Origin of the sequence: Vibrio tasmaniensis, from assembly GCF_024347635.1 — a bacterium.
GTDB classification, from domain to species: Bacteria; Pseudomonadota; Gammaproteobacteria; order Enterobacterales; family Vibrionaceae; genus Vibrio; species Vibrio tasmaniensis.
This window is the reverse complement of sequence record NZ_AP025510.1, coordinates 1787005-1844675: the sequence shown is the minus strand read 5'-3', so window position 1 is coordinate 1844675 and position 57671 is coordinate 1787005. Positions and strand designations below refer to the sequence as shown.

The 57671-nt window shown below is 43.9% G+C and carries 45 protein-coding genes and 1 pseudogene (2 of these 46 only partly in view); 29 read left to right on the top strand and 17 right to left on the bottom strand.

Going from position 1 to position 57671, the window contains the following annotated elements:
• Positions 1-456, top strand: the end of a protein-coding gene (locus tag OCV44_RS08325) for an ATP-binding protein (RefSeq protein WP_139684864.1). 1263 nt of this gene lie to the left of the window's left edge; only the last 456 of its 1719 coding nucleotides appear in the window; its start codon lies off the left edge, out of view; its stop codon occupies positions 454-456.
• 101 nt (positions 457-557) lie between these two features.
• Here the strand turns inward: OCV44_RS08325 and pabB are convergent, their stop codons facing one another.
• The gene (gene pabB / locus OCV44_RS08320) at positions 558-1931 is read right to left on the bottom strand and encodes an aminodeoxychorismate synthase component I (protein WP_139684863.1); all 1374 of its coding nucleotides are present in this window, start codon (positions 1929-1931) and stop codon (positions 558-560) included.
• 253 nt (positions 1932-2184) lie between these two features.
• Here pabB and OCV44_RS08315 point away from each other — a divergent pair, with 253 nt between their 5' ends.
• From OCV44_RS08315 to OCV44_RS08280, 8 genes are all read left to right on the top strand, one after another.
• A complete protein-coding gene (locus tag OCV44_RS08315; protein WP_009847029.1) occupies positions 2185-3702 on the top strand; it encodes a fumarate hydratase in 1518 nt (505 codons plus the stop codon).
• A gap of 162 nt (positions 3703-3864) precedes the next feature.
• Complete coding sequence (locus OCV44_RS08310) at positions 3865-4050, top strand: hypothetical protein (protein ID WP_004734731.1); 186 nt, start codon at positions 3865-3867, stop codon at positions 4048-4050.
• 211 nt (positions 4051-4261) lie between these two features.
• Positions 4262-5635: a YcjX family GTP-binding protein gene (locus OCV44_RS08305; RefSeq protein ID WP_139684862.1), complete on the top strand. Its 1374-nt coding sequence runs from the start codon at positions 4262-4264 to the stop codon at positions 5633-5635.
• 14 nt (positions 5636-5649) lie between these two features.
• Positions 5650-6702 carry a YcjF family protein gene (locus tag OCV44_RS08300; protein ID WP_139684861.1) on the top strand — a complete coding sequence of 351 codons (1053 nt, stop codon included), beginning with the start codon at positions 5650-5652 and terminating at the stop codon, positions 6700-6702.
• 220 nt (positions 6703-6922) lie between these two features.
• Entirely contained in the window at positions 6923-8467 is a 1545-nt protein-coding gene (gene tyrR, locus OCV44_RS08295) for a transcriptional regulator TyrR (protein WP_139684860.1), read from the top strand.
• Between the two features lie 74 nt (positions 8468-8541).
• The gene (gene rimJ, locus OCV44_RS08290) at positions 8542-9129 is read left to right on the top strand and encodes a ribosomal protein S5-alanine N-acetyltransferase (RefSeq protein ID WP_139684859.1); all 588 of its coding nucleotides are present in this window, start codon (positions 8542-8544) and stop codon (positions 9127-9129) included.
• Between the two features lie 120 nt (positions 9130-9249).
• Positions 9250-9723: a DUF2947 domain-containing protein gene (locus OCV44_RS08285; RefSeq protein WP_139684858.1), complete on the top strand. Its 474-nt coding sequence runs from the start codon at positions 9250-9252 to the stop codon at positions 9721-9723.
• Positions 9724-9991: 268 nt separating this feature from the next.
• Positions 9992-10207: a hypothetical protein gene (locus tag OCV44_RS08280; protein ID WP_139684857.1), complete on the top strand. Its 216-nt coding sequence runs from the start codon at positions 9992-9994 to the stop codon at positions 10205-10207.
• 156 nt (positions 10208-10363) lie between these two features.
• Here the strand turns inward: OCV44_RS08280 and OCV44_RS08275 are convergent, their stop codons facing one another.
• The 3 genes from OCV44_RS08275 to OCV44_RS08265 form a co-directional block, all read right to left on the bottom strand.
• A complete protein-coding gene (locus tag OCV44_RS08275) occupies positions 10364-13204 on the bottom strand; it encodes an Hsp70 family protein (RefSeq protein WP_139684856.1) in 2841 nt (946 codons plus the stop codon).
• Between the two features lie 223 nt (positions 13205-13427).
• A complete protein-coding gene (locus OCV44_RS08270) occupies positions 13428-15392 on the bottom strand; it encodes an Hsp70 family protein (RefSeq protein WP_139684855.1) in 1965 nt (654 codons plus the stop codon).
• Positions 15392-16024 carry a DUF2760 domain-containing protein gene (locus OCV44_RS08265; protein WP_139684854.1) on the bottom strand — a complete coding sequence of 211 codons (633 nt, stop codon included), beginning with the start codon at positions 16022-16024 and terminating at the stop codon, positions 15392-15394. Before OCV44_RS08265 ends, OCV44_RS08270 begins: the two co-directional genes overlap by 1 nt.
• A gap of 348 nt (positions 16025-16372) precedes the next feature.
• Here OCV44_RS08265 and OCV44_RS08260 point away from each other — a divergent pair, with 348 nt between their 5' ends.
• Both OCV44_RS08260 and OCV44_RS08255 read left to right on the top strand, forming a co-directional pair.
• A complete protein-coding gene (locus tag OCV44_RS08260; RefSeq protein WP_139684853.1) occupies positions 16373-17911 on the top strand; it encodes a sensor domain-containing diguanylate cyclase in 1539 nt (512 codons plus the stop codon).
• An 87-nt stretch (positions 17912-17998) separates the two neighbouring features.
• Positions 17999-18529, top strand: a complete 531-nt coding sequence (locus OCV44_RS08255; RefSeq protein ID WP_139684852.1) for a 3'-5' exonuclease — start codon at positions 17999-18001, stop codon at positions 18527-18529.
• A gap of 133 nt (positions 18530-18662) precedes the next feature.
• On the opposite strand, the gene OCV44_RS08250 is transcribed toward OCV44_RS08255, so the two are convergent.
• The 3 genes from OCV44_RS08250 to OCV44_RS08240 form a co-directional block, all read right to left on the bottom strand.
• Complete coding sequence (locus tag OCV44_RS08250) at positions 18663-19112, bottom strand: tellurite resistance TerB family protein (RefSeq protein WP_065678714.1); 450 nt, start codon at positions 19110-19112, stop codon at positions 18663-18665.
• 113 nt (positions 19113-19225) lie between these two features.
• Entirely contained in the window at positions 19226-21289 is a 2064-nt protein-coding gene (locus OCV44_RS08245; protein ID WP_139684851.1) for a metallophosphoesterase family protein, read from the bottom strand.
• 24 nt (positions 21290-21313) lie between these two features.
• On the bottom strand, positions 21314-21895 hold the full coding sequence (locus OCV44_RS08240) for a VC1380 family protein (protein ID WP_139684850.1): 582 nt from the start codon (positions 21893-21895) through the stop codon (positions 21314-21316).
• 135 nt (positions 21896-22030) lie between these two features.
• On the opposite strand from OCV44_RS08240, the gene OCV44_RS08235 reads away from it, so the two are divergent.
• From OCV44_RS08235 to OCV44_RS08225, 3 genes are all read left to right on the top strand, one after another.
• A complete protein-coding gene (locus OCV44_RS08235) occupies positions 22031-23359 on the top strand; it encodes a MipA/OmpV family protein (protein WP_139684849.1) in 1329 nt (442 codons plus the stop codon).
• 227 nt (positions 23360-23586) lie between these two features.
• On the top strand, positions 23587-27654 hold the full coding sequence (gene hrpA, locus OCV44_RS08230; protein WP_139684848.1) for an ATP-dependent RNA helicase HrpA: 4068 nt from the start codon (positions 23587-23589) through the stop codon (positions 27652-27654).
• A 143-nt stretch (positions 27655-27797) separates the two neighbouring features.
• On the top strand, positions 27798-28292 hold the full coding sequence (locus tag OCV44_RS08225; RefSeq protein WP_139684847.1) for an outer membrane beta-barrel protein: 495 nt from the start codon (positions 27798-27800) through the stop codon (positions 28290-28292).
• Positions 28293-28713: 421 nt separating this feature from the next.
• On the opposite strand, the gene OCV44_RS08220 is transcribed toward OCV44_RS08225, so the two are convergent.
• The gene (locus OCV44_RS08220) at positions 28714-29490 is read right to left on the bottom strand and encodes a hypothetical protein (protein ID WP_139684846.1); all 777 of its coding nucleotides are present in this window, start codon (positions 29488-29490) and stop codon (positions 28714-28716) included.
• A complete protein-coding gene (locus tag OCV44_RS08215; RefSeq protein WP_139684845.1) occupies positions 29411-30184 on the bottom strand; it encodes a hypothetical protein in 774 nt (257 codons plus the stop codon). The genes OCV44_RS08220 and OCV44_RS08215 overlap by 80 nt, the downstream gene beginning before the upstream one ends.
• Positions 30185-30391: 207 nt before the next feature.
• Here OCV44_RS08215 and OCV44_RS08210 point away from each other — a divergent pair, with 207 nt between their 5' ends.
• The 7 genes from OCV44_RS08210 to pheT all read left to right on the top strand — a co-directional run bounded on the left by OCV44_RS08210 (position 30392) and on the right by pheT (position 40107).
• On the top strand, positions 30392-30574 hold the full coding sequence (locus OCV44_RS08210; RefSeq protein ID WP_139684844.1) for a hypothetical protein: 183 nt from the start codon (positions 30392-30394) through the stop codon (positions 30572-30574).
• A 222-nt stretch (positions 30575-30796) separates the two neighbouring features.
• Positions 30797-31582, top strand: coding sequence for a TetR/AcrR family transcriptional regulator (locus tag OCV44_RS08205; protein ID WP_009847004.1), 786 nt, complete (start codon positions 30797-30799; stop codon positions 31580-31582).
• Between the two features lie 120 nt (positions 31583-31702).
• Positions 31703-34219: an efflux RND transporter permease subunit gene (locus OCV44_RS08200; RefSeq protein ID WP_139684843.1), complete on the top strand. Its 2517-nt coding sequence runs from the start codon at positions 31703-31705 to the stop codon at positions 34217-34219.
• Between the two features lie 44 nt (positions 34220-34263).
• Positions 34264-35085, top strand: coding sequence for an outer membrane lipoprotein-sorting protein (locus OCV44_RS08195; protein WP_139684842.1), 822 nt, complete (start codon positions 34264-34266; stop codon positions 35083-35085).
• 9 nt (positions 35086-35094) lie between these two features.
• The gene (locus tag OCV44_RS08190; RefSeq protein WP_139684841.1) at positions 35095-36327 is read left to right on the top strand and encodes a hypothetical protein; all 1233 of its coding nucleotides are present in this window, start codon (positions 35095-35097) and stop codon (positions 36325-36327) included.
• Between the two features lie 390 nt (positions 36328-36717).
• The gene (pheS, locus tag OCV44_RS08185) at positions 36718-37701 is read left to right on the top strand and encodes a phenylalanine--tRNA ligase subunit alpha (RefSeq protein ID WP_004734764.1); all 984 of its coding nucleotides are present in this window, start codon (positions 36718-36720) and stop codon (positions 37699-37701) included.
• Between the two features lie 18 nt (positions 37702-37719).
• Positions 37720-40107 carry a phenylalanine--tRNA ligase subunit beta gene (gene pheT, locus OCV44_RS08180; protein WP_017088172.1) on the top strand — a complete coding sequence of 796 codons (2388 nt, stop codon included), beginning with the start codon at positions 37720-37722 and terminating at the stop codon, positions 40105-40107.
• A 69-nt stretch (positions 40108-40176) separates the two neighbouring features.
• Here the strand turns inward: pheT and OCV44_RS08175 are convergent, their stop codons facing one another.
• The 5 genes from OCV44_RS08175 to OCV44_RS08155 all read right to left on the bottom strand — a co-directional run bounded on the left by OCV44_RS08175 (position 40177) and on the right by OCV44_RS08155 (position 46346).
• Positions 40177-41034 carry an OmpA family protein gene (locus tag OCV44_RS08175; protein WP_170213721.1) on the bottom strand — a complete coding sequence of 286 codons (858 nt, stop codon included), beginning with the start codon at positions 41032-41034 and terminating at the stop codon, positions 40177-40179.
• Between the two features lie 567 nt (positions 41035-41601).
• Positions 41602-42117 carry an SLATT domain-containing protein gene (locus OCV44_RS08170; protein ID WP_139684838.1) on the bottom strand — a complete coding sequence of 172 codons (516 nt, stop codon included), beginning with the start codon at positions 42115-42117 and terminating at the stop codon, positions 41602-41604.
• Entirely contained in the window at positions 42107-43837 is a 1731-nt protein-coding gene (locus OCV44_RS08165) for an ATP-binding protein (protein WP_139684837.1), read from the bottom strand. Before OCV44_RS08165 ends, OCV44_RS08170 begins: the two co-directional genes overlap by 11 nt.
• The gene (locus OCV44_RS08160) at positions 43827-45053 is read right to left on the bottom strand and encodes an SIR2 family protein (protein ID WP_139684836.1); all 1227 of its coding nucleotides are present in this window, start codon (positions 45051-45053) and stop codon (positions 43827-43829) included. The genes OCV44_RS08165 and OCV44_RS08160 overlap by 11 nt, the downstream gene beginning before the upstream one ends.
• A 420-nt stretch (positions 45054-45473) precedes the next feature.
• Positions 45474-46346: a bacteriophage abortive infection AbiH family protein gene (locus OCV44_RS08155; RefSeq protein WP_246091750.1), complete on the bottom strand. Its 873-nt coding sequence runs from the start codon at positions 46344-46346 to the stop codon at positions 45474-45476.
• A 372-nt stretch (positions 46347-46718) separates the two neighbouring features.
• Here OCV44_RS08155 and OCV44_RS08150 point away from each other — a divergent pair, with 372 nt between their 5' ends.
• Positions 46719-47591 carry an alpha/beta fold hydrolase gene (locus tag OCV44_RS08150; protein ID WP_139684834.1) on the top strand — a complete coding sequence of 291 codons (873 nt, stop codon included), beginning with the start codon at positions 46719-46721 and terminating at the stop codon, positions 47589-47591.
• Positions 47592-47696: 105 nt separating this feature from the next.
• Here the strand turns inward: OCV44_RS08150 and OCV44_RS08145 are convergent, their stop codons facing one another.
• Entirely contained in the window at positions 47697-48650 is a 954-nt protein-coding gene (locus tag OCV44_RS08145; protein WP_246091748.1) for a hypothetical protein, read from the bottom strand.
• A 315-nt stretch (positions 48651-48965) separates the two neighbouring features.
• On the opposite strand from OCV44_RS08145, the pseudogene OCV44_RS08140 reads away from it, so the two are divergent.
• The 3 genes and pseudogenes from OCV44_RS08140 to OCV44_RS08130 form a co-directional block, all read left to right on the top strand.
• Positions 48966-49124, top strand: a pseudogene (locus OCV44_RS08140) (alpha/beta fold hydrolase); the annotation flags it as partial.
• A gap of 299 nt (positions 49125-49423) precedes the next feature.
• The gene (locus tag OCV44_RS08135) at positions 49424-50350 is read left to right on the top strand and encodes a hypothetical protein (RefSeq protein ID WP_139684833.1); all 927 of its coding nucleotides are present in this window, start codon (positions 49424-49426) and stop codon (positions 50348-50350) included.
• A gap of 260 nt (positions 50351-50610) precedes the next feature.
• Positions 50611-51909 carry a hypothetical protein gene (locus tag OCV44_RS08130; RefSeq protein ID WP_139684832.1) on the top strand — a complete coding sequence of 433 codons (1299 nt, stop codon included), beginning with the start codon at positions 50611-50613 and terminating at the stop codon, positions 51907-51909.
• A 441-nt stretch (positions 51910-52350) separates the two neighbouring features.
• On the opposite strand, the gene OCV44_RS08125 is transcribed toward OCV44_RS08130, so the two are convergent.
• Positions 52351-53859, bottom strand: a complete 1509-nt coding sequence (locus OCV44_RS08125) for a DUF3360 domain-containing protein (RefSeq protein ID WP_012604176.1) — start codon at positions 53857-53859, stop codon at positions 52351-52353.
• A 412-nt stretch (positions 53860-54271) separates the two neighbouring features.
• On the opposite strand from OCV44_RS08125, the gene OCV44_RS08120 reads away from it, so the two are divergent.
• The 4 genes from OCV44_RS08120 to OCV44_RS08105 all read left to right on the top strand — a co-directional run bounded on the left by OCV44_RS08120 (position 54272) and on the right by OCV44_RS08105 (position 56913).
• Entirely contained in the window at positions 54272-54826 is a 555-nt protein-coding gene (locus OCV44_RS08120; RefSeq protein ID WP_009846993.1) for a hypothetical protein, read from the top strand.
• A 334-nt stretch (positions 54827-55160) separates the two neighbouring features.
• Entirely contained in the window at positions 55161-56033 is an 873-nt protein-coding gene (locus OCV44_RS08115) for a patatin-like phospholipase family protein (protein WP_139684831.1), read from the top strand.
• Between the two features lie 15 nt (positions 56034-56048).
• Positions 56049-56417: a hypothetical protein gene (locus OCV44_RS08110; protein WP_139684830.1), complete on the top strand. Its 369-nt coding sequence runs from the start codon at positions 56049-56051 to the stop codon at positions 56415-56417.
• A 157-nt stretch (positions 56418-56574) separates the two neighbouring features.
• Positions 56575-56913 carry a cytosolic protein gene (locus OCV44_RS08105; protein ID WP_139684829.1) on the top strand — a complete coding sequence of 113 codons (339 nt, stop codon included), beginning with the start codon at positions 56575-56577 and terminating at the stop codon, positions 56911-56913.
• A 149-nt stretch (positions 56914-57062) separates the two neighbouring features.
• Here OCV44_RS08105 and OCV44_RS08100 read toward each other — a convergent pair whose 3' ends face one another.
• A protein-coding gene (locus OCV44_RS08100; protein WP_139684828.1) for a tetratricopeptide repeat protein crosses the window boundary here: on the bottom strand, positions 57063-57671 show its 3' portion. The gene runs 399 nt beyond the window's last position; 609 of the gene's 1008 nt are visible here — the last part of the coding sequence; the start codon falls outside the window, past its right edge — the gene reads right to left on this strand; the stop codon is at positions 57063-57065.

Here is a 57671-nt window from a genome sequence, read left to right as displayed (position 1 = left end):
TCGGTTCCTCTTCAAGTGGTCGATTCACTGACGGAGAGTGATAGCGTAGCTAAAGGCTTTGAGTCTGAGATTGACCTGTCATTGCTCAGAGTGCTGGTGGTCGATGATATTAAGATGAACCAAATCATCATCCAACAAATGCTACGTAAACACGAGATTGAACCTGTTATCGCAAGTAACGGTATAGAAGGGTTCGAGCTAGCCGCAGGCAATGATTACGATATTGTGTTCATGGATTGCAGAATGCCGGTCATGGACGGCTTTGAGGCGACGGAAAAGCTCAGAGAGAAAGGTTACGTAAAATCTATTGTGGCACTGACCGCTGGTACGACATTAGAAGAGCGGGAACGGTGCATCCAGTGTGGTATGGATGACATTCTTAGTAAGCCTTACACTGCCAACGACCTGACAGAAATGCTTAAAAAGTGGGGAGCTTCTGCGGCGAATGTGGCATAAGCAACGCTAACAGAAAGAGAAATAATATACTCAGACTCAGAGACCCAAAAAAACCGAAGAGATCTTATGCTCCTTCGGTTTCTTTTATATCGAGCTTTTACCTAGCACTCTTCAAGCACTGGAAGGATGCGACTCAGCTTATCCAATGTTTCTTGATATTCAGAGGCACAATCACTATCAAACACCACACCACCACCAGCCCAAGCATAAAGCCTGTTGTTCTCAGCCACTAATGTACGAATGGTAATGCTGGTGTCCATTCTGCCATTTCGACTGATGTAGCCGATACTGCCGCAATACGCTGAGCGTCGATGAGGCTCTAACTCTTCTATGATCTGCATGGCGCGAACTTTTGGTGCACCCGTAATCGACCCCCCAGGAAAGCAAGCCCTTAATAGGTCATGTGCTGAATATTCAACATCAAGGTCTGCCCGTATCGTGCTCACTAAGTGGTGCACGGCAGGGAAACTCTCTATATCGAATAGCTTTGGTACATGAACGGTTCCCGGCTTAGCGACTCTGCCTATGTCATTGCGCAGTAGGTCAACGATCATCAGGTTTTCGGCCTGATCTTTCTCAGCAGTCAACAGATCTTGAGCATTGGCGTCATCAATCATCGGATCTTCAGAACGAGGGCGCGTACCTTTGATCGGTTTTGTTTCAATGGTGCCACTATTGAGTTCTAAAAAACGCTCAGGTGAGACACTGAGAATAGTGCAGTTTGCTAAACGGATAAAACCAGAGAATGGAGCCGAGTTGTACTGCTCAAGTTTTTCATACGCGAGCCACTCACTGCCTTGGTATTGGGCATTGAATCGCTGAGCTAAGTTTATCTGATAGCAGTCGCCCGACAACAAGTATTCTTGAACGCTGTTGAACTTGTCAGAATAGCTCTGTTCGCTCATGTTCGATTGCCAAGGTGTCGTAAGGTGGAACTGTTCGGCTTGCGGTTTGTCTTGCTGCTCTGATAACCAATTCCAATGCGTCTCGATATTTTGTCCAACGACGCATGCCATCTTAAGCTTGTGATCAACCACTATGGCCCATTCATACAAGCCAACCGCCATGTCTGGCGCTTCAATGTCACGTTCAGCAAGTGAAGGAAGCGCCTCGACTCTGCGACCTAAATCGTAGCTAAAGTAGCCTAAGGCACCGCCAACAAATGGCAACTCAGGGTAGTCTTTGGTAGCGGGCAGTAATTGCTGCTGATATTGGTCGAGTAGTTCGAAAGGATCGGAGTCTGAAACAGCGCACGTCTCATTAACATTAACGGTCGTTTTTGCACCGATTGTCTCGAAGGTGGCGATGGGTTGAGCAACTAAAATGTCGTATCGACTATCAACGTGGCTTTCTGAGGCAGAGCGTAATAGCATTGCCCACGGCACGCTTTCAATATGAGAAAACAGCTGTTTAGCTAAAGTTGATTGATATTCAAGCGGCTTGATTTGGATAGAGCGAAATTCGTTGTTATTCATTTGTTTAATTTGTGACAAAGAGTTCGATCACTGCATGGCGTGTGAGAGGAAGCAAGAGTATCATAAATTGAAAATAAAATGGGTTCTTGATTAGAACGGAGTAATCCAAGTGGTTTAGTTTACAGCTATGCAAGCGATTGCTAAAGCAACTAAATACAGCTCAACATAATAAAAAGCTAAGCCAACTAGCCCGGTTTAACAAAACAGTCAAACCAAGACCCCACATGGAACCAGAACAATAAAGAGGCATGCAATGACGGTTATTCGTAAGCAAGATGTGATCAGCAGTGTCGCTGACGCACTTCAGTACATTTCTTATTATCACCCTTTAGACTTTGTCCAAGCCCTAGAAAAAGCGTACGAGAAAGAAGAGAGCCAAGCAGCGAAAGATGCTATTGCTCAGATTCTTATCAACTCACGCATGTCTGCGGAAGGCCATCGTCCAATTTGTCAGGATACGGGTATTGTTACTTGTTTCGTGAACATCGGTATGGATGTTAGGTGGGAAACGGATCAAACAGTACAACAGATGGTTGATGAAGGCGTTCGTCAAGCTTACAACAATCCAGATAACCCATTGCGTGCATCTGTCCTAATGGACCCTGCAGGTAAGCGTATTAATACCAAAGACAACACACCAGCGGTTGTTCACATTAATATGGTTCCAGGCAACAAAGTTGAAATTCAAATCGCGGCAAAAGGCGGCGGTTCTGAGAACAAAACCAAGATGGTAATGCTTAACCCTTCTGATGATATTGCAGAGTGGGTAGAGAAGACGCTGCCAACAATGGGCGCGGGCTGGTGTCCACCGGGCATGCTAGGCATAGGTATTGGCGGCACGGCTGAGAAAGCTGCAGTTCTAGCGAAAGAATCTCTGATGGAGCACATCGATATTCAAGAGCTTATCGACAAAGGCCCAGAGAACGCAGAAGAAGAGCTTCGTTTAGATATCTTCAACCGTGTAAACAAGCTTGGTATTGGTGCGCAAGGTCTTGGCGGTCTAACGACTGTGGTTGACGTGAAAATCAAAACAGCACCAACGCACGCCGCCTCTAAGCCTGTTTGCTTGATCCCGAACTGTGCAGCAACGCGTCACGTACATTTCACATTAGACGGCAGCGGCCCTGCAGAGCTAACGCCACCTAAGCTAGAAGAGTGGCCAGACATTACTTGGGAAGCCGGCGCCAATACACGCCGTGTTAACCTTGATGAAATTACCAAAGAAGACGTTCAAGAGTGGAAGACTGGCGAGACGGTTCTTCTATCAGGTAAGATCTTAACCGGTCGTGATGCAGCGCATAAGCGTATTCAAGGCATGCTTGAAAGTGGTGAAGGTTTACCTGAAGGCGTCGACCTGAAAGGTAAGTTTATTTACTACGTAGGGCCTGTTGATGCTGTGGGTGATGAAGCGGTAGGTCCTGCTGGCCCTACAACGTCTACTCGTATGGATAAGTTCACCGACATGATGCTAGAAGAAACCGGCATTATGGGTATGATCGGTAAAGCTGAACGTGGTCCTGCAACGGTTGAATCAATCAAACAGCATAAATCGGTTTACCTGATGGCGGTTGGCGGTGCAGCTTATTTGGTGGCTAAAGCCATTAAAAAAGCACGTGTGGTTGCGTTTGAAGATCTCGGTATGGAAGCGATCTATGAGTTTGAAGTTGAAGACATGCCTGTAACGGTAGCGGTTGACTCAAACGGCGTGAACGCACACCAGATCGGCCCTGACACGTGGAAAGTGAAAATTGCTGAAGCTGAAAAAGCGTAGTTCACCGAAGTCAAAAGTCGTAACAGGCACTAACTTCAGTGTTTGAATTGCAATTTTTGACAGAAAGTTAAAGACAAAGTGCAGCATTATCTGCACTTTTGTCATATTATCAATGATATAGTGATAAACACATAGTTTGATATAAGAACATAGGAGAGAGGAATGCCTCGTTTTATTCAGATCCTACAGATTATCTTGGCAGTGGTGATTGGTGCTTTTGTTGGCTACGACCTGATCTTGAAAGGGATTAGTATCTTTGATAATAAATACGTGACGATTACTTGTGCGCTTTGGTTAATTGCAGAGATTGCACTGTTTGTTATCTACAAGTTGATTGAAGACGATTAAGAGTCGGATATCGCAGACAAATTCTGAAGCCCCTGATTATGAACGTAGTCAGGGGCTTTTATTCATCTAGCATTAAGAATGTGTATTGCATACTTATCAACATAAGCTCAAGCAAAAGCAAAAGCATACAAACTATCCCAATAGGGAAAGAACATAGGCTTAGCTCTTTATTATCTTAACCAGTTAGCCTAACTATCACGGAGTCGTTCAAATGAAACACCTAACTCAAGAAATGAGTGACTTTATCAGCAGAGGAACGGACTCTCACATTCGAGTAGCGGTCACGGGACTTTCTCGTGCGGGTAAGACAGCATTCATTACTTCGCTGGTTAATCAGCTTCTTCATACGTCTACCCACAAAAATTTACCTCTACTTGCATCAGCGAGAGACGGAAGAATTATTGGCGCTAAGCGCATACCTCAACACAACATGATGATCCCACGTTTCTCTTATGATGAAGCGATGGAATCTTTGAATGCGCAGCCACCAGAATGGCCAGTGCCGACACGCGATGTCAGTGAGATTCGTCTAGCCATCAAATATAAGCCTGCGAAGGGCGCGAAAAAGCTACTGAGTAAAAACAGCACCCTTTATCTCGATATTGTTGATTATCCGGGAGAGTGGCTACTTGATTTACCTTTGCTGGATATGGACTTCGACACTTGGAGCCAGTCTCAATTCGCGGCGCTAAAAGGCGAACGAGAAGCCTATTCGCAACAGTGGAACGTAATGCTTGGTGACGTTGACTTGTTAGCCGAAGCCGATGAAAAGAAACTGGTCGCGGTTGCCGATAGCTACACCCAATACCTTCATACTTGTAAGAACAACGGACTGCATTGGGTACAACCGGGTCGATTCGTATTGCCGGGTGAGCTTGAAGGTGCGCCTGTTCTGCAATTTTTCCCCTGCATCGCACCTGAGGGCAAGTTCTCTAAAACGAGTAACTATGCGGTTTTAAAAGCGCGTTATGAAGAGTATCAACAAAAGGTCGTGAAAGCGTTCTACAAGAATCACTTCGCGACGTTCGACAGACAAATCGTACTGGTCGATTGCTTACAGCCGCTCAATGCGGGCTATGACTCTTTCATGGATATGCGTGGCGCATTAGAGCAGCTATTAAAGAGCTTTAAGTATGGTCGAAGCAATATGCTAAGACGCTTGTTTGCGCCGAAGATTGACAAGATCTTGTTTGCTGCCACTAAGGCTGATCACGTGACACCGGATCAACATCCGAACTTGGTATCGCTGTTACAGCAGATGGTACACCCTGCTTGGCAACAGGCGGCGTTTGAACACATCGACATGAGTTGCATGAGCATCGCGTCTATTCAAGCGACCAGTGCGGGTTATATCTCATCGGGTTCAAACAATGTTCCTGCATTGCAAGGTGTCACATTGGATAACGTACCACAAACTATGTATCCGGGTGAGGTGCCACGTAAACTGCCCAATAAACAGTATTGGGAAACCAACCAATTTGATTTCACGAGCTTTAGGCCGTTGGAGCAGCATTCTGACGAGCCTTGTCAGCATCTAAGAGTCGACAAGGTTTTAGAGTATCTCATTGGCGACAATTTGAAGTAATTGAGGCAATCAAAATGAGTGAATTAAAAACAAAACAGATCTTTGATGAACCGATGAAGACCTCGTTCGATGAGCCTGATGATAATGAAGTTACCCCAGATTTGGGTGCTCAAAAGCTATTTGCGGAACAAGAAAAGTTTGTACCCGTTGCACCACGAGTGGAAACCGACCTTGATGGTGACGCTGAGCAGCAACTGGAACAAGTGATTCGACCGAGCAAAAAGAAGAAGTGGTTTGGAACTGGCTTAGTTATCGCTTTCTCCGGTTTAGTGGGCTGGCAAGCGATTGACTCTGTCATTACTGCTGTTCAATCCGCTGACTGGCTAGCTTTAGGTTGGGCAGGTTTTATTGCAGCTATTGCTTCATTGGGTTTAGGCGCAATAGGTAAAGAGCTATGGAAGCTGCGTTCATTGAAAGATCATTTCAGCGTTCAAGAGCAGAGTGAAGAGCTATTGCAAAGCCAAAGTGTCGGCAAGGGTAAAGCGTTCTGTGAAAACATTGCCAAGCAGGGCGGTATTATCGCTGAGTCTCCTTCGTACGATAAGTGGCGAAACAGCATTAACCCGGCACACAGCGATGCCGAAGTGTTGGATATGTATGATGCACTCGTTGTCGCCCAGCAAGACAAAGTGGCGACTCAAATTGTCACTAAGTTTTCCACGGAGTCCGCAGCTTTGGTTGCGGTAAGCCCATTGGCTGCTGCTGATATGTTGCTGGTGGCATGGCGTAATTTCACAATGATAGACAAGCTTGCTGATGTGTATGGCATTGAGCTTGGCTACTGGTCACGCATTAAGTTGTTCAAATTGGTGTTAATCAACATGGCAGCCGCCGGTGCCAGTGAGTTGGCGATTGATGCAAGCATGGACTTAGTCTCGATGGATCTTGCTGGCAAAGTCTCAGCTCGGGCAGGGCAAGGGCTGGGTGTTGGTATCCTCACCGCGCGACTGGGCTTAAAAGCCATGACATTGTTGCGCCCTATGCCTTGGCATAACGAGCGAAAAGTAAAACTATCAGACCTTCGCAAAGCCGTCCTTTCTGAAATAAAGCGCATTACCCTCAAATAAAGAGAGTTGCTTATCAATTAAAGTGAGTGTCTTGTCAATTGAGGTGGGTTTCTTATCAATAGAGGTTTAAAGATAAAACGAATTTCGTTTCAATAAATTGTAGGAAATTGAGTGATTTGCGAGCGAAGAGTAAACATATGTTTACTCTTCTTCTTGACTGAACTCAGAGCTTAATCCACACTACTGTCAACTTATCCTGACACCTATAATAGGACTATTTGTGCGTCTTGAAGTATTGTGTGAAGACAGACTCGGCTTAACGCGTGAGTTGCTCGATATCTTGGCCTCAAAAAGCATTGATTTAAGAGGAATCGAAATTGATGTTAAAGGTATTATTTACCTAAATTGCCCGGATATTAATTTTGATGCTTTTAGTGAACTTATGGCTGAGATTCGCCGAATTTTAGGTGTGAGGGATGTACGTAAAATCCAATTTATGCCGAGTGAAAGGCATAATACTGAGCTAATTGCTCTGCTCGCAAACCTCCCTGATCCTGTGATCGCGATGGACCTTAAAGGTTCAGTCGACATGGCGAACCACGCAGCACTGAACCTCTTTAATAAGCAAGAAGACGAAGTCATTGGCGAACCGTTAGCAACGTTCGTTCCTAGCTTCAATTTTGCTCGTTGGATTGAAGGCGATGTAACGCGTCATCGCGAAGTCGTGGTGCTAGATGGCCTAGATTTCTCTATTGAAATCCTGCCTATTTATCTTGGTGGTGATGTCAACGAAGCAGTACTGGCCAGCGCAGTAATGACGATTCGTTCTTGTAACCAAGAGATGAACTCGCCAGATGCGATCCCAGAACAGAACAACCTAGGCTTTGAACATTTTGTCGGTGTCTCTAACCGTCACAAAGCCTTGATCAGCCAAGCTAAGAAATTGGCTATGTTGGATCAACCTCTTCTGATTGAAGGCGATACGGGTACAGGTAAAGAGATGCTGGCAAAAGCGTGTCATAACCGCTCGAATCGATCGTCTTTCCCATTCTTGATTCTAAGCTGTGCATCGATGCCTGATGACGTAGCTGAAACGGAATTATTTGGACATGCTCCGGGTTCATTCAACCATGAACAAGGTCATAAAGGCATTTTCGAACAAGCCAATGGCGGCACGGTATTTTTAGATGAGATTGGCGAAATGAGCCCGCATCTGCAAATAAAATTGCTGCGTTTCCTTCAAGATGGTTCATTCCGACGTGTTGGCGAAGAAGAAGAGATGCACGCCGATGTTCGTATTATCGCTTCAACACGCCATCGCTTATCTGAATTAGCCGATTCAGGTTCGTTCCGTGAAGACTTGTTCTATCGTCTAAATGTTTTGACTCTATCGATTCCGGCCTTGCGAGAACGTTCTAATGACGTTGCCCCTTTATTGGAATTGTTTGTTGCGAAATACGCACAACAGCTAGGAATGTTAAAACCAAAACTAACTCAAGAACTAATCGACCAATTAGGTAACTACCAATGGCCGGGCAATATTCGTCAGTTAGACAATATGGTACTTCGCGCCTTGACTGAGCTAGATTCTGATACGTTAACCGTTGAGCAATTTCATTTACCACAACTTGATACTATGACTGCTGGAATGGCAAACTTAAGCTTAGACGGCTCGCTTGACGAGATCATGAAAGACTATGAATCTCAGATTCTAGAGAAGCTTTATCAGTCATTCCCATCAAGCCGTAAGTTAGCAAAACGTTTAAATGTTTCTCACACCTCAATAGCGAACAAACTTCGCGATTATGGTATTAGAAAGAGCTGATGCTATTAGACTGCTAAATTCGGTAAGAGTGAGGCAGTGACGTAACAACGAGACAAAAGAATAAGAACAAGACTATGGAAGATTCGAGTACGCCTGAACGTATTTATAAGCGTGATGGAAACCTGATTTTACGAACGGCTGAGATCTATGATGCATGCATGATCAGTGAGTACTTTCAGGTTAACAGAGAGTACCTTAAGCCTTGGGAACCGACTCGAGAAGATGCTTTCTTTGACAGAGCAGATTGGGTGCAGCGGTTGATGAAGTTAAACGAACTTCATAAATTGGGGCTCGGTTATTACTGTTTACTGATTGATGCTGATTCTAACGAAATGTTAGGTACGATATCGTTCAGCAATTTGTCTCGTTTTCCGTTCTACGCATGTAATGTAGGTTACTCTTTAAGTGAAAGCGCACAGGGTCATGGTTACATGCGAAGAGGCTTGAGCATGGCAAAAGACTACATGTTTGATGTGCAGAACATGCACCGCTTAATGGCGGGCTACATGCCTCACAACGAACGTAGTGCGGGTGTATTAGAGCATCTTAGTTTTGTTCAAGAAGGCTTTGCCAAAGATTACCTACAGATTAACGGTAAATGGGAAGATCACGTGTTAACGGCACTGGTAAACCCAAACTGGCAAGATAAACGCTCGCTATGAGCGTGAAAAAATGAATTTAGATCCAGCGGAGAACATAAACAAAATGAAGTCATCGCTGCATCGAAAGAACATATAGGCATGGTAAATCCATAAGCCTGAGAAGATATTTGAGGAAATTTGATGTCATATACAACTTTGGACGAATACCAAAGAAAATGGATTTTCACTCATCAGTCAATGCCACTGCCGGCTGAGGATTTGGAAAAGATTAAGCCAATGACACAGGCGAGAGCATCACAGTTTTGGAAAGAGAACGTGAGCCCTCAAAGCCCAGATGCAGAAAGACTCAGTTCGCAAGACTGGCCAAGCAAAGCATCTAACTGGAATGAGGAGATCAGCTGGATGGCACATTGGGAAGCCGATGAGCCTGAAATGCCAGAAGAAATCCTTAACTTCATTGATTGGCAAGATGACGTAACTGTTTATTTTTGTTATGAAAAATATAACATTCTAGAAACTAAGTGGTCAGTTTTTAAGAAACACTGGAAAAACTTTTTGTTCTACGATGATGGCCCTATCTTACTAGGTCGCCGTCGTTCAGAAGCACTTTGGTTTGCGACAAATGGGACGGTGAAAATCGGTAACCGTGCTTAAGTTCTGTGTGATTTAATCGAGCCAGTGTTGGCGATCCGATCAACAGATAGATAGACAAAAAGCGAGCATTGAGCTCGCTTTTTTTGTACTTAAAGATCGTCGAAGATCGGTGTGAAACACACACCACGTGAAGTTGTTTCCTGATGCGGGTTTCCACTAGCCCAGACCTGGTATTTTTCGAAAGTGAGATCGCTATCTCATTGGGTTAGTTGAAGTTTTATGGGTATGAGCTATCTTTATATTACTGCCTTAGTGGAGGTGAAGTATTATGATTTGGGATACTCTCGAACGTGTAAATAAACTTCGCAAGGAAGCAATGGAGGATCCAGAGTTTTTGGATTCAGCAAAAATGCATGAGGCGTGGCTTTTAAGCGAAACTCATAATCAATCGAACAAGGGAGCTAAAGAGAAGAAACCGAAAAAGCTATCTGATATTTATGAAAATACGGATTTTCCTATCAACCCAACAGGAACGAAACATTAACAATGATGAACTGCAATACGGCTAAGGCTCTTAACCAAGAAGCGATAAGTCGACTAAACATACCAGCCTTAAGCCACCAGTAAAAAAGCCACTTTCAACGAATCGAAAGTGGCTTTTTCTTTACTAGTTAGTGCTCCAATCTAATGAATCCAGAAACTAGTTATTAATCAGGCTTAACCCGCTTGGTAATGCATCGCCAAACACGCGCTTAGACTCGCTCTCAGAAAGCTCGGTAACTTCACTCACTAGTGTTAGCCATGAATCAGGTACCTTGCTTTGCTTTAATTTTTCAAGAACTTGAGCACGGTAGTCATCAGAGATATCGAACTGTCGGTCGCCCGTCTTACGACAAATCATCACAGCCGCGAAGGCAATCATCTGCTCTTTCTGCCAATTCTGGTCAAGCAGCTTTGGTAACCACTGTTCTGCTTGCTCTCTTGGAATGACGCTGTGTTGGCTTCCGTATAACGGTGTACGAGACGCTAAGCGACCCAGAGCCCACCAGTGAGCCTGTTCAAACTGATTATGGTTAATCGCTTTGCTTAAGAACCAAGTCGCCAATAGAACCTTGTCTTCCACTTCGAGTTGCTCAAGTGACGCCGCTAAGCGAACCATGGCTTCATAACCATTGTCTTGCGCATCTTTGGCTGTCTTAGGGTTTTTCATTGCCCCCGGATGAAGGTACTTAGCGATGTCAGCCAAGATGGTCTCTTGCTGCTCTTGATTCAGGCCACCAGCAACACGACGCCAGAACACCCACCAATCTGTCCAACCTTGATGGTTTTGGAATTGGATGTTTTGTTGGTAGAGCCCCCAGATTTGCTCAATACGCCATGAGTCTGTCGGGTCACCAAAGCCAGGTCGCAGCGAATAACCCGCCAGACGTAGCCAGTTCTTCTCGTGTGCTTCAGAGCGACGACGGCGTTTACGGCCTAATGAGAAGGTATCAAACAGATGGCGAAGGGTCGTGAAGTCCCATTCATCGCGTTTACCGAGTCGCTTTTCAAGATCTTTGGCTAGCGTTTTGATCTCTTTAGATTCAGCACTTTTCTTGTTGCCGCTGTAAAGACGAGAAATTAATTCCTTACATTCATCCAGCCTTGGATGAAGTTTAGAGTTATCGGACTCATCGCCTTGCTTGTTTCTGACTTCAAACTCGAGCAACCAACGTTTTGAGTCATCTTCCGTACTCACACACTCCATTTTCAGTGTGCCGACTTCGGTTAACTGACAAGCAAGCAATACTTCAACACGCTCTTTTTGGTTGGCTTGAAGCTCTGCAGTACCTGAACCTTCCAGTGTAGAAATATACGGTGGAAGAGGGGAGAACAAGTCGGCGTCCACATTGACCATCACACCATTTTGAATTGCGGTGTCATGAGCAATTTGATCGTGTGTTGAAGTCAGAAGATTAAATCGTACAGGTTCTCCCAAAGTCAGTGAGAAACGACGGCTGTTCAAGCGTATCTCTTGGCCTTCTTCGGTTCCTTTGGCAAGCAGACAAAGCGCTTTACCCATCTTGTTCTTCTCTTGCAGATGCAAGAAGTAAGAACGGGCAGCACCACCACCAATTTTCAGTTGTGCACCACGGCGTGCTTTACCAAAAGCTACTGCACCAAGGGCTACAGACCAGTCAGGGTGAGGGTTATCTAAGACGGTTATTGGTGCGCCGTTCCAATTGCCCAATAGCTGAGTAATACGTTCAGTGACAAGCTCACTGTTGAACACACCACCGTTGAGTAGCACACCGACAGGTATCGCTGGTTTTGTCTCATCAAATTCGATTGTGCCAGATTTCTCTAGTGCCGCTTTTGATACTTGCTGGTGTGTCGCTAAGAATTCGGCAACGTGCTTACTTACCGCTGGATCTGCTGCGTAGGGTAGGCCGAACTCAACCACCGCGCTACGGCGCTTGTCTGGCACTTCAGCAAACTCAGAAAGTGGGAAGAAACCTTCCAGAGCAATCTGATGAACTTCTTGTTTGGTTAAACCAATACTCTTGGTACCGCCAAGCAGTTTTGAACCGCTGCCCAGCATGGTGATCTTCACATCGTCTGGCGCATTAGCAGAAAGCAGGCTCTCTTTTGCGGCGCGAGTCTGTTGAATAAGCTTGGTTAAGCTTGAGGCATTCAGCTTTTTGTTTTGATTGAAGCGTTGCTCTGCAAGGTGAGCAAGGGCTAAATCGAGGTTATCACCCCCGAGCATCAAGTGCTCACCAACGCCTATACGGTCGAGTGCGAGTTCTTGGTCATCGCTATTGCTTGAGTTGAAGCTTGCTTCGATCAAACTTAAATCGGTGGTACCACCGCCGACATCACACACTAGAATCAGCGGGATCTGTTGAAGTTCGTCTGCTGCGGTTTGTTGGTGACGTGCATACCAGTCATAACAAACGGCTTGCGGCTCTTCGAGTAACAGAATCATACCTAAACCCGCCAGTTCTGCCGCTTCGAGGGTTAACTTGCGTGCTGTCTCATCGAATGAAGCAGGAACAGTTACCACAACGTCTTGGTCTTCAAGCTTATTGCTTGGGTTGCGGTAGTTCCATGCTTGACGGATGTGGTTCAGGTAGCTTGCACTCGCAACAACCGGCGATACTTTATCGACATCAGCTGCGCCTGCCCAAGGCAGAATGTCGGAGTTACGATCAACCGCTTGGTGAGATAACCAGCTCTTAGCACTGGATACTTGGCGGCCTTCAACTTTTGCGCCCAGTTCGCGAGCCCATTCTCCGACGATAACGTTCTTAATATCGCCTTCTACGGGGCTTGGTTCCCACGGCATTGTCAGGTCAGAAGGGGAGATTTGACCTTGTGCTGGGTGGTAACGAAAGGATGGAAGTAGCGGTTTACGAACCACTTCACCGGGGCCGATGAGTTGGTCAATATCGAAAAGAGAAACGGGAGCATGTTGTAGGTCGTCGTTGATTTCACAGTAGGCAACCACAGTGTTGGTTGTGCCTAAGTCAATGCCGACTAAAAAACGAGGAGATGCCATACAAAACCTTATTCTGCCAAAGTGATGACCAGTTAATGGATAGTCTTGGTCTTATTATTGTTCGTAAACGTCATTCCCGAGAAGGAGGTACGACAGAGCCGGGAATCCCATCACTATAGATTAAAATTATATTGTTTAAGACTAAATTCCCTAGCTTGTTGATACTTGCTGTAGGGAATCGCATTGATAAAGTAACGGCACCCGTTAAGGTGCCGTTGATTCATTATGCTTGTTCGTTTGAGTCGCTATTCGTATCTTCACGAACGTCGAACTCAACGTGCCATTTCTGACCGTTATCAGCAGCAATTGCTTCTAGGTAAAGCGTGCCGAGTTCAGTAACACGAGAGGCTAGGGTTACCGGAACCACTTCACCCTCACGGCGACCTTCAGATACTGGCAGTATCACTTGAATCTCAGGAAGTTCATCAAGGTCTTCTGGTGCCCAATGATCAAGGTGCGTACCCGCTACGTCTTCACGACGGGTCGTAGAACCGAAGAATTGGAAGTGTACTGGCTGACCAATCACTAGACCGAATTCTTGGCTAGGAACTTGAACGCTTGAGCCTTCTTCCATACCAAATGGTGCAACACACAGCGCTTCCATTGGAGGAGCCATACCTGGGATTGCTGGCATCGCACTTTCAATTCCTACGTAGTAAGAAGATGCGATACCGCCACGGATACGAACGCCTTGGCCACGACGCACTGCGCCGTAGTAAGATGCGCCACTTGCAACCGCTAGGTCTAGATCTAAACCTGAAAGCTGTTTAGCAAATTCAGCGTCTGCGTTAATTAGCCATTCATTGATCGTATCTGATAGACGATCAGCAAGTAGGTTCGATTTTAGAACACCACCATTGAACAGTACCGCTGTTGGTTTGATGAAGTCTGCCGCTGGCGCTTGCGCTTCTGCTCCTGGCATACCTGGCATGTTTGCAAACGGGTTGAAATCTTGTTGAGCGGCTTCGCCACTTCCAGAAAGCGCATTGGCTTGCTTAGAAAGGAATGCAGCAATATGACGAGTGATACCCGCATCTTGTGCGTAAGGCAGACCCATCTGAGTCAGTGCACCACGAGTTTTCTGTACCGGATGATCCGTTACCGCCACTTGTGGGAAGAAGCCATCAACTAATGTTTGTTGTACTTCTTGTTGAGTCAGATCTGTTTTCAGTGTTGCGCCAAGCAGCTTAGAGCCGCGGCTTGGAACAACGATCGGCACAGATTGCAGTTCAGCATCGTTTAGCAATGCTTCTTTCGCATCACGACACGCGTGAGTCATTGCTTGAACCTGCCAAGGCGCTAACTCTTTACCTTCTTGAGCCAGTTTCATTTTCAGACGGTAAGCGAGTGCTAAGTCCATGTTGTCGCCGCCAAGCAGGATATGTTCACCTACTGCGATACGGTTCAGGCTTAGGTTACCGTCATCTTGAGTTACTTCAACTAACGAAAGGTCGGTTGTACCACCGCCGATATCGATAACAAGAACGATGTCGCCAACGTCTACTTCATCACGCCATGTGTCGTTGCTGTTATCAATCCAGCTGTAAAGAGCCGCTTGTGGCTCTTCAAGAAGCGTTAGGTGAGTGAAACCAACATTACGCGCAGCTTCAGCTGTTAGGTCACGAGCCGCAGGATCAAACGAAGCTGGAACGGTGATCGTTACATCTTGGTCTGCCAGTTTGTGTTCTGGGTTAGCGTGGTTCCAAGCATCTTTAAGGTGCTCTAGGTACAACTCAGTTGTCTTAAGCGGAGATACTTTTTCAACTTCTTCAGGGCTACCTGCAGGAAGGAAAGCATCACGACGGTTCACGCCACCGTGGCATAGCCAAGATTTTGCACTTGCTACCAAACGGATAGGGGTTTTAGAACCAAGGTTACGCGCAATAGCGCCTACCAGTGCTTTAGGCTCAGAAGACCAAGGCAGAACGCGAGAACCCGCATTCATTTCATGTTCGTGCGGCTGGTATAGGAACGAGCCAAGTTGGCTGCGAGTTTCTACTGTACCAGGTGCCGTTAGTTGAGGGATTGGCATCACCTCAACGCGAGCGTCTTCATTGGTTGTGTCGATGTAAGACAAAACGCAGTGTGTGGTACCTAAATCGATACCAATACTGAACTTAGGCGCTTGGTCTTGTGAATGTGTCTGTGCAGATGACTCGTGCGATGATGGCTGAGTTTGGTGCTCCATTATAGCTCCACCTCTGCCGGTGCAATCACAGATGCATCGTAGTTTTCAGCAAGCTTTGGCAGGTTCATGTCAGTTGCTTTCCAACCTTTGTGAACTAGCGTGCCGTTGAATGGCGCGTTGCCTGTTACGTTGCCTGTTAGGCGAACTTCTTGTGGGTTGAAACCTTCAGCGATAGTGATGCGCGTTTCTTCATCTTCAGTACGGATGTGAGAAAGCGTCACGTAATCGGCTAACACTTTTTTACCGCCAGTGTGAATAACACGAGCTGCTGCGCCAACTTCTTCATCAGAGAACGACGTTAGGTCTTCTTTTAGGAAGTCGATTAAACGCGCTTCTTGCTGCATGATAGACAGTAGTTGCATTGCAGAGTCAGTCGGGGCAGTTGCTAGCTTAGATTCAACTTCAACAACTTTTTCGATGACTTTTTCAACTTCTACAACTTTCTCAACTTCAACAATCTTTTCAACTTTTTTCTCAACTTCAACGATCTTTTCTACTGGTTTTTCTACGACTTTCTCAACCACTTGGGTTTTACGAGAAACGGCGATTAGCAGTAGTAAAACGCTTGATGCAGTTAGGCCTGCGTGAAGCATATCAAACGTCTGTGGGATTAGGTTCAAATCAACGATCATAGTGATTTCTCTTTAAAATTGATTTAACGGTATATTCGTCGGTTTAAAGGAATATACAGATTGGAAAGAAACTCGGTAGCACTAGGCTGAAACGGTCGCTTTCAAGCTATAAATATGGGTGGATACTAGCATATTCAAGGCTTAAGAGTGGTATTTAATGTTTTCAAACAAATGGTTTTTTGGTGTGTTCGCTTGAAAATTAGTCTAGATTTGTCAGGGTATTGTTAATAGACCTCAACAAAATTTAGAAAATGCCCGTTTAATGTTATTTTTAGGACTAAACATGAATGGAGCATTATTCCCTTCCGTTATATACTTTCTGCTCACTTTATCCCATTTGGAACCCTTATGCCTGACACCACTGACCCACTAATAGGGATGAAGAGAAAAATTCTCCCATTGGTCGTATTCTCGGTCGGTTTTTTGATCACTGTTTTGTGTTTTGTGTTTGTCGCGCTAAATCAGCAGCGTGCACTGGTAACGAATTTGAATAGTTTTGCAACGCATCAGACTCTGAGTCTTGAAGCGTTTATCAATAATGATGTGGCTTACATCGGTTCCGGCGCTAATTTTTTCTATTCTAACGATCAAGATAATTGGGGTAATTTCGACCGTTTTGCAAAGCAAACCATCGCCCATTCAAAAAGTCTAATTGCCTTGCAGTGGATGCAAAAAGTATCGGCTGATGAAATCACAGCATATACAAAAGAGATGGAAAAAAAATACCCATTCTTCAAGTTGTTTACCATCCCAAAACACCAAGAAAAAACGTATGGCTATGTCTTAGGTGGCGAGTCTGCTTTCATTGCAACTGACGTTTACCCAAACACAGAGGCGAATAATAAAGTATTAGGTTTTTATTCATCTAGAGAGCGTTTTAATTTAGTTATAGACAACATTAAACAAACTCGCGAAGCCAATGTTTCTGACAAGGTACGCCTAATACAAGATGGCTTAGATCAAGAAACACCAAAGGGTGGCATGTTGGTTTATCACCCGGTGTTTGATGGTGAAAGTGACAATTTACTCGGTGTTGTGATTGGTGTAGTTCGTACAACTTATTACTTTGAAAATCTGTTAGCTTCGGCTGTAGGGGATATGAATGTCTATATTCGTGTCACTGACACTGGCTTTGAAGCGGAAGATTCACCTATATTATTTGAGACTAAAGGTTATGAATCAGTCTTTGGTCACGAGATAACAAAGACTTTGGCTCTGACTAATCGCGATTGGAAGATCGACTACAAGATCGGCTCATGCATATCATTTTATGGTTATGTGGTTTTAGCAGGTATCGCATTGGTGGGTACCACGATCTCACTGTTGCTTGCGTACATTGTTAATATGCAAATCAGAGAAAAAGATCGTCTGTCTAGAATGCTTGATAAAAGAACTAAAGAGCTTCGCTTTCTTGCCAACCATGATAGCCTCACAGAGATATACAACCGACGCGCTTTCAACAAAATCCTCGACAAGACAATTCAGCGTAGTGAGTCTTTCACTCTCATCGGATTCGATATCGATAAATTCAAAGGTATCAACGATAAATTTGGCCACCCTGCTGGTGATGCCTTGCTTGTGCATGTGATTAAACAGATTTCATTGAACTTAAAAGAAGGGGACAACTTGTTCCGTGTCGGTGGCGATGAGTTTTGTATTATATCAAGCATTTCCGATCGTGAAGCTTTGAAGTTTTACCTTGAATGTATTTTACACAGCGTAAGTGATTCTTGCTGCGAGCACAAAGGTCAACTTTTGAGTTGTACTCTAAGTATCGGTGCTACTATCCGCAGTAAAGAAGATATCGAAGAACTTCTTCAAAAAACCGATAGTATGTTGTACCTAAGTAAGTCAAATGGTCGAAATCGAGTGACAATTGCAGGCTAAATGAGCACTTGATGCAACTAGGGTCGAGTTCTGTATTGGGCTGATGTACAATTTCAAAAAATTTTTGACGAGAGAATTAGGCGACGTATGAATCACAATCGAGTGGTATGTTTCGATTTGGAAATGTGCTGTTGGAGCGAAGACGGTGTGGGAACAACAGGGGAGATCATTGAAGTTGGTCTTGCTGAGATTGACCTAGCATCTGGCACTATCGTGAAGCGAGCACAATACTACGTTAAGCCAGAGAAAGACGAAGTTTCTCTGTTCTGCGCCGAGCTAACGGGCATTACACCTCGTAAAATCGAAAAGCAAGGGCGTCCATTAGAATCTGTCATCAAGTCGATGATTAAAAACTTCGGTGGTCCGAAAAAAATCTATGCAGCATGGGGGCGTGATGACCTTATCTTACACCAAGAGTGTATAGAGAAAGGCATTGAGCCACCATTTAGCGAGTTTTTAAACATCGCAACGCTTTATCGTATTCAAAATAGATTGAAAGAAAAACGCATTGGTCATCGTGCGGCTCAAGAAGCGAAAGACATCGAGTGGGAAGGCCGCCAGCACTCCGGCTATGTCGATGCTTATAATCTTGCGAAGCTGACATTAACGATGTTGTAACGAAATTGTTGTAGCTGAATTTTAAAGCCTCTCAGTTTTATTCTTCTAGCTTTCAGTGCTATCCATTCAAAAAAAGCGACGGGTTTCTTAGCCCGTCGCTTTTTATTTATGCTCAAACTAATCATTTCAGAATCTAATCTTCGCCTAAAACGCTCAACTTACTTTTGATGAAGTCTTTGTGGTCAACATAAAGAAGTTCTGCGGTTTTGCGGATCACTGAATCTTCAAGTGGGTCAATCTCTCCATCCGCATGCGCGACTTCCCACATAGCTTTGATTAAGTCTATGCGAACCGGCTGCGAAAGCTCTCGCAGTTGAGAAGTGAAATCGTACAGAGAAACAGATTGTTCAACTTGAGGCTCAGCTTGTGTTAATAAAGCTTTTGATTCTTCTTCGGTTATATTCAGTAAACGCTGAAGTAAGTGCAGTTTGGCTTGTTGCTCTGATTCGTTGATCGCGTGGTCTGCACCAGCGACTTCGCATAACAAGCTGGCGATGGCTAAGTTAGGTGAGGCAGTGGGCGTTTTGCCTAAATCAGAGCCGTCAACTAATTGTTTAAATAACGAGGTAAGTGAGTTAAACATAAGAGCATTCCAGTTATAGTGAATATTATTACTATTGGGCCTACGGAGTGTGATCGCAAGCGTCTTTACTTAAAACTGACATTACGGATACGCGAGCGATAGGGAGCAATTTATTAATCAGGCTCTGGAAAACGTGTCACTTTTCCATCACCACTTAACGTCGTAATCGCTTGCGGTTTACCGTCGCTATCTAATCTTAATTCACCAATCGCACTGCGGTTTGAAAGGCGATAGAAGGTCTGATTATCAGGGCTTCGTTTTTCGATTTTTAAGCGTTTTCGCTTGGTGAAATAGTTCAGAATTGAGCGCGGGCTATACAATAATCTGTCCCACACATCGCAGAATTTAAGCAGCGAAGCTGGGAATTGATTCTTAATGCCACTACAGGTGATTTGATAAATGTTTGGGCTATTTCGGCGGTACCTAAGCTTGATATCGTAGGCAAAGGAGTAGTGAACATCACCAGAAAGTACCACGAAATTGGTCGGTGTTTTGGTATGGGTAAAGATACTGATCAGCGTATTAGCACTGCCCGGATGCGCCATCCAGTTTTCAGCGTCAATCACTAATGGTTTGCCAATTGTGGTCGCCATCTTTTGCAGAGTTTCAATAAACTTCACGCCAAACATCGGTGCAGCTGAAACGATGACGACTTTATCTTGATGCATCAATTGATGTTGAAATTCAATCAAGGCCTCCCAGTCCATCAAACCTGAAGGTTTATTCATACGAGATTCCGAACGCCAGCGACGGGTTCGGGTATCCAGCACAATGACTTTGGGAGAAGTATCTATTGTGTAATGCCACTCCTCAAAGCGACTCAGCATCTCAATGAAGGCTCGATGCTTGTTTGGCTCGATATTGCTAACAGGGTGATTAGTATTGGTATCGACAGTTTCATTATGCATTTCTGTAGTGGCACGTACTTGAACAGCAAAAAGCTGTTTTGCTTGCTCGATGAACGTTTCGTCGAAGCTCTCCGGTTTGTTACCCCAACCCTGACACATCCAGTAAGCCGCGAGGCCATTACCAATCACTTGAGTCGCGAACTGATTTTGGTCGACCGCATGTTCCCAACCCACAGTAAGGTTCCAATCATCCGTGACATCGTGGTCATCGAAAATCATGTAAGTCGGGATATGCGTGAACAGACGTTGTACTTGCGGTAAGCCAGCAATGAAATCATCCATGATAACGCTTTCGTCACGCCACTGTTGCTGTTCAGTTGGTGTTAATTGACGTCCACCTTGAGTGAAATCATTCTCAATGAGTCGCTCTCGATTAACACATTGCCAAAGTGTAGGAGACCAAACCAACAAGTACATCGCGATGAATTCAGATAGCGTGACCAAGTGGTTTTCACAATTGGTAGAGCTAAAAATCGGCACACCACGATTCGGGAAGAACTTATCGATCATGGATTCTGAAGTGGTGTGGTGCGGCAAGTACTGATGACGCTGATATAAGTGATATTCGCTGTTATACAGAGCGTCACTACTGTTGATCTGCTTAATTTGCGAGTCAGTCGGTAAGCTCTCACCCATTAGGCCAAGCAGCTGAATCACCTGCTGAATAGCATCAAGTGTTGGGCCTGCCACATGGTCGGCGTAGATCTGATCGCCGCTCATCATCAGCATATCGGGTCTTTCAGCGACGGTTTGAGCGGCAATCTTGTTATCGGCTGCGACTAGGCTGTCTTTGCTTGGATGATGTGGATTACGGCAAGAGCCATGAAGAATGTAATCAGCCGAGGTCGATATCTTGAATTCAACACGAGATTTCCCCTTGTATACAAGATGAGGGGCAAGCTGTTTTAGTGAACCTGACTCTGTGTGAATGTCATATTCAAGAAGCGTATTAGTCGGAAACTCACCTTGTAAGCGGATGAGCGTCACCCACGCATGTGTACCGATTTGAATCGAATCATGTTCTTCAAGCGATGAGGTATAAAACGGTTGGTCTTGCTCTACGTCAGAATGATCTTTTTCGTTTGGAAAACCTGTTTTACAAGTGAGAACAGCTTCGCGAGTAAGCTTTGTTTCGCTCTTATAAAGCTCAGCTCTGCCTGTGAGTGGCGAGCTGGTGGCTAACCAAAGTACCACTTCAGTTGCAGTCGTTTTTCTTAAAATGGGTCCGGCGAGTAACAAGGGAAGAGATGATGTCGTAGAGGGTTTCAATACGGTACCTAAAATCGTTGGTGGCTAGTCGTCGTGATGTTGTTTTGTTTCGAGCTTTTCCGTTTGAGGAATAGAGGTCTCAAGCTTGTCCGTTTGATGCATCGTGGTTTCAAGCTTTGGCTCTTCAAGCTCAGCTATGTCAGACTCTGTTGTTTTATGCTCTGCAATCTCAGGCTCTGTGGTTTCATGCTGGGTTGCTTCAAGCTCTGTCATTTCGGATTCTGCTGATTCAAGCTCTGTTGATTCCGATTCTGTTGATTCAAGTTCTGTTGATTCAAGAACTTCGATAACTTCCGAGCTAGAAAGTTCATGGCCCATTAGAAATATTGCCAATAGGGCATCAGCTTTTGTTCTGGTATCGGATGTGTCGTCTAACACCTGCTCCAGTTTTTCACGAATCATAGCAATTTCGTGTTCAACAAAACCACGGCCTTCTTCATCCCCTTGATTGTCTTCAGGGGCATTATCGAATTCAAGAAATAGCATGTCGCCGTCTAGGTTGGTATTCACCAAACGCTCGGGCAGCCATGTCTCACCAATAACAATATCCGGATCGGAATCTTTGGGTAAGTGATCTATAATGTTTTGTAATTCGGAGACTTTCACAATGCTTTCATTTAACCGAGAATATTCTACATTGTAACGGTCAATGCCGCTCAAACCTAAAATTAGTTAGCCGTTATGGCTAATAAATGTCTATTCAGTAACACAAAATTTATTACAAAGAGTAATTACATAAGAATGAAGCTCAAATATTTACCGACTCTCGCTTCGTCGGGTGTTGTTTTTGTCAGTAGCGTTTTCGTCAGTAGCGTTTTCCTAAGTGCTAATGCGTGGGCTGATGAAGAGCAAGAGTGGGGGATTGCCGCGATGTTTCGTACGGCAAGTATTCCTTACGACACGTCAGGTGGTGACCAAACGGTTAACTCTTTTGTTCCCATGCTATTTTTCAAGAACGATTATGTGTTCATTGATGGGACTGAGATGGGTGCTTACCTTTACCAACCCGACGACGAGAAATGGTCTCTTAATGCTATATCTCGAATGCGTTTTATTGATATCCCAGCTGCTGAACAGAACGCAATTGAAGGCGATACGGCAGATTTTGGTGCTCAGTTAACGTATCAACTGGATGAACAGTGGATCGTTGAAACAGAGTTCATGAGTGACAGTGAATATAACTTCCACGGTAACTTACGGGCGAAAGCTAAGTTTGAAACCGGAGACTGGGAGGTCACTCCGCGTGCGACACTGCGTTATAAAAGTGCGGATTTCAACAGCGAGTATTACTCAGCAGCCAATGAAACCATCGGAGCAGGTGTGGATCTGAATGTCGGTGTAGAAGCGCGTTACCATGTGTTTTCGAACTTGTATTTATTGGGTTCAACCAGTCTGACTCGACTGGATGATAACGCCTACGATTCGTCGATTATTGAAGACCGTTATCAAGGCGAACTTTACCTTGGTTTTGGCTTTTTCAACGATAAAACCAAAGCGCCAAAACCTAAGTTGAGCAATGCGCCGTATTTACGTGTCGCACACGGTTGGGCTACGCCATCAAATATTGGCGACATCATGAAGTTCAATAGGGAGAAAGACGAATACAACAACCAGCTGACTTCCTTCTTCTATGGCCATCCGTTAACCGATGAGATCTTCGGTTTCCCACTGGACATCTATTTAACGCCAGGTATCGCGCATCATTGGAATTCAGAGGTTCAATCGAGCAGCACTGAATACATTGTCGCTATCAAAGCGTATTACACTTTCGACTGGCCGACTCAATGGCGTGTTGGAGTGGCAGAAGGCATGTCTTACATCGATTCGCTGACTTATATCGAAGCGAAAGAGATGAAAGAAAAGGGCTATACCGGAAGCCACTTGCTGAATTATCTCGACTTTTCGGTCGACGTAAACGTCGGCGACTTGGTGGGTAAGAATGATCTGAACAATTTGTGGTTCGGTTATTCGTTGCATCACCGTTCTGCAATCTTTGAAAATGCCTCTCAGTTTGGACGCATTAAAGGCGGCAGTAACTACAACACGGTTTATCTACAATACGAGTTCTAAGCGCGGTTTTTAGCAGGCCGTTTATAGCAGGCGTTTTTAGCGTTTAGTTTTTAACTGCGGATTTTATGATATTCGGTTTGTGTTAGTCACGCTTTCATCGCTTTGACTAACGTTAGAGTGACTAATCAGCCTGATAGCAAAAGGTTTTCCCTTTGTTGTCAGGCTTTTTTGTTTGAGACTTGTGATATAATCGCGCGAGTTTAATAAGTACAAGAATAGGACACGCTTTGACTTCGTCTCCGGAAAAAGCAGACAACAACAAGAATGCAGCACAGCCGAGTTCTTCACAGAACCAAGCGAAACCAAACAAAGCTGCATCGAACAAGCCTGCTGAACAATCAAATGCCAAGAAAGCTGAACAGTCAGCGACAAAGACAAAACCATCTCAAAATAGCCCAGTATCTCTTCGTAAAGCGCTCCACGAATGTATGATGCGCGACCGCTTCCGTTTGAGTAAGCGAATTACTGGCGCGAGTAAAATCAAGAACGAACAATCTAAGCACGCTGTCTTCGATGAGATTGCCTTAGATATTGCCAAGTCGATGATGACGGCAACTCAGCGTGCTGCGCAGAAACCCACCATCGAATACCCAGAGATTCTCCCAGTAAGCCAAAAGCGCGATGATATTGCGAAGGCCATTGCTGAAAACCAAGTGGTTATCGTGGCGGGTGAAACAGGTTCGGGTAAAACCACTCAGTTACCAAAGATCTGTTCTGAGCTTGGCCGAGGTCGTTTTGGCCTAATTGGTCACACTCAGCCTCGTCGTCTTGCGGCGCGTTCGGTTGCCAACCGTATTGCAGAAGAGATGGAAACTCAGTTAGGTGAGTTCGTTGGTTACAAGGTTCGATTTAACGACCAAATTTCTGAAAACACCCAAATCAAATTGATGACCGACGGTATTCTACTGGCGGAAATTCAGCACGACCGTTTCTTAAGCCAGTACGACACCATCATTATCGATGAAGCCCACGAACGCAGTCTAAACATTGACTTCATCATGGGTTACTTAAGAGAGCTTCTACCAAAGCGTCCTGACTTGAAAGTGATTATCACGTCGGCGACTATCGATCCTGAGCGTTTCTCGAAGCACTTTAACAACGCACCGATCATTGAAGTATCAGGCCGTACTTACCCAGTCGATACGCGTTACCGCCCACTAGGTGGTGATGACAGTGATTCAGATCGCGATCAAATCGAAGGCATATTTGAAGCCGTTGATGAGCTGTGTGATGAAGGCCAAGGCGATATCTTGATCTTCATGAACGGTGAGCGTGAAATTCGTGATACTGCCGATTCTTTAAGTAAACGTAACCTGCGTGATACCGAAATTGTTCCGCTTTACGCACGTCTTTCGGCGGGCGAACAGAACCGAATCTTCCAGTCTCACACTGGGCGACGCATCGTTCTTGCGACCAACGTGGCTGAAACCTCGTTAACCGTTCCGGGCATCAAGTATGTCATCGACCCGGGTACGGCGCGTATTAGCCGTTACAGCTACCGCACTAAAGTACAACGCCTACCGATTGAGCCAGTGTCTCAAGCGAGTGCCAACCAGCGTAAAGGTCGTTGTGGTCGTGTTGCGGAAGGTATCTGTATTCGTCTGTACTCTGAGGAAGATTTCGAATCACGCCCAGAGTTTACTGACCCTGAGATCCTTCGTACTAACCTAGCATCCGTTATCCTTCAGATGACAGCGCTGGGCCTAGGCGACATTCAAGCATTCCCATTTGTTGAAGCGCCCGATAAGCGCAATATTCAAGATGGTGTAAGGCTACTTGAAGAGCTAGGTGCAATCGCAACCGCTGAACCTGCTACGAACAAAAACAAGAATCAAGGCGACGATAAGAAGAAGCTAACCGCGATTGGTCGTAAGCTAGCGAAGCTGCCGATCGATCCACGTTTAGCGCGTATGGTGATTGAAGCCCCAAGTAACCGCTGTTTACATGAAGTGATGGTGATTGCCTCTGCATTGTCAATTCAAGATCCGCGTGAGCGCCCATCAGACAAGCAACAATCGTCGGACGATAAGCACAAGCGCTTCTTCGATAAAGAGTCGGATTTCATCACGTTTGTGAACCTTTGGGATTACGTTAAGCAGCAACAGAAAGAGCTGTCGAGTAACCAGTTCCGCAAACAGTGTAAGCAAGATTATTTAAACTATTTACGTATCCGTGAATGGCAAGATGTGTACTTCCAAATTAACCAAGCGATGCGTGAATTAGATACCAAGCTGAATACAGAGCCGGGCAGCTACGATGGCATTCACATGTCACTGCTATCAGGTCTGCTTTCACACATCGGTATGAAAGACCAAGAGAAGAATGAATATCAAGGTGCTCGTAATGCACGATTCCATATCTTCCCTGCGTCTGGCCTCTTTAAGAAACAGCCTAAGTGGATCATGTCTGCTGAGCTGGTGGAAACCTCAAAACTTTGGGGGCGTGTTATCGCCAAAATTCAGCCGGAATGGATTGAACCACTAGCGAAACACCTGATTAAGCGCAGCTACAGCGAACCACATTGGTCGAAGAAGCAAGCGGCAGTAATGGCTCACGAAAAAGTGATGCTTTACGGTATCCCAATCATTCCCAAACGCTTAGTCAACTACGGTGCGATTGACGCAACCGTCAGCCGTGAGTTGTTTGTACGCAGCGCATTGGTTGAAGGTGAATGGGAAACCAAGCACGCTTTCTTCAAGCAGAACCGTAAGCTACTGCAAGAAGTTGAAGAGCTTGAGCATAAGTCTCGTCGTCGTGACATCTTGATTGACGATGATGAACTGTTCGATTTCTATGACCAGCGTGTGGGTGAAGAAGCGGTTTCAGGCCGTCACTTCGATACATGGTGGAAGAAGACCAGCCAAAAAACACCGGAACTGCTTAACTTTGAAAAGTCGATGCTGTTCCGAGGTGATGCAAGCCACGTAACTGATTTGGACTACCCGAACTTCTGGCACCAAAACGGAATCAAGCTGAAGCTAAGCTACCAATTTGAGCCGGGCGATGACAACGATGGTGTAACGGTACATATCCCGCTGCCTATCTTGAACCAAATCGACCAGAACGGTTTTGATTGGCAGATCCCAGGCCTACGTCAGGAACTGGTGATTAGCCTAATTAAGTCGTTACCGAAAACGCTACGCCGTAACTTTGTGCCTGCGCCAAACTACGCGGATGCATTCTTGGCTCGTGTTACGCCGCTTGAAGCTCCACTATTGGATTCTCTTGAGAAAGAGCTGCGCCGCATGACCGGTGTGGAAGTGGTACGTGATGACTGGAAGTTAGACCAGATTCCAGAGCACTTAAAGGTAACATTCCGTGCTGTGGATCATCGCAAACGCAAGCTGAAAGAGCAGAAAGACCTGCATGAGTTGAAAGAGAGCCTGAAAGACAAGGTTCAAGAAACACTTTCTAAAGTGGCAGACGATGACATTGAGCAGCAAAACCTGCATACGTGGAGCTTTGGTGAGTTACCAAAAGTCTACCAACAGAAACGTGGTGGCTATGATGTTAAAGCGTTCCCTGCACTGGTGGACACCAAAGACAGCGTAGAGATCAAACTGTTTGAAACTGAGCAAGAGCAGATCACTGCAATGAAATCGGGTCAGCGTCGTTTAATTCTGTTGAACGTACCATCGCCAATCAAATACTTGCACTCGAATTTGCCGAACAAATCTAAGCTTGGTTTGTACTTCAACCCATACGGACAGGTGCTCGATCTTATCGATGACTGTATTGCTTGTGGTATTGATAAGCTGATTGAGCAGAAGGGCGGCATAGTTTGGGAGCCAGAGCAGTTTGAAGCTCTAAAAGAACACGTACGTGCGGAGTTGGATGACACAGTTGTTGAGATTGCTCAACAGGTTGAAACCATCTTAACCACGGCATTCGCCATCAGCAAGAAGCTGAAAGGGCGTGTCGATCTTTCAATGGCATTTGCGCTTTCAGACATTAAAGCTCAAATAGAAGGTTTGATTTTTAAGGGGTTTGCCACAGAATGCGGCTGGAAACGCTTGCCGGATATTCTACGCTATATGAAAGCGATAGAGCGTCGAATGGAGAAACTGCCGATTGACCCGAACAAAGATCGTCTTCATATGATCAAAGTTGAGTCAGTAATGAATAATTACAAAGAGCTGCTGAATAAAATCCCAAAAGGGATTGCGGTTCCAGAAAATGTAAAAGAGGTGCGTTGGATGATAGAAGAGCTTCGTGTAAGCTTCTTCGCACAGCAACTCGGCACACCTTACCCAGTATCAGATAAGCGTGTTAAAAACGCGATTGATGCTTGCTAAACGAATAAAGCTAGACGCAATGGCAAGGTTTGGGTATAAATCTTGCTTATTGCATTACTAATTGAATAGTTATTACATACAGGGCGACTTGGTGGCAATTTATTACCACACAAGGCCTGCCAACAGGACGAAAAAGGTCGAATATGAAAAAAACGTTATTGGCTCTAGCACTGCTAGGTGCATCTTCAACAGCGATGGCTGATTCTTGGTTGTACGGCGGCGCAATGGGTGGTCAAAACTCATTAGGTAATAAAGAAGAGACAGCGATGGGTATCCACGTGGGTACGGGCATCCTTCCATTTATTGGTGTTGAAGCGGGTTACTGGGATCTAGGTTCTTTCGACAGTGTTAAATACGGCAACCAAACACTGACTAAACTAGACGCAAGCACAACTTACCTAGCAATCAAACCAAGCATCGATTTTGGTCCTCTTCACGTGTACGCGAAGGGTGGTCTTCACTCTTACGAGCTTAAAGCGAACGGCTTCAAGCAAGACGAAGTTGATATCATGTACGGTGTAGGCGCAGAATACTTCATCTTTGGTCCACTATCTGTAGGCGCTAGTTACCAAACTTTCAACATGAAAGATGATAACTCAGGTGTTTTCACTCTAAACGCAACTATCCACCTACTGTAATTAATCAGTAAGGCGATCGTAAATAGCGGTCGGATAATACCAATCGTAGTAAATAACTGGTCACCCTAGCTGGTTAAAACGCTCGATAACTGTGTTAGAATTTTTGATTGTAAAATAACTACTTATCGAAAAATTCTGCCTTGTTCTCAAGCCTTTTTCCTGCGCTATTTTTGATCACTTACTTACTGTGATTGGTATAATTGTTTGATGGGTTAATAAAACTCATAAAAAATGCCAGCTTGATAGCTGGCATTTTTGTATCTATTGACCGGGTAATCTTGACGGTATTTTCTGACCGTAGACCGTAGACCATAGACCATAGACCGTAGACCGTAGACCATAGACCATAGACCATAGACCATAGACCATAGACCATAGACCATAGACCATAGACCATAGACAGTAGCATTAGCGCGAACAGTTACTTTTTACTGTTTAGAATCTTTTGAATTCTCGGGTTAATCGCTTTGCCATGTTGGCTTTCGTACTCTTCACGTTTTAAATCGTTCAGGTTCTTTACCGAGTTAGCAGCAAGAAGGAACTGCGGTAATTCAGTTTCTAGCATGCCTTTCTCATCTAAACGTTTTGCTTCCAAATAGTACTTCTTAAACAGGCCATCAAGCTTGTTTTCAGCGGTGCGTTTCAAGTCGTACAGCTTGTTTTGGATAAGCCATTTTTCAATGTTGTTAACAGCTGTGCGTGACAACACGCGAATGCGGCTATCAAGCAGCTCTTCTTCTGTTAATGAATCCTTTAGAATCCAAAGCTCACCCATTTGTGGCGGCCAACTGTTGCCTAGTTGAATACGCTCATGACAATGCATTAGCACGCGATTAAGGCCGTCTGAGTCTACAGAGTGCGCAAACTCAAGAAACTTTCCGCTTGGCTCACTACCGTATTGGTATTCCCACTGAGTTTCGTACACGCTCAAGAAAGAACCGAAAACATGGATACACCAATCGGTCAGCTCTAATTCTGCGGGATCTTGGTCAACAACAGGCACTTGTTGAGACGAACCCGTGCTAGCAGCATTGGGTGTCGCTACTTCAGTGCTCTGTGCTTCAATAACGTCAGGTACTACTGAGCCAGTAGAGTCAGGAACAACAGGTGAAGCTGGCTCAGAAGGTTGGCTTTTTGCCTTTTTGAATGAGCTGCTGCCTGAAGCGTTCAGATGGGCTAAGCTTTTGTCGATACCCATTTCCTTGAGCTTGTCCTGCATTTCCTGAATATTGAGAGGTCTTCTGCTGTTGTTGTCTTTCATTTTGCTTCTCGTTAACTAGCCAGTACTGCAGCTTGGATTCAATCCGAGATAGTGGCATTAATTCATTGGCTTTGGCTTTATACCAGAGGACAAATTTCTTCCATACTAAACTATGGTCACCGGTCAAACCGGAGAATTTAAACGCACGTTCTGCCCATGATGGTATCTCTTCTTCGTTGAGATCATGAGTAGAGACGGTGTTGCTGTTCATTGAGCCTCTGCCTTGTGGGCGAGGGGCATGCTGCATGTGTTGAATCGGTGCCGGAGCAGGCTGAAACTTGGGTGCAGGTGCAGGTGCAGGTGCCGTAGAGTAGACAGGAATACTGTTGGTCGGTTGAACCTCAACGTGCGCCGTAGCTTGCTCTTGCTCAATGAGCATTTTGAAAACGTGAATCTCTTTTTGATCTCGATAATCTACTTTTATCTTATCGAGAAAACCTTGGTCGACTAAACACTTAAGGCAGTCGGCTAAACCAAACGTAGAGAGAGCACAAAGTTGACCTGCTGTTTGTAAGCTCACATTGGTGTAGCCGAATTCGTCAGCACCGTCTGCAAGCATCAATAAAACAAGCTTTTCTGCTGGGCTAGAAGTATTCACTTGCCAAGCTAAATAAGAATATTTGGCGCTCAATATCGTGTTCTCAAAAAAGGTAAGTCGTTGCCACTATTGTAAGTCACCCCTTACCTAATTTATAGCAACTTAGTAGAAAACGGCATTAGTAAGCCAAATATTAACCATAAGGAGAGGTCTGCACCAAAAAGTGAACCTGAACTCACTCATTCTCGTGGTTTACGTACCCCTCCATTCGGCTCGAATAGCTGACTGTCCTAAACCATCATGCTCTATTTAGATGAAGACAGCGTAATGGGCTTGTATTGGTTTCGCCAAACTAAGGCGCTTCTTCCTGTGTTGGTTAGTGATGCCGCGTTGGTTAGTGAGGCTGTGTCGGTTATTGATCTTATGATGGTTAGTGAGCTTATGTCGGTTACTGATGCTATGCCAGTTAGTCACGCGATGTGATTATTGATGGTTTTCTCATCTATTCATAAAGTAAATTTAATTTATCAAACGCCTTGATATGATCAATATTTGCGCTATTATGACGATAAGTCAGAAATGACGAAGCGTCACGAAATGGTTAACTACATGAATTTACTATTCGTGTTAATATATTGGATAGGAGCGTTTTAAATACTGGCGAAGCTTAGATGATAGCTAAGCTCAAATACGGACTGAGAAATTATGTTTGGCTTTGGTTGTAAAGGCGATAAACAAGGTATCTTTGGTTGCAAAGGCGTGTTGTCTAAAAAGCAGCAGTCTATAGCAGACCGAGAAGTAGAATTGATGTTGTTAGCAAAAGATCTGGTTCGAGAACAAGGGTTCGGAAACCTCACGATGGATAGGCTAACGGCAGCAAGTTCTTATTCTAAAGGTACGATATACAATCACTTTTGCAGCAAAGAAGACGTGGTTTTGGCCTTGTGTATTCACTCTTTAAAGACCGAGGCATTAATGTTTGCTCGCTCTGGAGAGTTTGAAGGCAACACACGTGAAAAGATTGTCGCACTGCACGTTGCTTACCGAATCTATGCTCGCATGGAACCGGTACTATCAACCTGTGCGATCATGGCGAAAAGCCCGTGGGTACTAGAGAAAGCGTCTAGTGCACGTGTAACCGAGATGAATGAACTGGAAGAGTTGGTGATTGAACAAGCCGATTCAATGGTAAACCGAGCAGTAGAAGCCGGTGACCTTAAGTTCTCTTCTGGTGTGGGTTCAGATGCCATCGTGTTTGCTAACTGGTCAATCGCATTTGGTTCAAATGCCTTGTCACAGAACGCATCAAACAGTCATTGTATTAAGCGGTTACAAGACCCGTATTCAGTATTACACAACGCGAACATGCTACTAGACGGCCTAAATTGGCAGCCCCTTTCTAGCGATTGGGATTACCGCAAAACCTGGCGCCGTGTAGAACAAGAACTGTTCAGTGAAGAAGTCGCTTACCTAGAGTCAGTAGGTCGATAATCTTCCATTAAGCCCACTCGTGTGGGTTTATTAATAACCATTAGTGACGATTCGTCATAAACTTAAGTTTGCCTAGTGTGGTTTTGGTTTTCTTGAGTATATGACTAAGAATTGTGTCTTTTGTCAGCTTCGGCTGGCTTTTTAAGACACAACTATGACGAATCGTCACAAATGGAGACTGTGATGGAACATGACAGCCAGAAGCCAGCTTTCGATCACCAAAATCGAGATAACCGTAACGTCGATAGCGTAAACGGGGATCTAAATAACAGTTGGCACTCAATACCGACCAAGCGTTCGTTTATCGTTCTGCTGGTGGTTTTTTCAATCATCATTCTCTCTGCATTAGGGGCAAAGAACCTCTACTTTAGAGGGGACTACAACATCTTCTTCGAAGGCACCAACAAACAGTTGATGGCGTTCGACGAAATCCAAACCACCTTTGCGAAAACCGACAACCTCGCGATTGTTGTCGCACCTGAAGATGGCAATGTCTTCACCCCAGAAACCCTTACCCTAATTCAAAACCTCACGGTCGATGCGTGGCAGATCCCGTACTCAAGCCGTGTCGATTCGCTTGCTAACTATCAGCATACCGAAGCGGTTGAAGACGACCTCTTGGTCGAAGATCTGCTGTATGAAGAATACGAGCACACGCCCGAGCGAATTGCCAAAGTTAAACAGATCGCCCTAAACGAGCCTCTGCTTAAGAATGCGTTGGTGTCGGCTTCTGGTGACGTGACCATTGTTAACGTTACCGTGCAATTGCCTGAAGTGGATAAAACTGCTGAAGTGCAAGAAGTGATCGCGGCCATCAATACTATGATCGCCAAGTACCAAGCCGATTACCCGAGCGTAGAGTTCCACAAGGCAGGCATCATTGCCATGAACAACGCGTTTATGATGTCGGCCCAAGAAGACAGCTCAACGCTCGTGCCGTTAATGCTGTTGGTGGTGTTGGTGTTCCTTACCTTTATGTTGCGCTCATTCTTTAGTGTGGTGGCTACCTTAGTTGTGATTATCTCGTCGATTGTCGCGACCATGGGTTTGTCTGGCTGGGCAGGGATGTTCCTCAGCACCGCGACGGTTAACGTTCCAACCTTGGTATTAACCCTTGCAGTTGCCGATTGTGTTCACGTGATTGTGACCATGAGACAAGCAATGCAGCGCGGGATGGAGAAAGCACAAGCCATTCAATACAGCATCAAGCTTAATGCGATGCCGATCTTAATTACTTCGGTGACCACCGCGATTGGTTTCTTGATGATGAACATGTCGGATTCTCCCGTATTACGAGACTTCGGTAACTTGTCGGCATTGGGCGTGATCATCGCGTGTTTCCTCTCTGTGACCATGCTTCCTGCGCTGTTAAAACTGTTGCCAGTTAAGAGCTTGCCAGCAAATCCATTGGCGGCAGATAAAGTGACCTTCATGGATAAGCTCGGCGATTTTGTCGTTGCTAACCGTAAAGCACTGCTGCCTATTTCTACTCTTGTGATTGTTGGTGCTGCGGCGTTAATTCCGTTGAACAAAGTGAATGATGAATCGGTGAAGTATTTCGATACCTCAAGCGAATTCAGACAAGCGGCCGACTTCATGGAAGAGACGGTAAGCGGCATGACCACCATTAGTATTGCGGTCAAAACCAACGAGTCTCAAGCGATTGCTGATCCTGTGTTCTTACAAGCGATTGGTGACTTTACCGATTGGCTACGCGTTCAACCAGAAACCGACCATGTGGCCACGCTTTCTGATGTTTACATGCGTTTGAATAAGAACATGCACGGCGACGATGACAGTTACTACCAACTGCCACTTAACCGTGAACTTGCCGCGCAATACCTACTGCTTTACGAGATGTCTCTGCCTTACGGTTTGGATTTGAATAACCAGATCAATGTAGATAAATCATCGATCAAAATGGTACTCACCGTCGATAACCTCGGCAGTGTGGAATTGGTGGAACTCGAAGAACGCATCTACTCATGGTTTGCCGCTAATGCGCCGCAATATGAAGTGGTCGCGTCGAGCCCGTCATTGATGTTTGCACACATTGGCGAAACCAACATGGCGAGCATGCTATCAACTCTGCCTATTACCTTAGTACTCATATCTGGCTTGATGATCTTCGCACTGCGCTCGGTTCGCTTGGGTGTGATCAGCCTAGTACCAAACATTGCCCCGGCGATTATTGGCTTTGGTTTGTGGGCGTTGATCTCTGGTGAAATCAACTTGGGTTTGTCAGTCGTGGTCACGCTCACACTGGGTATCGTTGTCGATGATGCAGTGCACTTTTTGAGTAAATACCAACGCGCCAGAATGGAAGGGAAATCAGCAGAAGAAGCCGTTCGTTACGCCTTCCACACTGTTGGCCGCGCACTGTGGATCACCACAGTCGTGCTTGTGGCGGGTTTCTCAGTGCTGGCGATGTCGAGTTTCAGACTCAACTCCGATATGGGCTTGCTCAGCGCGATAGTGATTTTCATCGCGCTGGTGGTCGACTTCATCTTGCTACCTAGCTTGCTGATGATCTTCGACAAACAGACTCACCATGCAGTTAAAACTCAGCTCGGATCAAAGCCTAACACCAAGTCGCAGCCTAGCTCGACAGCCGAACTGTCTACTTCGACCAAATAAGGAATCGTCAGCCTGCTGCGGTGGGCTGACTCAAGGAGAAATTTATGAAAAGCGTTAAACAAACATTCGTTGCCACATTATTTACCGTCAGCTCATTAACCGTCAGCACGTTAACAATAGGCACATTCGCAGCTTTCCCAGCATTAGCAGACCCTGCGAAAGGCCTAGAAATAGCCGAGCAACGCAAAGCCGTCGATATAGGGTGGGGCGATTCAGTTGCGACCATGGAGATGCTACTTCGCAACAAACAGGGCGAAAGCAGTACGCGCTTGATGCGATTGAAGTCATTAGAAGTCGATGACGATGGCGACAAAGGCTTAACCATTTTTGATGAGCCACGTGACGTAAAAGGCACGGCTTTCTTAAACCATTCACACATCTCTAAATCGGATGACCAATGGCTGTATTTACCTGCTCTGAAACGTGTCAAACGCATCTCTTCACGTAACAAATCAGGCCCGTTTATGGGCAGTGAATTTGCTTATGAAGATTTAAGCTCGTTTGAACTAGAAAAGTACACCTTCAACTACATTGAAGACGCGAATCTGGAAGGCGTCGATACCTTTGTCTTGGAGCAAGTACCGACCGATAAAAACTCTGGCTACACCATGCAGAAAGTATGGCTAGACCAACAATATTACCGCCCCGTTCAAGTGGAGTTTTACGACCGCAAAGGCGCATTGCTGAAAACCCTCTCGTTCCAAGACTACAAACAATACCTAAACCAATACTGGCGCGCACACACCATGTCGATGCAAAACCATCAAACAGGCAAAAGCACCGTTTTAACCACGACAGATTTAGCGTTCCAGACCGGTCTTAAGGACAAGGATTTTCAAAAAAACACACTTAAACGTGCAAAGTAAGGCAAGAATATGAAAAGGATTGTGTTAACAGGAACGCAGTTATCTTTAACCTTGGCGGCGACAGTTGGGCTAATGCAAGTGTCGTTGCCATGTGTGGCGGCAGGTTTTAACTCTGAGTTCGTAGAACAGGTCACCCCAGAACTCGCAGGGCAGGTTAACCTCGAACACAGGCAGTTCTTTAGCAACGGCTTGCAAGGGCAAGATAAAGGGCAAAGCTCACTGGTGTTGCAACCAGAGTTTTATTGGGAGCAACAAGAGGGCAACGGCAGCTTTACCTTCACGCCGTTTTACCGTCTAGACAGTGAAGATGATGAGCGCACCCATGGCGACGTTCGTGAAGCTCTGTACCTCACGTATTGGGATGATTACGAACTGCGAGCCGGTGTTGGGAAGGTGTTCTGGGGCGTGACCGAATCCGCGCACTTAGTGGATGTAGTAAACCAAACCGATGCCATTGAATCGGTCGATGGTGAATCGAAATTGGGTCAGCCAATGGTGCACTTCACATCAATCAAAGACTGGGGAACCATAGATGCCATGTTACTGCCGTATTTTCGTGAGCGTACCTTCGCAGGGGAAGATGGTCGATTAAGGCCGACTGTACCTGTATCGGACGATGCGCTTTACGAATCGTCGAGAGAAGAAAAGCACGTTGATGTAGCACTGCGCTATAGCCAAATGTACGGCGATTGGGATGTCGGTTTAAGTTATTTAGGCGGCACAAATCGCGACCCTTATTATCGTGTAGAAGGCAATGAACTCAAGCCGTATTACGCGCAAATGCAGCATTTCGGACTCGATGTACAAGGCATTATGGGCGACTGGTTATGGAAGCTTGAAAGCATTTATCGCGATAGCTACGACAACCACACAGGTGTCGCGACCGGTTTTGAATACACATGGGTTGGGGCGCTTGAGTCGTATTGGGACATCGGCTTCATTGCCGAATACCTGTATGACAGCCGAGGTAACAACGCCCAAACCATCGGCCAAAACGATGTGTTCCTCGGGGCTCGCTTCGCCTTGAACGATGAAGACGGCACCGAAGTGCTTACAGGCATTACTCAAGACTTAGATAACAGCGATGTCTACAGCGCGAAGCTGGAAGCATCAAGCCGAATCAACAACAACCTCAAGTGGCGATTAAACGCTTGGTTGTTTGAGAACGAAACCCCAGAAGACTTGTTGTTCTTCGCTCGCAAAGATGATTTTGTCGAAGTTGCGTTGGAGTATTACTTCTAAAGACTCGATGTTTTAGCTCCCATTCTTTACGTTCAAATTAAGCTCTCTACGAATAAACCAAGGAGCGGTGGTCTTAAATCTCGCTTCTTGGTTTCTTATCTCAGTTCCAGCCTTCCTATCCAAATCCTGTGAACATCACGCCTCAAACAAGGTTCTGTGAATGTAATCAAACTGTCTCACTTGGTGACGTTTTTGTATCGGTTTCTCTTTGATTTCATCGATTTCAATGAAATTCTGTTTTCTAACGTTAAATTTGCCGTGTTTTTAGTCAATAACTTGTTCTTTTAGCGATTCAATTTGGCATTGGTAGCGTGTTTGATTACTATGTGTAGCTATCTAAAAAAACTAATCATCCGATACGGACACTACCAACTGGTAGATGAGGAAATGATGCAACATCTAGAAGAGATCATTGCTAATGCAACGACTGCTATTGATACAGCAGATTCGTTAGTCGCACTTGATGAAGTGCGAGTTCAGTATTTAGGTAAGAAGGGTGAACTAACTCTTCAACTACAAAGCCTAGGTAAACTTCCACCTGAAGAGCGTCGCACTGCTGGTCAAGAGATCAACAAAGCGAAAGGTGCTGTTCAACAAGCGATCGCAGCTCGCAAAGACGCACTTCAACGTGCAGAGCTTGAAGCGAAACTAGCTGAAGAAACTATCGATGTGAGCCTACCAGGTCGTCGCATTGAGAACGGTGGTCTTCACCCAGTAACTCGCACAGTTGAGCGTATCGAACAGTTCTTTGGTGAGCTTGGCTTTAGCACTGAGTCTGGCCCTGAGATCGAAGATGCATTCCACAACTTTGATGCACTAAACATCGCAGACGATCACCCAGCTCGTACTGATCACGATACTTTCTTCTTCAACCCTGATCTAATGCTACGTACGCACACTTCTGGTGTTCAAATCCGTACGATGGAAAACGGCAAGCCGCCTTTCCGCTTCATTGCTCCGGGTCGTGTTTACCGTAACGACTACGATCAAACTCACACGCCAATGTTCCACCAAGTGGAAGGTATGTTAGTTGATGAGAACGTAAACTTTGCACAACTTAAAGGCATTCTTAACGATTTCCTTTGTAACTTCTTTGAAGAAGAAGTTGAAGTGCGTTTCCGTCCTTCATTCTTCCCGTTCACAGAGCCTTCAGCTGAAGTTGACGTGAAACGTAAAGATGGCAAATGGCTAGAAGTTCTAGGTTGTGGCATGGTTCACCCTAACGTACTTCGCTCTGTTGGCATCGACCCTGAGAAATACTCTGGTTTTGCATTCGGTATGGGTGTAGAGCGTCTAACGATGCTTCGTTACGGCGTAAATGACCTTCGTGCGTTCTTCGAGAACGACCTTCGTTTCCTTAAACAATTCAAGTAATCCGGGGCAGTCAAAACTATGAAATTCAGTGAATCTTGGCTACGCGAGTGGGTTAAACCTGCAATTAACAGCGAAGAGCTAGCTCACCAAATCACTATGGCTGGTTTGGAAGTTGACGATGTAGAACCTGTTGCTGGTGAATTCACCGGCGTTAAAGTAGGTAAAGTGGTTGAGTGCGGTCAGCACCCAGACGCAGACAAACTACAAGTTACAAAGATCGACATTGGTGAAGAAGAGCTTTTAGACATCGTATGTGGTGCATCTAACTGTCGTCTTGGCCTAACTGTAGCAGTAGCAACAGTTGGTGCAGTACTTCCTGGTGACTTCAAAATCAAGAAAGCAAAACTACGTGGCGTTCCATCGCACGGCATGCTTTGTTCTTTCTCTGAGCTAGGTATCGACGTAGAGTCTGACGGCATCCTTGAGCTACCAGAAGGCACAACACTAGGTATGGACGTACGTGAGCTTCTTGAGCTAAACGACGTAACTATCGACGTAGACCTAACAGCAAACCGCGCAGACTGCTTCAGCATCCGTGGCCTTGCTCGTGAAGTTGGCGTACTAAACCGCGCAGACGTTACAGAGCCAACAGTTGAAGCTGTTGCTACAAGCATTGAAGACACAGTATCTGTTGAAATTAAAGCAACTGATGCTTGTCCTCGTTACCTTGGCCGTGTGGTTAAGAACGTAAACGTGAAAGCGGAATCTCCAATCTGGATGCAAGAAAAACTGCGCCGTTGTGGTATCCGTTCAATCGACCCAGTTGTAGACATCACAAACTACGTGATGCTAGAGCAAGGCCAACCAATGCACGCATTTGATCTCGCTAAGATCGAAGGCGGTATCGTGGTTCGTCTAGCAGAGCAGGGCGAAAAGCTAACACTTCTAGATGGCAACGAAGCTGAACTAAACAGCAACACACTTGTTATCGCTGACCAAAACAAAGCACTAGCAATCGCTGGTATCTTTGGCGGTCAAGATTCAGGTGTTACTACTGAAACGACTGACGTACTTCTTGAAGCGGCATTCTTCGCACCGGATCACATCCGTGGTCGCGCACGTGCTTACGGTCTTCACACAGATTCTTCTCTACGTTTTGAACGTGGTGTTGATTCAACCCTTCAAGCAGCAGCAATGGAGCGTGCAACACAGCTTCTAGTTGAAATCTGTGGTGGTGAAGTTGCGCCAGTAAACGGCAGCGAATCTGAAGCTGATCTTCCTAAAGCAAACGTAGTTGCTCTACGTCGCGCTAAGCTAGACAGCCTACTAGGTCACGAAATCCCATCTACAGACGTAGTGGAAATTCTTACTCGCCTAGGTTGTGAAGTTGAAACGACAGAAGCTGGTTGGACGGCAACGTCTCCATCTTGGCGTTTTGATATCGCAATCGAGCAAGACCTAATTGAAGAAGTAGGTCGTATCTACGGTTACGATAACATTCCAAACCAAGCGCCTAAAGCGGCACTTAAAATGAATGACCACAAAGAAGCTAACCAACCGCTTAAGCGCGTTCGTGACCTTCTTGTAGACCGTGGCTACCACGAAGCAATCACATACAGCTTCGTAGAACCAGAACAGCAAAAACTTGTTGTACCTGGTGTTGAGCCGCTAATTCTGCCATTCCCAATCTCTGCGGACATGTCAGCAATGCGTCTTGGCCTAATCCAAGGTCTTCTAAACACCGTTGTTCACAACCAGAAGCGTCAACAGTCTCGCGTTCGTCTATTCGAATCAGGCCTACGTTTCATCCCTGAAGCAACTGCTGAAAACGGCATGCGCCAAGAAATGATGCTTGCGGGCGTTATCTCTGGTACTCGTGGCGAAGAGCACTGGGACATTGCAACTAACACTGTAGATTTCTTCGATCTTAAAGGTGACCTAGAAGCCGTTCTTGAGCTTTCTGCAAACGAAATCGCATACAGCTTCAAATCTGCTAAGCACCCAGCACTTCACCCAGGTCAAACTGCGGCTATCGTAGTAGACGGCAAAGAAGTGGGTATCATTGGTACTGTTCACCCAGAACTAGAGCGTAAGTTTGGTCTAAACGGCCGTACTATCGTATTCGAAATCGAATGGGCAGCTATCAACACTCGCGTGCTTCCAGAAGCAGTAGCCGTATCTAAGTTCCCTGCAAACCGTCGTGATATCGCAGTAGTTGTTGACGAAGCAGTTGCTTCTGGCGACATCGTAGAAGCGTGTATCGCTGCTGGTGGCGAATTCCTAACAGGCGCTAAACTGTTCGACGTATACGTTGGTCAAGGCGTTGAAGAAGGTAAGAAGAGCCTAGCAATCGCACTTAGCCTACAGTCTGTAGAGCGCACACTAGAAGATGCAGACATCGCTGGTTCAGTAGATGCTATCGTAGCTTCAATCTCAGAGAAATTCGGCGCAGCACTTCGCGACTAATCTCTTCTGATAGATAGAAAAATCAAAGGCCTCGCATTGCGAGGCCTTTTTTGTTATCAAACAAAAATATTAGTTTAATTTCGCTTTTTCAATAGCTGCATAAACTACGACTTTTCTATCTGTAGAGTATTGTCTTATTTGATGCTCTTTTAGTTTAACTCCTGTCTCTAACCCGTTATACAAAGTAACTATTGGCTTTTTAATAGAGTAGTCTTCGTGTAATAATTTCTTTACTGCTTCTGCTCTGTCACGTGCAAGTGATTTGTTTGTAGTGTTCGCACTACTTAATATTCTATGAGGGTCAGTAAATCCAAATACCAAAATCATGGAAACATCTTTTTTCTGTAATCTTTGTTTAAGCGATTTCCAATCATAGTTAGGGATCTGACTACTTCCTGATCTAAAACCAGATATTTCTGCAATAGGAATAATATCGTCAATACGAGTTACGGGGTTTAAACTATCAGAAGAATAAAAATTAAACACTTGCTTCTCTATTGAGTTGTCTTCAAAAATATTAAACTTTTTGAGGTTTAATGTTTCAATATTAAGCAATACTCCAATGATAGTTACGCTCATACTAATGGTAGAAAAATAGATTATTGATCTCTTTAGATTAGGGTGTTTATTGATGAAGTAAACAGATAAAAATGAAAAAGAGAAAACAAAAAATATGATAAATGCAGTTAAGTTTGAAACCATGTTAGACAACATAGTTACAATGCTCTCAGAAATAAAATCATTATCCGTTAACAATGTGCATCTTTCCGTGTTTATACTTACTGAACTTACTGAATGAGCTTCTGGAAGGTTCGGTGATATATTATATTGTAGAAAAGAAAAAGCAATAAATAGGATGATGGAAAGTGTTGTATTTAAATAAAATGAATTGTTCGAGTTACCGAACCTCAAGGTTTGGTAATCCATATTTCGCATTTGTTGCGATACTAGAATAGCTCGATATAGGAAAAAAAATCCAAAAACCAGTAAAAGATAATGTAGCATATTATTTACCATAGTTCATTATAGATAAACTTATTAACAGTGTAGTTATTAAATATATTACTAGAGTTATTTAAATAATGAAGAATTAATTCGTCTATGTTGTTCATCAATCTCAATTCATCCATATGACCAGACTTGAATTTAGAATAAACAGAAGATATTTTATGGTTTAGAATCTTGATCTCTTTTATGTTGTTATAGGGAAGGAATAAATTTCTAGCCCCTAGTAATAGTAATCCAAATAATATTGGGAAATAGCCTAATAATGACAGTTGAATGTCTAGTGAATAGAAATAAACGTATAAGGCGCATCCAAATCCTAATGTTATTAACAATAGTGATGATAAGCTTAATAATCTATATAGGAATACTATTCTGTACTCTATTATTTGGTAGAGACATATTTGTTTTTCAATGATATCTAGGGTTTCGCGTTTTTCTTCGTTTTTCATTAAAATTCCGAACTATTGAATATATTATTTTTAGTGATTAGACCCAGCGGAATAGAGATCTAAATAGCGATATTTTTCTATTTTTAGGTGTTAATGGAGCATTTCTAGCTACGTACTCCCACTCTATACGTAAGGTTTTTAATCTAGAACGGTATTCTTTGATGTTTTCATGATTTACGGAGCTAGCTTGCAATAACTCTAATTGTCGGCGTAACTTACCATATTGACCTGCAGTGGTACGATGCTCAATCGCTCTTTCTCCAAAACGTCCAAATGTGACTATCCCTGATAGTGCTGCCGCAAGTGCACTTGCACAAGCCAAAATAAGTTGAACTAACTCCTGATTATAAGGCGATTTATAGAAAATGAATGCAGTTACCCCTGTTGTTATAAAGATAAGCGTTATTCCTAATTGCTGATGAACTCGGTTTAAGTGTTCGGTTTCTTTGTAATGGCCGACTTGAGCATCTTCAAGCTTTTTCAACCAAATATCTGTTAGTCCTTCTACTTTTTGTAGGTCGAGTTTGAGTTCTATTTCATTATTAATATGCATTTATTTGCTTTGTCCATGACTTTGAGTATTCAGCACTCTTTGATGTAGGTTTAATGTTAGGTTTTTTAATTTTCACAATCATTGGGAATGGGAAGTCAACTCCTAGTAGTAATGCTTCACCTTGACTTAAGGTTGGTAAAAAAGAAGACGAACGCTGATCCATTGATCCTACCGCTCTTTTTACAATCTCTTGGTCATGAAAGTTAGTTAATCTATGTACAATCAATGACCCAATCTGACTTAATACATCCTCGGGAATATCACGCGGGCGCTGTGTTGCAATAACCACGTTCAAACCGTACTTTCGGCCTTCTTTCGCTATATTCCCAAAAGAGTCCAGTTTTATCGTACTTGCTTCATCGCCAACAGTTTTGTTAAGAAACTGGTGAGCTTCATCTATAAAAACAAGTAATGGATTCTCATGGTTAATATCTTTAGCCCTAGCTAAATTCATTAACTTTCGGCCGATTGCATTAACGAGAATCTCACGCCCATTAGATTCAAATGGAACTGCTGATAAATCTAGCCTTAATATCTTATTTTCGCCTTCACCTTTTGAAAAATCCTCTAATATAGTAGGAATATCTTGATAGTTCTTTTCTGGATCGAAAAGCCACTTTAAGTGTGTATTAGAAGAATATGACTTTATACGAGAAATTAAACTTATACAGTAGCCCAGATCTCCCTCATGAATACCTCCAAAGAGGGCGTCATTGTACTTTCCTGAAGGCCAAATACATTCTTGCTCTATTTGAGCCGCTAAATTTTTAAAGCACCATCTTTTACATGAGGGATTAGATTCTAACGACTTAACAGCATCATAGTAAGGGCTTTTTTCTTTGTCAGCTTTAATGAGCGAATGGCTTTCATTGAGAGTTAAGTTCATCTCTCTCCTTTTAGTCCAATGCTCAATTACTACTTTTTGGCTTAAGATCGCAGCAGATAATTTAGGCATCTGAGTCTGTGCCGACGGACGTAAAAACGCAAAGATATCTGATTCAGGTAACTTCCAATGTGGAAATGTTAGAGTGTTTTTGTCTGTTGCCTTTTCGTGGTTTCCAACGTAATAAGTCTCGCAATCTAAATCAGTGTATTCACCTGTCGGATCCAGTAATAAAGCTCTACCGCCATTATCTTGGACTTCTTGTAAGAGCCTAGACATTGAATAACTTTTACCACCACCTGTAGCACCTAAAACTGCGCAGTGTCTTGAAAATAGTTTGTCCGGCGTGACAGTAATATTTACAGTTGAATCATTGGGGAGTTCAGCAATATTCAACTTAATTTCGTGATCTTTAGCATCGCCAGCAGCCAAAAAAGAAATCAACTTGGGGTGAGCTGAGTATACTTGACTACCAAGACGCGGGTGACTTGTTATACCTCTTGATATATATCCTGTCGCTGAATCAATACTAGTTAAAAGTTGAATAACACCGATTGGGTTGTTTAAACCATTCGCCATCGATACCGCATCAACGGATAATCTTTCAGCTCCATCCAACCACACTTTAACTAAGCGGCCTAATACAGCAGTCTGCCCACAATCAATGAACACAAATTCATTCACTTCTCCAGCAGCTACTCGATCGCCTAAGTGCCATTTAGCTTCTCCAGAGCCTGCATCAGACAAATTTGCTGTGATTTCAGTTGGTGATATATTTATAGAGCTGCCGATACGACGGTTTGGGTCATAAGGCGTGAACCAACAGTTAGAATTCATCTATAGAACCCTTTCGATTGTTGATTCTTTCGGCTAATGTTTCAAAGTTTTTGAATAACGCTTCTTCGGGTGTTTCCTTTCTACGCTCTTGAAGTAAATCGCTAAATTGTGAAAAAGTCCCGTCCATGATGGAAATGCGTCGGTCTCCCTCGTTAATAGCTGCTACCAATAAATCTCTAACTTCTTTATTAAATGAACCATCTTCCTTGAATGGTTCTTTTGTGGCTATTAGCAGATTAAATTCAGGGTTAGTTCGTAAAGCCATTGTTACTGCATTATTTATATGTTTGTCGTTAAATCCAAAACCTAAACAAATTAATGCTGTTTTAGGTTGCTGTAAGCAATTTAGAAACGAGGCCATCATATCGAGATATGGTGAATCATAAGATGTTTGATACTTAGAACTACTAGGGTATATAAAAACGGGCTCACTATTCTGCGCTTTATAATCAATCTTTTTGACTCGACCATTTCCTTGTCGAGTCCAATTCACTGAGCCGTGCATTTTATAAAGGTGGAGTACATTTGATATATATGAACTGGACGTTTTAGATTGATCGCTACGATCTACAATGTCATATCTATACCAAGTAGGGTTAAAATAACTAGGTGCTGAAAACTCGAATCCATCAACCACTACAAAGCCTGTATTTGATGCTGAACGTTCAAAAGCTAAATCATAATTAGTTGTAAATAATTTTAAACGTTGTTGTTTCGGGTTTCTTCGCCCTAGTGTTCTGATGAATTTATCATGGGCACTCCAATCACTTTCTGCTATCTCATCAGTGAAGTCGGTTGCTTTTAAAATTGTCTGTTTTGCTTGTTCGATGAAAAGGGTTAACTCATCTCTCTTTTCACCTTTTGCTAATTCTTTATGTTGATCACTTAACGACAGCAGTAACTCTATATCTTTCTTCGATCTGTCAGAGTCATAACCTACAATTTGTAAAATTCTTTGGAATAGTTCATCGTTTTCAGCACAACATTTGTCCCATAAATCACTCATGCTAGGAGCTAGCCCTTCAAAAGTCAGAGAGGTACCAGAGCCCGCAAGTACGATGATATTGTCAAAGTCCAATGAGTTATTGATAGTGTTTAACAGCACTTGGTAGTTTTGATCTTCATTTAACTTTTCATTTTCAAGGTCTAAAACGGCAGGTATTTTTTTTCCATTCTGTCTTTTAACAAAAGTAGAAAGAAATTGTATTTGTTTCATGAATCTAGAGTCCATTATTTAGTTGTGGGCATTGTATATCATTTACTAAACTATGTGCACGTGAACTTACTTTGATAGGTTTTATGGACCGCTTGGCAAACTTCAAGAGTACATGCCCATTTGACCCGTCTACAACTTCACACTTTATAGTGACTACATTGATTGAGAGGGCGCTTTCTGTGTTAAGTAGAGAGACATTATGAAGCGCTTAAATCTCAGTATTCATGGCGCTTTGTAGTATAAATACCTAGATTCATAGCTAAATCGGTAATTATGATATTGCTTCTTTAGCGCTAAAGTCGCCACGATGTGAAATTAGTTGTTTGTAACTTGCGTAGCTGGAGAGAAGAGCCATAGAAATTTAAGTTGAACCATATCGACCACTACTAAATATTGTTTAACTTTTGTTTTAGTAGCCTTCTATTGTGAATAGTGCTGAACTAGTTCCTTATAAGTGCCAACGAATATGTTGTTTTGAGGAACGCCTATTTTTTTCAATATTGTCTTATGAGTTTTAGCTTCACGTTTATTGAATGAGTAGCACTGCCAACGTGCGTCTGGGTATTCATTTATAATACGCTCAAAGTAGGGAAGGTCTATGTTATTGAGAGAATGGCCAATTACGGAGATCGTTGATATGTTCCTACGACTTTCAAGCCACGGGGTAAGTTTGTCTTCTATGATCTCATTAATAGGTTTTTGAAGTGCGACTAACACTTTGCGACCATTGTTGATTGCATCGGTATAATAGGTATCTTCATCAGCGGTTGCTTGCTCTACCGGTGCGTTATGACCAAAAATCAAGCGGCTCTGTTGTCCTATACTTCCGTGAATGTGATAAACCTTATTTTCTGAGGTTTCGTAAACCTGTTGTAATGTTGAAGTGTAGTTGAAGCTAATAAATTGACTCGTTTCTGGAAACGCTACTTTTGGTCTTAGATTTGCTAGGTTAATTCCTTGGATCCATTCATTAAAATGACTAGTGATAGCTTCAACAATACCGCGGCTAAATTCATCAACCGCGTCTTCAAGTCCATAGAGTTGCTGCGTTGGAAATGAGTCCTCAGAAAAATCCATAAAGTCGTTTTCATCTATCAAAATAGATTCGTCAAATTGCCCGAGTGTGTTTTCGAAGTCGCTCCAAAGCTCCTCACCTTCCAAACCATATGGGAAATAGTGTTCTATTTCATCGAGATAATAGCGGTATTGTTCGTAAAAATTTTCGTAACTAGTAGGCAACTGATGCCAACGATCGAAGCCATTACCGATGATAAATAATTGATTTGAGCTCACGAAAGCTTCTCCATTTTTATTGCTATAACACTCAACATTGAAAATCACCAAGTCTTGCATTTCAAGTATGTTACTCGCTGTTAAGTAAAAGATTATATATCAAAAGAAAGCTAGTTTTCGTGCATTAAATCAATTGGTTGTACTTACTACTGTTTGATTCTTTCGCTTGTGTTTATGGTTGCCGAAAAGTCGTAGCAGCGGATCAGATATTGCAGGGTGTTGAAACCTTTCGTTCAACGAATTGCTATTCAATACCACTTTGCAGTCTTTAAATCTCTCCCTTGACCTGTCTACAACTTCACACTTTATAGTGACTATATTGATTGAGAGGGCAGCCTTCTGTATGCCCTCCAAAGTAAGTAGAGAGACACTATGAAACGTTTAATTCTAAACATCACATTCTTGGTATTCATGGCACTTGGTAGCATGAGTGCCATGGCTAATGATTCAATGGTTAAGTACGGTATTGCGATATCTCACGATGGTGAGCAAATTGCGTATGGCAAAAGTGGGAGTTGGGATACAGCACTGATCTTCATTCACGGTTGGAGCTTAGACAGCAGGCTTTGGCAAAACCAAGTGAGTGAGTTTTCAAAGCAGTACCAAGTGATCACCATGGACTTAGCTGGGCACGGCAACTCATCGTTCAACCGCGAAGAGTACACCATGGTTGCGTTCGCTGAAGACATCAAAGCGGTAATCGACAAAGAACAACTCGAATCCATCATCTTAGTTGGCCATTCCATGGCGGGTGGTGTTATTGCAGAAGCCGCTAAACTTATGCCGAAAAGAGTGAAGGGCATTATTGGTGTCGACACATCGCAAAACGTCGCGCTAGCGGTTTCACAAAGAGACCTAGATGCAATGACCAAACCTTTTGAAGCTGACTTCCAAGCGGGCATTACTATGTTCGTGAAAGACTCGCTACCAAAAGACGTAGACGCGGATTTACTTTACTGGGTAACGCAAGACATGGCCTCAGCACCGCCAGCTATCGCGATAAACCAGTTCCGCCATTATCTAGGTCAATACGTGACAGGCGAAGCACACCGCGTGTATGAGAACGTGAATGTGCCAGTAATATTGGTCAACGCTCGCCTATGGCCTACGGATTCAGAAGCGAACAAGAAACACATTAAGGATTACAGCATTTACTACATTGAAGACTCAGGCCACTTCCCAATGCTTGAGCAACCACAGCAGTTCAATACAACGTTGATGAAAGCGGTTAAGTCAGTCAAGTAGGGCGCTATAGTTGTTAAAAAATGGATGTAATCATTCTATAGATAAAACTAAGGCCTCGCATGCGCGAGGCCTTTTTGTTTCTTGAGTTATCTCAACCTGAAAAGGTTATATGGTCGCATCTGTTTTAAACAGTAATACCTTGTTATCCGAGTAGCGGTAAAGATATGGGTAAGGCGATGCATTCATTGCCTCTACATCGGCTTTGAATTTTTCAGGATTAGTTTCGTATGTTTTTTGTTTAGCTGAGTCCATCCAACCGAAGTAAGGAACATAGCGGTAAAAGTAGCGTTGGTTTTCGCTGGTTGCCATCATTTGGTCAGAAACAGAATACACGAGGTAACGATTTGCTTGTGGTACACCCTCAATGAAATCAATCTCACCTTCTACAATTTTCTTGAAGTAGTTTGGCCTACGTTTCGAAAGAAAGCAGTGGTCTAATTCATCGTCAACAAACACGGTATCAGGCGTAAATTCGGCAGATTGCCTAAACTCGGCACATTCCGGTTTGGTAATATCCATTGCGCTGACGCTTGTGTTTCGAACATTGAGAAAGTCTTGCTCAAATTCAAAAATTTCCGCATTCGGATACTTTTGCTTCATCATTTGCTTTAAGCGATCCAAGTCTTCGCGATAGATTGAGTCGTACGTGACATCGTCGCCAATAGGCTCGATAGCAATATTGTGCTGACGTTTGAAGGCGTAAGGAATTTTATCTGTTGCTTGAGTGCCAAAAAAGAACGTTGCTATATCGAGGTTTGATGCCAGATTGCCAATTAACATGGCCGCGGTTGCGGTGGTACTGACCGTGTTTTTGATTGCTACTTTATCGTAGTAGTCTTTCGCCAAAACATCGGCATTGCCTAACTTAGTCGGTTCACGTTCTGTGTAAACATACATGATTTGCATTGCTTGGCTGTACTGCTCGTAATTGTCATGCTGATAAATATCGAGATCTGAAGCTTGTTCAGTGTTGTCTACCATTGCTTCTCTATCGTGTCTCACTGAACAACCAGTGAGTAACAACGTAGCCACTGATGCGGCGAGTATCGTTTTATTCATTTTCTAGAACCACTAACTATATAAATAAGGTGATTATTTGGTATTAACCATTTGTTTTAGTTATTTTATATTAAATAATTCTTTTTAAAATAGATACTTAGCGCGTGGTATAAATGTGACTTGGCACGTTGTCATTGGAAATTGAGCGAGGTCTAAAGCGAATACCTGTTAGATATACCATTGGAGAAGTTACTACTAGTTAAGGAATTGTAGTAACGACTTTATCTCGCGTGCAGCTTTGTGTTTACCTGACTGAATGCGAAACTTGGTCCAATAGGGCTGGCGAGTTAATTGTTTTCGGATTCACTATACTAGGTCAACGTTCGCCTATGGCCAACGGATTCAGAAGCTAACAAGAAACACATCAAGGATTACAGTATTTACTACATTGAAGACTCTGGCCACTTCCCAATGCTTGAGCAACCACAGCAGTTCAACACAACGTTGATGAAAGCGGTTAAGTCAGTGAAGTAGGGCGCTGTAGTTGTTAAAAGGTGGATGTAATCATTCTATAGATAAAACTAAGGCCTAGCGTGTGTGAGGCCTTTTTGTTTATTGGAGGTTTTACTAGATACATTCATTTCAATTTGCGAGTAATGATCGCATCGTTCACTCGTTTATAGTCCTTAAACGACGGCCTCATAGTTATATAAATGCTCTATCAACCACCTCTAGATACGTCATTAGCGCTGCTGTTCTTGGTAAGGGCTGACCGAATCTAGGGGTGCTTTCTACTGATAATCACTTTAACTATGTGTTTAGGACGTCCTGCTATGGCTAAGAAAATCATATTCATTCATGGTCGCGCTCAAAAGCCCGATAAAGCTCCCCTTCAAGCACTTTGGTATGAGGCTATAGAACATGGCTTGCAGCGAGATTGTGGAGACTCAAGTTCATTACAAGTTTTTAAAGATGTCGATAAACGGTTTGTCTATTACGGTGAACTATCGAACACATTGTTAGAGAAACCAACGGAAGACCCTGCAAGTCGACAACAAGCGCTGTCTGAACTCAAAAAGTACAAGACAAGCCAGTTCAATAAAACAACGTATAACAAGGTATCTAAAATTGGTTTTCTAAAAGAGGCGTTAGCAGATACCTTTTCATCGCTATTTGGAAAGCTAGGTGTGGCTGAGACACTCATAACGAAGGTCGCACCGGACATGGCGCACTATTGGAATGAAGATACCTATTTTGGTAGCGATGTCAGGCATAGGCTAATGGTTGAGCTGAAGGAAGCGCTTGATAATCAGGATGATGTGATGATTGTATCGCACAGTCTCGGGTCGATGATCAGTTATGACGTGTTATGGAAGCTGTCTCATTACGGAGAGTATAGACACGACTATGGCGCGGATAAGAAGGTCAGCTTATTGCTTACGCTCGGGTCACCGTTAGGAGATGAAAACGTAAAAGATAGGCTAAAGGGGAGCCGCTTGAAAGATGAAAAGAAGTACCCTTTAAACATTCAGCAATGGATAAACATATCGGCAGAAGATGATTTTATCTCTCATGACAGCAAAATTAGAAATGACTTTAAGTATATGCTCAAACTGGATCTGATACCCGGCGGAATGAAAGATATCCACCCAGTTTATAACCTCAATATTCGCAACGGAAAAAGCAATCCGCACGCTTCCATCGGTTATCTCATCAACCCTAAATTCATCAAAGTGTTGGATGAATGGCTCTCTAGTTAATTTGGTTTACCATCTCAAATTGCTAGCTGCTCGTTCGTTGGAACGCAGATAAAACAAGGCCTCGCGCGTGCGAGGCCTTTTTGTTTGTTGTACAGTTCACGAAAAACTAGGACAGATAAGCCCAGCAGCATCAGATCGAGTAATCATATTTTGAGTCACAACCTTAACGGTGCCGTTTAATCTGATACTATGCGTACATCATTCTGAATGAGTTGCTCAATTAGCCCATTTTGCTTCAAACCATTAGAGCCAATAACTATATGAACAAACATCTCAATCTATTTAGAACCTACGCAAAGAAAGAACGCACTTACCAATTAGAGAATGACTTAACTCGAGCGCTGGCTATTTGCCTACAAGAGGATGCTTTGTTTCTTCATGAAGTGCTCAAGTCTATTTTTGATGGGGATGCTCGCTACAACAAACTATTTCAAGATATCAATAAACCGCCTGTACTTCAGATCTCAATTCAAAAAAATTCCGAAAGTATTAAGGATTATAAACACATCTATGCGGTTAGTTTGAGTGAAGCTGAGATGGTTAACTTCTGGGGTCAAACTCGAGTTGATGAATATGACCCAATATGCGATTTAATACTTACTATTAACGATGTTTGTATTGTAATTGAAGCCAAGAGAGATGGTATTGATTGTACTGCTCAGTTATATAATCAAATCTTCAATATTCTTCGTAAGGACAATTTAACTTTGGCTGAGTGCCAAGATATGGTTACAGACAGGGATCTAAATTGGAAGAAGCTCATGACAATTGCTGTGACGGTATCAAGCTTTGAAAAGATGGGAGGCAACAAAAATCGCTTCTTAACTGATTTTATTCAGTTGGTGCGAGATCATAATCCCGAGTGGCTTCCTGCAACGCCAATTGCCTCTCTAAATCCTAAGAGTTGTAATGCAATATATAGACGCATTCGTATTGCTGTAGAGGATTTTGAAGCTGCTAGGGGTAACCTAGAGCTCCTAACTTATAATGACCGCCTTGGGACAAACTTTTCTAAAAGCTGGGCAGATGAAGTGCTCTATGGGGTTTGTTCGGAAACTGGTGACTTAGTTGCGTCAATTTATCCAGGAAATACTAAGACTCAGGGATGGCATATTTTTCACAAAGATCCGGAATTTAGTAAAGAGCTAGTGTTAAATGGTCAATCTTACCCCTTGTGCATTGGTTATCACGTTAAATTTTCCGGGCAAGGTTATGTAAGCGGTCTATGGTTTGACAGCCATGAAATGAAGAAGAACTTGTATACACATGAAATCTTCAAAAACAAGACAGGTCGATACTCGAGAGACATTTGGAGTGATATTGAAGAGTTACTTGATGATCATTTATCTTACGACTGGAAAGGGCAATGTGAGTGGAAAACGAAAATTCTAGACTCTAACCGTACTGTTATTAATATGGCGATTGGTTACGTAGTTACATTAACAATACCGAAAGAAGTTTTGGATAAGCTCGATACGCAAATCCATGATACTACTCAGCTTACAAAGCTTGTCGGCCATATCTACGATGCTTTTGAAAATGACTTGATAAAAGATTAAGAGATCAGTTTTTTATGAAGCATCAAACCGAACAAGTTGTTTTCGTTTCCCCCTGTAGTCAATTGATATTACAGTACAGATCGCGAAGCAACTTGGGCAGTTACACGTGAGAATCCGCTACAAATCCCCTCCTAATCTCCCCTTGGTTTACATCTCCAACTTCTTGCTGGCAACGAGAAAGGGGAGGAACTGAATACCGATCGCTACATGTGCAGCTATATGTTCAGCGCCAAAGAATGTTCTCCCCCTCGGTCGTATATCTGAATAGATCGTTTAACTTAATTTGAGGGGGAGGCTTTTGCTTACGAGAACCATTCAACACACGTTGATGAAAGCGGTGAAGTTAGTGAAGTAGGGGGATGTAATTGTTCGTAGAAAAACTAAGGCCTCGCGTGTGCGAGGCCTTGTTGTGTTCTAACCAAAACTAAATATTAATCGAGGTTAACGAAAACTCGGGATAATCGCTGGAATCCCCGGTAGAAGGCCAACCAACGCCATTACACCACTTAGCACAATAAACATAATGCCAGGCAACACCCAACGGCTCATTTTACTAAGCTCACTACTACGTTCTTTACAACCGACTAAGCCTAAGTTATCCAATAGCATGGTGAGAGCCCAACCAAATGCAGGGTTAACGAGCGCTGAAGAAAATACAACAATCGCTGCTGATTGTGTGGTTTTCCCTTCACGCGTCATTTCCATTCCAGCTTCTAGCAATGGCACAAATACCCCAACAATGAGCGCAACACAAAGCACAGGTTGCCAGATAGCTAGATCCATCGGGTAACCCCAAACCGCGGCGATGATACAGAACAGAGCTGTGAGCAATGCGCCGGCAGGAATAGGGCGTTTAGCAATCGCCGCTGGTACGATGTAAGTACCCCATGAAGACGTAAAGTTAGTACCGCCGAGCAGAGAACCGAACGTTTGGCGAATTGAAGCCGTGGTCATGGTGTCGTCAATGTTCATGTGTACTTTTTCGGTACGCTCTGGATAGCTGATCTTTTGAAATACTTGATGGCCTAAGAAATCTGGCGACCACATCGCCACGGCTAGAATTGCAAACGGCAATACCACCATGAAGTGTTCAATCGTCGGTAGGCCAAGCATCCAGCCTGTATCTTCTCCCCACCAATACATAGGGTTCATGTTAGGTAAGCCTGGCTCAGTGTGGAAAGCGAATGGGGCACCCATGGCAAATGCAATCGTACCACCCAGTAAACAACTAAGAGGTACGGCTAACCAACGTTTGCGGAAGTGTTCCAATAACGCGTACAAGATAATGGTGCAAAAGATGACGACAAACGCGATGTGGCTCATGCCAATTCCTTCAGCCCAAGCGAACAGCTTTTTCACTTGAGAAGCGGTTCCAACAAAGCCAAGGTAGAGCAATAATCCGCCACATACGCCTTTACTGGTGAGGTTGGCCAACATACTGCCACCTTTACTGATGGCTAAGATTAGGCCAAAAGCGCCAATCAGCAATCCAAACGCCATAGGGTGTCCGCCTGCTGCAACCACAATCGGAATTAAAGGAATGAGTGGGCCGTGTGTACCTGCGAGGTTCGCGGTCGGCAACAGGAAGCCAGAGAAAATAATAATGAAAACAGAGGCGATGAGGAGTTCATAACGAACGTTTTCTAGAATGAAGTCTTCATTTAATCCGAGAGCCCCAGCAAAGGTGGCTGCAATGGCGCCCACCATAACCACTTTACCAATGGTCGCCGCCATCGCTGGGATGGCGTCTTCTATCTCAAATCGATAATCTTTAAACGGCAAATTTGGACGCCAGCGCTTAGGCGACATGATTTGCAATTCGTGTTCTAGATACTGTTCTCGGGAATCAAATTCCGATCTTGGTTTATGTTGTTGTTCATAGGTGAGTTCATCCTCATGGACTTGAGGCTTCTCTGTTTGTATATGTGCGGACTCTAAAGTAGTGCTCATTTTGATTCCTTTCGTTCACACTCTGAGGTGTGTTATTCCAACAAACGTTGTTGACTCACGGCATGAAGTGAAAACAATGCGTCAACTTATCATTAAAAATTCATTAACATTTAGTTGTTAGTACCTTATACCAAACCAAAAAAAACAAATAGACTCAGTCGGTTAGACATTAGTCGTAGAGTCGGACGACTAGTATTAGACCCTGTAGATAGTATGTGTCTGTTTATTTGTAGGCGATGAGCTTTATTGGTAATAAATGAATATCTAACAAGAAATGCTTGGCGTTAAAGCATCAGATAGCATCCATCGATGAGTGGTTTCTGGGGTAACGTTTTTGGTTAAAAACTATTGATAATAATTCTCATTACGTTACCTTGTGGGCTCAAACACACTCATTGTTGCGGAGACCAACATGGAACACTCGGATATTACTCAACTGCTTATTCCAAAGAGCGATTGGGCATCGCCTGATCTCTTTCTCTATGAAGGGGAAGACAAACTTCATCTGAGCTTAGAAGGCGCAATTCAATACAGTGGATTGAACAGCATTGGTGGCGTGGTTCTGGGCTTTAGGATGATCCAACATGCGGTGCAACTCGCGGCGGGTGAGCAGTCTTTGCAACGTGATGGCATCAGTGTTTATACCGCGTTCCCTGGACGTGGTGCTCAAGATGCTTTTGAGTACACATGCCGCGCACTGCGTGATAGGCGCTATTGCTGTGATACCACATTGCATCACCCTGCAGCGCAAACCGGACAACGTGGTCAGTTCTTGTTTACGCTTCGCTTGAATGAACAGTCTATGGTGATGACGCCAGCAGACGGGCTTCCAAGAAAAAGCTATTTTGAGGCCGACAGACACGCACAAGAAGGTCGAGAGGCAGCATTGAGATGGCGTGATGAGAAGATTAACTTCGCCAATACGCTCTTGAGCTTGTCGCCAGAAGAGTGCTTACGCGTGTTGTAATTCTTTGTTCTCACTTACAGAATGAGCTCAAAAACACAATGAACAACAAGAGGTCGCTCGCTTTCAAGTGGGCGACTTTTTTGTATCAAGCGCTAACGGAAAGCAGATTCCTAGTCGCGCTTAGGCTTGCTGGAATGACTCACTTTTAGTTTAGTGCGGTAGTCTAAAGTCTATGAGTTTCAGCAATCAACTTAAGCTGCCCGATCTCAATCCGCGACACATTTAGGCACGCAGGTGGTGCAGTTTTCAAAGCATTACACAGCTTACACTGACACGAAGTGATATAATTTTTGCCCAAAGCTTTGAAGAGCTAATGAATTAAAGGATGAGTACGATGGAAAAAACGATCTCGTTGGTACTTGGCAGTGGTGGCGCAAGAGGCTTGGTTCACGTTGGAATCATCCGTTGGTTAATTGAGCATGGCTATCAGATAAAATCCATCTCTGGTTGTTCAATTGGCGCACTTATCGGTGGTGTCTATGCGGCGGGTAAGTTGGATGAATTTGAAGAGTGGGTCACCAGTATCGACCAACCGGATATGGCGATGATGTTGGATTTTTCATGGCAATCGAGTGGTATCTTCAAAGGGGACAAGATCATCGATACACTGCGTGGATTGATCGGTGAGATTTCAATTGAAGAACTGCCTATCCCTTATACCGCGGTTGCCGCTAACGTCGCCGATGAAAAAGAGGTTTGGCTGCAATCAGGCTCTCTGTTTGATGCCATTCGCGCTTCTATCTCTTTGCCATTGTTCTTCACTCCTCATGTGATTAATGGCGAAGCGCTGATTGATGGCGGGGTACTCAATCCCGTACCGATTGCGCCTACCTTTGGTGATAAGACAGACTTTACTCTTGCTGTGAACTTAGGCGGCGAACCTGAAATTGTTCAACAGGAAGTGATACCTGTTTCCCTACCAACAAAAGAGAGCAACCTGCACGAAAAGGTTGTTCACTTTATCGATAATCTCGGTAGCAGTGTAAAAAGTAAAATGAGCTTTAACTTTGCAGCCTACGACATTGCCAACCAAGCGTTTGATGCGATGCAATCGACCATTGCTCGCCAAAAATTGGCCACTTATCCTGCCGATATTACGCTTGAAATCCCACGTAATGCCTGTGGCACCTTAGAGTTTGATCGCTCACAAGAGATGATAGACAGAGGCTACCATTTGGCACAGGCTAAATTGGGCAATCGACTTTAATGTATTTGCTGCTGAATGAGAGTATTTATGGAAACTGAACTAAAAGATCTTGAACTCCACGAGCTTATGGCAACAAAAGATGTCATCGTACTCACTAGCTCAGAAGCAGCTGCCGTATCTTGGCTGATAGGGTGCTATCAAGAGAACGCCGATATTCAGATTATCGAGAACGCACATCAGTTAGATACTGAAGCGGTTTTGGCGCAATGCCGAGACAGCCTGAGTGAAAATAAAAAGGTCATCCTCACCGCGCAGTTTCGTAGCCAGCTTCCTATTATCAATATCGCTTCACTGTGTAATGAGAAGCGTAAATCACTAATCAATATTGAGTTATCTGGCTGGGATGAAGAAAATCGCCTTCCTCTTTCTTATAGCAGTTTCTAGGTTATAGCGGTTCCGAGTTAACAGCATTCGCTATGTAGCAGCCGTTTTAGGTAGCAGACAATGTAAGATCATCACTTCAAATGTCTGCCGCAAATCGCCTCTGATAGTGATAGAATCCCCGCATCAGAATTATCGAGAATCTAGGTATTTATAAACAATGTTTATCCATCACGTTAACGGCATCGACTGGCTGGTGATTACAGCTTTTGAAGAACTGAAAACTATGTTTATCGAAGATGCAGGTCCAATTCCAGCTTACTTCTCGACCGCCAGTGAATTGAGCCTGATTGATCAAGCCAAGCGCAGCTATGGATTTTTACCTAAACTCCGCGGTGTGATCACCGATACTGGCACGTATCAAAGTGCAAATCTTGATGAAGATTTGAACCCACAGCTTGCGTGTATCGTTGAAGGGCGAGGTCGAGTGTTTATCTATCACGGCGACTATGTGGCTTTTGTCGATGACGAACAAACCTTCATTACTCGAATGGACTGAACATTATTCAGTGGATTTAGAGCGGTTGATTGGTTAATTGAATAATTGGTTGCGAATAAGCTGCTCTGTAGATAAAACTAAGGCCTCGCGTGCGCGAGGCCTTTTGATTTTCGAGTAACAACAATAATCTAATCTGTAATAAATTATTGTTACCAGATATCTTCGATTAAAGAGTCTTTAAGCTGCGCAGCTGCGGTAATGTTTTCTTTCGACATGTACTGTTTCACGTCGATTATCTCTTTCTCCGCATCCGAGTTACCGTATTCCTGTGCGACTTCAAACCATGCTAGCGCTTTAACAAAATCGCTCCATGTACCGTGACCATTACGGTAGGCGTAACCAACGGAATATTGACCATAATCGTTGCCCTGCATTGCGGCGCGAGTGTAATACTCTAATGCTTTTTTTGCGTCTGTCGTTTTGAAACCACACGGTTTTTTGTATCGCGTAGAAGAGTAAATATCACCCATCTTCACATAAGAAAGTGTATGTTCATCTTCTTCAATGGCTTTGCTAAATAATTGCATCGCTTTAGAGCAACTCTTTTCAACACCTTGTCCATTTAGGTAAGAAATACCCAAATTGTACATAGCACTTGCATCGCCTAAGTTAGCCGATTGCTCAAACCAATACGCAGATTTGGAGAAGTCTTGAGCGACGCCTTGACCTTCATCGTATGAAAACGCGAGTTGATACATAGCGTCAGAATAACCCGCTTTTGCAGAAGCTAGGTAATAGTCGTTGCCTTTCTTCAGGTC

Coding starts and splice junctions, on each gene's coding strand:
- pabB (WP_139684863.1), bottom strand. CDS start 1,931: ATGAATAACAACGAATTTCGCTCTATCCAAATCAAGCCGCTTGAATAT.
- OCV44_RS08315 (WP_009847029.1), top strand. CDS start 2,185: ATGACGGTTATTCGTAAGCAAGATGTGATCAGCAGTGTCGCTGACGCA.
- OCV44_RS08310 (WP_004734731.1), top strand. CDS start 3,865: ATGCCTCGTTTTATTCAGATCCTACAGATTATCTTGGCAGTGGTGATT.
- OCV44_RS08305 (WP_139684862.1), top strand. CDS start 4,262: ATGAAACACCTAACTCAAGAAATGAGTGACTTTATCAGCAGAGGAACG.
- OCV44_RS08300 (WP_139684861.1), top strand. CDS start 5,650: ATGAGTGAATTAAAAACAAAACAGATCTTTGATGAACCGATGAAGACC.
- rimJ (WP_139684859.1), top strand. CDS start 8,542: ATGGAAGATTCGAGTACGCCTGAACGTATTTATAAGCGTGATGGAAAC.
- OCV44_RS08285 (WP_139684858.1), top strand. CDS start 9,250: ATGTCATATACAACTTTGGACGAATACCAAAGAAAATGGATTTTCACT.
- OCV44_RS08280 (WP_139684857.1), top strand. CDS start 9,992: ATGATTTGGGATACTCTCGAACGTGTAAATAAACTTCGCAAGGAAGCA.
- OCV44_RS08275 (WP_139684856.1), bottom strand. CDS start 13,204: ATGGCATCTCCTCGTTTTTTAGTCGGCATTGACTTAGGCACAACCAAC.
- OCV44_RS08270 (WP_139684855.1), bottom strand. CDS start 15,392: ATGGAGCACCAAACTCAGCCATCATCGCACGAGTCATCTGCACAGACA.
- OCV44_RS08265 (WP_139684854.1), bottom strand. CDS start 16,024: ATGATCGTTGATTTGAACCTAATCCCACAGACGTTTGATATGCTTCAC.
- OCV44_RS08260 (WP_139684853.1), top strand. CDS start 16,373: ATGCCTGACACCACTGACCCACTAATAGGGATGAAGAGAAAAATTCTC.
- OCV44_RS08255 (WP_139684852.1), top strand. CDS start 17,999: ATGAATCACAATCGAGTGGTATGTTTCGATTTGGAAATGTGCTGTTGG.
- OCV44_RS08250 (WP_065678714.1), bottom strand. CDS start 19,112: ATGTTTAACTCACTTACCTCGTTATTTAAACAATTAGTTGACGGCTCT.
- OCV44_RS08235 (WP_139684849.1), top strand. CDS start 22,031: ATGAAGCTCAAATATTTACCGACTCTCGCTTCGTCGGGTGTTGTTTTT.
- OCV44_RS08225 (WP_139684847.1), top strand. CDS start 27,798: ATGAAAAAAACGTTATTGGCTCTAGCACTGCTAGGTGCATCTTCAACA.
- OCV44_RS08220 (WP_139684846.1), bottom strand. CDS start 29,490: ATGGGTATCGACAAAAGCTTAGCCCATCTGAACGCTTCAGGCAGCAGC.
- OCV44_RS08210 (WP_139684844.1), top strand. CDS start 30,392: ATGCTCTATTTAGATGAAGACAGCGTAATGGGCTTGTATTGGTTTCGC.
- OCV44_RS08205 (WP_009847004.1), top strand. CDS start 30,797: ATGTTTGGCTTTGGTTGTAAAGGCGATAAACAAGGTATCTTTGGTTGC.
- OCV44_RS08195 (WP_139684842.1), top strand. CDS start 34,264: ATGAAAAGCGTTAAACAAACATTCGTTGCCACATTATTTACCGTCAGC.
- OCV44_RS08190 (WP_139684841.1), top strand. CDS start 35,095: ATGAAAAGGATTGTGTTAACAGGAACGCAGTTATCTTTAACCTTGGCG.
- pheS (WP_004734764.1), top strand. CDS start 36,718: ATGCAACATCTAGAAGAGATCATTGCTAATGCAACGACTGCTATTGAT.
- pheT (WP_017088172.1), top strand. CDS start 37,720: ATGAAATTCAGTGAATCTTGGCTACGCGAGTGGGTTAAACCTGCAATT.
- OCV44_RS08175 (WP_170213721.1), bottom strand. CDS start 41,034: ATGGATTACCAAACCTTGAGGTTCGGTAACTCGAACAATTCATTTTAT.
- OCV44_RS08170 (WP_139684838.1), bottom strand. CDS start 42,117: ATGCATATTAATAATGAAATAGAACTCAAACTCGACCTACAAAAAGTA.
- OCV44_RS08165 (WP_139684837.1), bottom strand. CDS start 43,837: ATGAATTCTAACTGTTGGTTCACGCCTTATGACCCAAACCGTCGTATC.
- OCV44_RS08160 (WP_139684836.1), bottom strand. CDS start 45,053: ATGAAACAAATACAATTTCTTTCTACTTTTGTTAAAAGACAGAATGGA.
- OCV44_RS08150 (WP_139684834.1), top strand. CDS start 46,719: ATGAAACGTTTAATTCTAAACATCACATTCTTGGTATTCATGGCACTT.
- OCV44_RS08145 (WP_246091748.1), bottom strand. CDS start 48,650: ATGAATAAAACGATACTCGCCGCATCAGTGGCTACGTTGTTACTCACT.
- OCV44_RS08135 (WP_139684833.1), top strand. CDS start 49,424: ATGGCTAAGAAAATCATATTCATTCATGGTCGCGCTCAAAAGCCCGAT.
- OCV44_RS08130 (WP_139684832.1), top strand. CDS start 50,611: ATGAACAAACATCTCAATCTATTTAGAACCTACGCAAAGAAAGAACGC.
- OCV44_RS08125 (WP_012604176.1), bottom strand. CDS start 53,859: ATGAGCACTACTTTAGAGTCCGCACATATACAAACAGAGAAGCCTCAA.
- OCV44_RS08120 (WP_009846993.1), top strand. CDS start 54,272: ATGGAACACTCGGATATTACTCAACTGCTTATTCCAAAGAGCGATTGG.
- OCV44_RS08115 (WP_139684831.1), top strand. CDS start 55,161: ATGGAAAAAACGATCTCGTTGGTACTTGGCAGTGGTGGCGCAAGAGGC.
- OCV44_RS08110 (WP_139684830.1), top strand. CDS start 56,049: ATGAGAGTATTTATGGAAACTGAACTAAAAGATCTTGAACTCCACGAG.
- OCV44_RS08105 (WP_139684829.1), top strand. CDS start 56,575: ATGTTTATCCATCACGTTAACGGCATCGACTGGCTGGTGATTACAGCT.